The 57029-nt window shown below is 64.4% G+C and carries 50 protein-coding genes, 1 other RNA gene and 2 pseudogenes (2 of these 53 cut by a window edge); 35 read left to right on the top strand and 18 right to left on the bottom strand.

The features are described from left to right. The 5 genes from JJC00_RS29535 to JJC00_RS29515 all read left to right on the top strand — a co-directional run. Positions 1-652, top strand: the 3' portion of a protein-coding gene (locus tag JJC00_RS29535; RefSeq protein ID WP_200469342.1) for a TRAP transporter substrate-binding protein. The gene continues 380 nt to the left of window position 1, outside the view; only the last 652 of its 1032 coding nucleotides appear in the window; its start codon lies beyond the left edge, outside the window; its stop codon occupies positions 650-652. Between the two features lie 22 nt (positions 653-674). After that, positions 675-2528, top strand: a complete 1854-nt coding sequence (locus JJC00_RS29530; protein ID WP_200474277.1) for a TRAP transporter large permease — start codon at positions 675-677, stop codon at positions 2526-2528. A gap of 12 nt (positions 2529-2540) precedes the next feature. After that, the gene (locus tag JJC00_RS29525) at positions 2541-3518 is read left to right on the top strand and encodes a hydroxyacid dehydrogenase (RefSeq protein WP_200469341.1); all 978 of its coding nucleotides are present in this window, start codon (positions 2541-2543) and stop codon (positions 3516-3518) included. Positions 3519-3576: 58 nt separating this feature from the next. Continuing rightward, positions 3577-4869 carry an MFS transporter gene (locus JJC00_RS29520; protein WP_200469340.1) on the top strand — a complete coding sequence of 431 codons (1293 nt, stop codon included), beginning with the start codon at positions 3577-3579 and terminating at the stop codon, positions 4867-4869. A 157-nt stretch (positions 4870-5026) separates the two neighbouring features. After that, positions 5027-7606, top strand: coding sequence for an EAL domain-containing protein (locus JJC00_RS29515; RefSeq protein ID WP_200469339.1), 2580 nt, complete (start codon positions 5027-5029; stop codon positions 7604-7606). Positions 7607-7908: 302 nt separating this feature from the next. Here JJC00_RS29515 and JJC00_RS29510 read toward each other — a convergent pair whose 3' ends face one another. Further along, positions 7909-8901, bottom strand: coding sequence for an ABC transporter substrate-binding protein (locus tag JJC00_RS29510; protein ID WP_200469338.1), 993 nt, complete (start codon positions 8899-8901; stop codon positions 7909-7911). 70 nt (positions 8902-8971) lie between these two features. On the opposite strand from JJC00_RS29510, the pseudogene JJC00_RS29505 reads away from it, so the two are divergent. Continuing rightward, positions 8972-9256 (top strand): annotated as a pseudogene (locus tag JJC00_RS29505) (EAL domain-containing protein); the annotation flags it as partial. A 24-nt stretch (positions 9257-9280) separates the two neighbouring features. On the opposite strand, the gene JJC00_RS29500 reads toward JJC00_RS29505, so the two are convergent. Then, entirely contained in the window at positions 9281-10084 is an 804-nt protein-coding gene (locus JJC00_RS29500; RefSeq protein ID WP_200469337.1) for an isocitrate lyase/PEP mutase family protein, read from the bottom strand. Between the two features lie 68 nt (positions 10085-10152). Then, entirely contained in the window at positions 10153-11052 is a 900-nt protein-coding gene (locus JJC00_RS29495; protein WP_200469336.1) for an alpha/beta fold hydrolase, read from the bottom strand. Here JJC00_RS29495 and JJC00_RS29490 point away from each other — a divergent pair. Continuing rightward, a complete protein-coding gene (locus JJC00_RS29490) occupies positions 11012-11662 on the top strand; it encodes a MarR family winged helix-turn-helix transcriptional regulator (protein WP_246773963.1) in 651 nt (216 codons plus the stop codon). The genes JJC00_RS29495 and JJC00_RS29490 overlap by 41 nt on opposite strands. A 156-nt stretch (positions 11663-11818) precedes the next feature. Here JJC00_RS29490 and JJC00_RS29485 read toward each other — a convergent pair whose 3' ends face one another. From JJC00_RS29485 to JJC00_RS29475, 3 genes are all read right to left on the bottom strand, one after another. Beyond that, positions 11819-13600 (bottom strand): peptidoglycan-binding protein, encoded by a 1782-nt coding sequence (locus tag JJC00_RS29485; RefSeq protein WP_200469335.1) that lies wholly within the window; start codon positions 13598-13600, stop codon positions 11819-11821. A 151-nt stretch (positions 13601-13751) separates the two neighbouring features. Next, a complete protein-coding gene (locus JJC00_RS29480) occupies positions 13752-14162 on the bottom strand; it encodes a hypothetical protein (protein ID WP_200469334.1) in 411 nt (136 codons plus the stop codon). A 253-nt stretch (positions 14163-14415) separates the two neighbouring features. Further along, complete coding sequence (locus JJC00_RS29475) at positions 14416-15027, bottom strand: TetR/AcrR family transcriptional regulator (RefSeq protein ID WP_200469333.1); 612 nt, start codon at positions 15025-15027, stop codon at positions 14416-14418. A 131-nt stretch (positions 15028-15158) separates the two neighbouring features. On the opposite strand from JJC00_RS29475, the gene JJC00_RS29470 reads away from it, so the two are divergent. The 5 genes from JJC00_RS29470 to JJC00_RS29450 all read left to right on the top strand — a co-directional run bounded on the left by JJC00_RS29470 (position 15159) and on the right by JJC00_RS29450 (position 23839). Further along, positions 15159-16388 carry a cytochrome P450 gene (locus JJC00_RS29470; RefSeq protein ID WP_200469332.1) on the top strand — a complete coding sequence of 410 codons (1230 nt, stop codon included), beginning with the start codon at positions 15159-15161 and terminating at the stop codon, positions 16386-16388. 144 nt (positions 16389-16532) lie between these two features. Beyond that, a complete protein-coding gene (locus JJC00_RS29465) occupies positions 16533-20165 on the top strand; it encodes an AsmA family protein (RefSeq protein ID WP_200469331.1) in 3633 nt (1210 codons plus the stop codon). 246 nt (positions 20166-20411) lie between these two features. Continuing rightward, positions 20412-21536 carry a DUF2336 domain-containing protein gene (locus tag JJC00_RS29460; RefSeq protein WP_200474275.1) on the top strand — a complete coding sequence of 375 codons (1125 nt, stop codon included), beginning with the start codon at positions 20412-20414 and terminating at the stop codon, positions 21534-21536. 26 nt (positions 21537-21562) lie between these two features. Beyond that, complete coding sequence (locus tag JJC00_RS29455; RefSeq protein ID WP_200469330.1) at positions 21563-21796, top strand: hypothetical protein; 234 nt, start codon at positions 21563-21565, stop codon at positions 21794-21796. 342 nt (positions 21797-22138) lie between these two features. Further along, the gene (locus tag JJC00_RS29450) at positions 22139-23839 is read left to right on the top strand and encodes a di-heme-cytochrome C peroxidase (RefSeq protein WP_200469329.1); all 1701 of its coding nucleotides are present in this window, start codon (positions 22139-22141) and stop codon (positions 23837-23839) included. A 9-nt stretch (positions 23840-23848) separates the two neighbouring features. On the opposite strand, the gene JJC00_RS29445 is transcribed toward JJC00_RS29450, so the two are convergent. Further along, positions 23849-24688 (bottom strand): class I SAM-dependent methyltransferase, encoded by an 840-nt coding sequence (locus JJC00_RS29445; RefSeq protein WP_200469328.1) that lies wholly within the window; start codon positions 24686-24688, stop codon positions 23849-23851. 161 nt (positions 24689-24849) lie between these two features. Between JJC00_RS29445 and JJC00_RS29440 the strand changes: the two genes are divergently transcribed. Further along, positions 24850-28230 carry an ATP-binding protein gene (locus JJC00_RS29440; RefSeq protein ID WP_200469327.1) on the top strand — a complete coding sequence of 1127 codons (3381 nt, stop codon included), beginning with the start codon at positions 24850-24852 and terminating at the stop codon, positions 28228-28230. Continuing rightward, positions 28209-28757, top strand: a complete 549-nt coding sequence (locus tag JJC00_RS29435) for a sterol desaturase family protein (protein ID WP_200469326.1) — start codon at positions 28209-28211, stop codon at positions 28755-28757. Before JJC00_RS29440 ends, JJC00_RS29435 begins: the two co-directional genes overlap by 22 nt. Before the next feature lie 241 nt (positions 28758-28998). On the opposite strand, the gene JJC00_RS29430 is transcribed toward JJC00_RS29435, so the two are convergent. Next, complete coding sequence (locus JJC00_RS29430; protein WP_200469325.1) at positions 28999-29361, bottom strand: hypothetical protein; 363 nt, start codon at positions 29359-29361, stop codon at positions 28999-29001. Positions 29362-29610: 249 nt separating this feature from the next. Here JJC00_RS29430 and JJC00_RS29425 point away from each other — a divergent pair, with 249 nt between their 5' ends. Then, entirely contained in the window at positions 29611-30120 is a 510-nt protein-coding gene (locus tag JJC00_RS29425) for a response regulator (RefSeq protein WP_246773962.1), read from the top strand. Positions 30121-30132: 12 nt separating this feature from the next. Here JJC00_RS29425 and JJC00_RS29420 read toward each other — a convergent pair whose 3' ends face one another. The 8 genes from JJC00_RS29420 to ssrA form a co-directional block, all read right to left on the bottom strand. Then, on the bottom strand, positions 30133-30636 hold the full coding sequence (locus JJC00_RS29420) for a GNAT family N-acetyltransferase (RefSeq protein WP_200469324.1): 504 nt from the start codon (positions 30634-30636) through the stop codon (positions 30133-30135). A 214-nt stretch (positions 30637-30850) separates the two neighbouring features. After that, positions 30851-32722 carry a ferrous iron transporter B gene (feoB, locus tag JJC00_RS29415; RefSeq protein ID WP_200469323.1) on the bottom strand — a complete coding sequence of 624 codons (1872 nt, stop codon included), beginning with the start codon at positions 32720-32722 and terminating at the stop codon, positions 30851-30853. 23 nt (positions 32723-32745) lie between these two features. Continuing rightward, complete coding sequence (locus JJC00_RS29410) at positions 32746-33021, bottom strand: FeoA family protein (RefSeq protein WP_200469322.1); 276 nt, start codon at positions 33019-33021, stop codon at positions 32746-32748. A 113-nt stretch (positions 33022-33134) separates the two neighbouring features. Continuing rightward, positions 33135-33386, bottom strand: coding sequence for a ribbon-helix-helix domain-containing protein (locus JJC00_RS29405; RefSeq protein ID WP_200469321.1), 252 nt, complete (start codon positions 33384-33386; stop codon positions 33135-33137). After that, a complete protein-coding gene (locus tag JJC00_RS29400; protein ID WP_200469320.1) occupies positions 33383-33571 on the bottom strand; it encodes a DUF4169 family protein in 189 nt (62 codons plus the stop codon). The genes JJC00_RS29405 and JJC00_RS29400 overlap by 4 nt, the downstream gene beginning before the upstream one ends. 278 nt (positions 33572-33849) lie before the next feature. Continuing rightward, positions 33850-35283: a class II fumarate hydratase gene (gene fumC, locus JJC00_RS29395; protein ID WP_200469319.1), complete on the bottom strand. Its 1434-nt coding sequence runs from the start codon at positions 35281-35283 to the stop codon at positions 33850-33852. A gap of 89 nt (positions 35284-35372) precedes the next feature. Continuing rightward, positions 35373-35891, bottom strand: a complete 519-nt coding sequence (locus tag JJC00_RS29390; RefSeq protein WP_200469318.1) for an SspB family protein — start codon at positions 35889-35891, stop codon at positions 35373-35375. Positions 35892-36005: 114 nt separating this feature from the next. Then, positions 36006-36369, bottom strand: a transfer-messenger RNA (tmRNA) gene (ssrA, locus tag JJC00_RS29385). 96 nt (positions 36370-36465) lie between these two features. Between ssrA and JJC00_RS29380 the strand changes: the two are divergent. The 11 genes and pseudogenes from JJC00_RS29380 to JJC00_RS29330 all read left to right on the top strand — a co-directional run bounded on the left by JJC00_RS29380 (position 36466) and on the right by JJC00_RS29330 (position 46110). Next, a pseudogene (locus tag JJC00_RS29380) lies at positions 36466-37097 on the top strand (chromate transporter). Further along, complete coding sequence (locus JJC00_RS29375; protein ID WP_200469317.1) at positions 37094-37624, top strand: chromate transporter; 531 nt, start codon at positions 37094-37096, stop codon at positions 37622-37624. The pseudogene JJC00_RS29380 and the gene JJC00_RS29375 overlap by 4 nt, the downstream one beginning before the upstream one ends. 92 nt (positions 37625-37716) lie before the next feature. Continuing rightward, positions 37717-38481 (top strand): tripartite tricarboxylate transporter TctB family protein, encoded by a 765-nt coding sequence (locus JJC00_RS29370; protein WP_200469316.1) that lies wholly within the window; start codon positions 37717-37719, stop codon positions 38479-38481. A gap of 7 nt (positions 38482-38488) precedes the next feature. Then, positions 38489-40003: a tripartite tricarboxylate transporter permease gene (locus JJC00_RS29365; protein WP_200469315.1), complete on the top strand. Its 1515-nt coding sequence runs from the start codon at positions 38489-38491 to the stop codon at positions 40001-40003. 201 nt (positions 40004-40204) lie between these two features. Next, the gene (locus JJC00_RS29360; RefSeq protein WP_200469314.1) at positions 40205-40999 is read left to right on the top strand and encodes a thymidylate synthase; all 795 of its coding nucleotides are present in this window, start codon (positions 40205-40207) and stop codon (positions 40997-40999) included. Between the two features lie 5 nt (positions 41000-41004). Next, the gene (locus tag JJC00_RS29355; RefSeq protein ID WP_200469313.1) at positions 41005-41484 is read left to right on the top strand and encodes a GNAT family N-acetyltransferase; all 480 of its coding nucleotides are present in this window, start codon (positions 41005-41007) and stop codon (positions 41482-41484) included. Continuing rightward, on the top strand, positions 41484-41999 hold the full coding sequence (locus tag JJC00_RS29350; protein ID WP_200469312.1) for a dihydrofolate reductase: 516 nt from the start codon (positions 41484-41486) through the stop codon (positions 41997-41999). The genes JJC00_RS29355 and JJC00_RS29350 overlap by 1 nt, the downstream gene beginning before the upstream one ends. A gap of 160 nt (positions 42000-42159) precedes the next feature. Further along, positions 42160-43296, top strand: coding sequence for an FtsH protease activity modulator HflK (hflK, locus tag JJC00_RS29345; protein ID WP_200469311.1), 1137 nt, complete (start codon positions 42160-42162; stop codon positions 43294-43296). Then, positions 43293-44189, top strand: coding sequence for a protease modulator HflC (gene hflC / locus JJC00_RS29340; protein ID WP_200469310.1), 897 nt, complete (start codon positions 43293-43295; stop codon positions 44187-44189). The genes hflK and hflC overlap by 4 nt, the downstream gene beginning before the upstream one ends. Positions 44190-44260: 71 nt before the next feature. Then, on the top strand, positions 44261-44467 hold the full coding sequence (locus JJC00_RS29335) for a DUF2065 domain-containing protein (protein WP_057747247.1): 207 nt from the start codon (positions 44261-44263) through the stop codon (positions 44465-44467). Between the two features lie 143 nt (positions 44468-44610). Next, positions 44611-46110 carry a Do family serine endopeptidase gene (locus tag JJC00_RS29330; protein WP_200469309.1) on the top strand — a complete coding sequence of 500 codons (1500 nt, stop codon included), beginning with the start codon at positions 44611-44613 and terminating at the stop codon, positions 46108-46110. A 140-nt stretch (positions 46111-46250) separates the two neighbouring features. On the opposite strand, the gene serB is transcribed toward JJC00_RS29330, so the two are convergent. Then, positions 46251-47156 carry a phosphoserine phosphatase SerB gene (gene serB / locus JJC00_RS29325; RefSeq protein ID WP_200469308.1) on the bottom strand — a complete coding sequence of 302 codons (906 nt, stop codon included), beginning with the start codon at positions 47154-47156 and terminating at the stop codon, positions 46251-46253. An 11-nt stretch (positions 47157-47167) separates the two neighbouring features. Between serB and miaA the strand changes: the two genes are divergently transcribed. The 9 genes from miaA (at position 47168) to JJC00_RS29280 (ending at position 56536) form a co-directional block, all read left to right on the top strand. Next, positions 47168-48109: a tRNA (adenosine(37)-N6)-dimethylallyltransferase MiaA gene (gene miaA, locus JJC00_RS29320; protein ID WP_200469307.1), complete on the top strand. Its 942-nt coding sequence runs from the start codon at positions 47168-47170 to the stop codon at positions 48107-48109. Positions 48110-48437: 328 nt separating this feature from the next. Further along, entirely contained in the window at positions 48438-50213 is a 1776-nt protein-coding gene (locus tag JJC00_RS29315) for an acetolactate synthase 3 large subunit (protein ID WP_200469306.1), read from the top strand. A 4-nt stretch (positions 50214-50217) separates the two neighbouring features. Next, the gene (locus tag JJC00_RS29310) at positions 50218-51174 is read left to right on the top strand and encodes a threonine dehydratase (RefSeq protein WP_200469305.1); all 957 of its coding nucleotides are present in this window, start codon (positions 50218-50220) and stop codon (positions 51172-51174) included. A 23-nt stretch (positions 51175-51197) separates the two neighbouring features. Then, the gene (gene ilvN / locus JJC00_RS29305; protein WP_200469304.1) at positions 51198-51740 is read left to right on the top strand and encodes an acetolactate synthase small subunit; all 543 of its coding nucleotides are present in this window, start codon (positions 51198-51200) and stop codon (positions 51738-51740) included. A 3-nt stretch (positions 51741-51743) separates the two neighbouring features. Continuing rightward, on the top strand, positions 51744-52439 hold the full coding sequence (locus tag JJC00_RS29300; protein ID WP_200469303.1) for a class I SAM-dependent methyltransferase: 696 nt from the start codon (positions 51744-51746) through the stop codon (positions 52437-52439). A 42-nt stretch (positions 52440-52481) separates the two neighbouring features. After that, the gene (locus JJC00_RS29295; RefSeq protein ID WP_200469302.1) at positions 52482-53357 is read left to right on the top strand and encodes an EamA family transporter; all 876 of its coding nucleotides are present in this window, start codon (positions 52482-52484) and stop codon (positions 53355-53357) included. A gap of 7 nt (positions 53358-53364) precedes the next feature. Continuing rightward, complete coding sequence (locus JJC00_RS29290; RefSeq protein ID WP_200469301.1) at positions 53365-53967, top strand: LysE family translocator; 603 nt, start codon at positions 53365-53367, stop codon at positions 53965-53967. Between the two features lie 132 nt (positions 53968-54099). After that, entirely contained in the window at positions 54100-55119 is a 1020-nt protein-coding gene (ilvC, locus tag JJC00_RS29285) for a ketol-acid reductoisomerase (protein ID WP_200469300.1), read from the top strand. A gap of 565 nt (positions 55120-55684) precedes the next feature. After that, positions 55685-56536, top strand: a complete 852-nt coding sequence (locus JJC00_RS29280; protein WP_200469299.1) for an SDR family oxidoreductase — start codon at positions 55685-55687, stop codon at positions 56534-56536. Positions 56537-56543: 7 nt separating this feature from the next. Here the strand turns inward: JJC00_RS29280 and JJC00_RS29275 are convergent, their stop codons facing one another. Further along, positions 56544-57029: the 3' portion of a ferric reductase-like transmembrane domain-containing protein gene (locus JJC00_RS29275; protein ID WP_200469298.1), read on the bottom strand. 135 nt of this gene lie beyond the right edge of the window; the window shows 486 of its 621 coding nt (coding positions 136-621); its start codon lies beyond the right edge, outside the window; its stop codon occupies positions 56544-56546.

Genomic DNA, 57029 nt, shown 5'->3' with positions numbered 1-57029 from the left:
CTTCCCGCAGCAGACCAAGGCGTTCGACGCCAGTGCCGCCAAGCCGATCGAGGACGCGCTGCTCAAGGGCAGCAACATCCGCATCATCGCATGGGCCTATAATTTCGGCTCGCGCAGCGTATTCGCCAAGAAGCCGGTGAAGACGCCGGAAGACCTCGCCGGACTCAAGATCCGCACGCTGCCGAATCCTGTCATCACGGAATGCCTGCGGCTGATGGGCGCTGCGGCCACGCCGCTGGCGTTCGGCGAAATCTACACGGCACTGCAGGCCGGCGTGCTTGATGGCCTCGAGCACGATCCGCCGACGATCCTCGCCAGCAAGTTCTTCGAAACCGCGAAATTCTATGCGCTGACGCAGCACAATTTCTCGCCGCTCGCGATCTACTTCAGCGACACGACGTTCAACCGCATGGATCCGAAGCTGCGCGAGGGCTTTCTCGACGCCGCGAAGAAGGCCGCGGCCGACACGCGAACCCATGGGCTCGCGGTCGAGAAGGAGGCGCTGGCGGCTCTGACCGAGAAAGGTGTGACGGTGGCCGAATGCGACCGCGAGGCGTTCAAGAAGCGCGTGGCGCCGCAGATCGAGAACTTCATCAAGGCGCGGCCGGAGTCCAAGCCCGTCATTGACATCATTCGCTCGACGCAAGCCTAAGATGGCCAAATCCGAGTTGGCGATGACAGGCGCCGTGCCGCTCTCGGGCGGTCGACACGGGAGCATTGCATTGCTGCTTCGTTGCAGTGACGCGATCGCGGCCATCCTTCTGGCCGCCGATCTCGCCGTCGTGTGCGGCTCCGTGCTGCTGCGCTTCTGCTTCAACGCGCCGGTCGAATGGTCGGATGACGTCGCGCGCGGATTGATGGTCGGATCGGCCTTCTTCGGTGCAGCAAGTGCGCTGGCGCGCGGCGAGAATGTCGGCGTGTCCTTCTTCCGCGATCTGCTGGCGCTGCGGCTGCGCGCCCTGGTCGACGCCGCCAGCGCCGTGCTCGTCGTGCTGATCTCCGGTTACGTCGCCTACAACGCCATCAAGCTCGGATCATTGACGGCGGGGCAGACCACCGGCTCAGGCCTGCCTTTGGAACTGACCTTCTATCCGATGGGCATCGGCGCGCTGTTCATGACGGTGTTCGCGGTCGACCATCTCTGCGCGCGACCGCTGCCCGACATCATGAGAGGCCTTGTTGCGGTCGCCATGGTGACCGGCCTCTATCTCGCCTGGGATTATCTGTCGCCGTCCTCGGTGCCGTCAGCGGGCACGCTGATGCTGATCGGCTTCTTCGCCACGCTGTTCGGCGGCTTGCCGATCGGCTTTGCGCTGGCGCTGGCCGCGCTGATCTTCATCTGGGTCGAGGGCGCGCTGCCCGGCGTCATCTTCGCCCAGCAGATGGCGCGCGGCATCGACAATTTCGTGCTGCTCGCGATCCCGTTCTTCATCCTCGTCGGCTACCTCATGGAAGCCAACGGCATGTCGGTGCGCTTGATCGAGCTGCTCCAACGTGGCGTCGGCCGTATGCGCGGCGGCCTCAACGTCGTGATGGTGGCCTCGATGGTGCTGTTCTCCGGCATCTCGGGTTCGAAGATGGCCGATGTCGCGGCCGTCGGCTCGGTGCTGATTCCGGCGGCGCGACGCTCGAAGCAGAATCCGGGCAGCGCGGTGGCGCTGCTCGCGGCGTCCGCGGTGATGGCGGAAACCATTCCGCCCTGCATCAACCTGATCATTCTGGGTTTCGTCGCAAACCTCTCGATCGGCGGCCTGTTCATGGCAGGGCTGCTGCCGGCGGCGCTGATGGCGGCGGTCCTGATCGTCTTCTCCATCATCTTCGGCAAGAAGCCTGATGACGCCAAGGCGGTCGAGCCGCAGATGCCAGTCTCAGGCCTGTGGAGCGGCGCGATCGCCTCGTTCGGCCTGATCTTCATGATCTTCTTCGGCTTCAAGAGCGGCTTTGCCACGGCGACCGAGATCTCGGCCTTCGCGGTCACCTACGCGCTCATCGTCGGCAGCGTCGTATTCCGCGAGCTCAGCTTCAAAACGGCGACGCATAGTTTCGTCCAGGCGGCGACGCGCGCGGGGCTGGTGCTGTTCATCGTCGCCGCCGCGCAATCGCTGGCGTTCACGCTGACCTTGCAGCAGGTGCCGCATGCGGTCGGCGACTTCATGCTAGGACTGTCCAAAACCTCAGGCACCTGGCTGTTCATCCTGCTCGCGATCGCCGTGCTGATCGTGATGGGCTCGGTGCTGGAAGGCGCGGCTGCGCTGATCATCTTCGGGCCGCTGCTGTTGCCGGTGGCGGTGCAGCTCGGGATCGATCCCCTGCATTTCGGCGTGGTGCTCGTGATCGCGATGGGCGTCGGCCTGTTCGCGCCGCCGCTCGGGCTGGGGCTTTACGGCGCCTGCCTGATCGGCAACGTGCCGATCGAGCAGACGGTGAAACCGATCCTGGGTTATCTTGGCCTGTTGTTCCTCTGCCTGCTCGTCATCGCCTTCGTGCCATGGCTGAGCACCGCCTTGCCGCGCGCGTTCGGCTACTAAGGGAGTGTTGCCGTGAAAGTCCTGCTGGCCCACACGCCGGAGATGCGCCGCAACTATTACGGCGATCGCAGCCTCAACGGCCTGCGCGCGATTGCGGACGTGATCCTGCACGAGGGTGACCAGGCGCTCGATGCGGCAAGCCTCGTGCATGCGGCAAAGGACGCCGACATCATCGTCGCCGATCGCATGACGGAAGGCCGTGGCGAGATCTTTGCGCAATTGCCGCGCCTGCGTGCCTTCGTCCGCTGCGCGGTCGATATCCGCAACGTCGATGTCGAGGCCGCCTCGCAAGCCGGTGTGCTGGTCACGCGCGCCGGTCCCGGCTTCGTGCACGCGGTCGCCGAGCTCGCGGTCGGCTTCATGGTCGACCTGTCGCGCGGCGTGTCGCGGGCTACAGCCGACTACCACGCCGGCCGCAAGCCGGAGGCGCGGATGGGCCGTCAGCTCGCCGGCAGCACAATCGGCATCATCGGTTATGGCAGCATCGGTCGTTACCTCGCCGAGATCGCCAAGGTGATGCGCATGGACGTGCTGGTCTCCGATCCCTTCGCTGATGTCAGCGACAGCGCGATCAAGCAGGTCGGCCTCGACGAACTCCTGGCGGCTTCCGACTATGTCGTCTGCCTCGCCATTGCCAACGAGCAGACCGAGAAGCTGATCGGGGAGGCGGCACTGGCGCGCATGCAGAAGCATGCTGTCTTCATCAATCTGTCGCGCGGCAACCTCGTCGACGAGGCGGCACTCGCAAAGGCGCTGCTGGAGAACCGCATCGCCGGTGCTGCGATGGATGTCGGCCGCGCCCCCGACCAGATGCCGACACCGGAGCTGGCAAAGCTTGCCAACGTCGTCGCGACGCCGCATGTCGGCGGGTTGACGCCGCAGGCGATCGAATATCAGTCGCTGGAAACGGTGCGGCAGGTCGACGCCATCATCAAGGGCGATGCCCCGCAGGGTGCCGTCAATGCCGACCGCTGGACGCGGCGGCCGTGAAAGCCAACGCCGCCTTGAACCCGGTCGTGGCCCGGATCGTCTAGGGATGAAACCAAAAATGCGGCTACCGTTTTTCTACGGCTGGGTCGTGGTCGTGGTGACCTTTGTGACCATGGCCATCGGCGTCAATGCGCGCACCGCCTTTTCATTGTTCTATCCGCCCATTCTCTCCGAATTCGGCTGGGAGCGCGGCGTCACCGCCGGCGCCTTCTCGTTTGGATTCGTTGCATCGGCGATCGCCAGCCCGCTGATCGGCCGGTTGATGGATCGCGCGGGGCCACGTGCGGTGATGGAGCTCGGCGTGTTGCTGATGGCCGGCGGGCTGTTGCTCGCGCCGCTCACTAGCCAGCCCTGGCATCTCTATGTGACGATCGGGGTCATGGTCGGCGCCGGCTCGGTGTGTCTCGGCTATTCCGGCCAGTCGCTGTTCCTGCCGAACTGGTTCATTCGCAAGCGCGGCTTTGCCATCGGCATCGCCTTTGCCGGCGTCGGCATCGGTTCGGTGACGCTGCTGCCATGGGTGCAGCACTTGATCGAGCAGACCGGCTGGCGCACCGCTTGCACCGCGATGGGCCTGATGATCCTGATCGTGCTGGCGCCGATCAATCTGCTCCTGCACAAGCGTCCCGAAGACATCGGCCTCCAGCCGGACGGCGACGCTGCGCCGGCCGCGGGCACCGAAAAGCCGGTCTCCAACATCGTCGATCCCGTCTGGGCGGCTACCGATTGGACGCTCCGACGGGCGGTCGCGACCGCACGCTTCTGGTGGATCGCGCTCGGCTATTTCTGCGGCCTGTACATCTGGTACGCGGTGCAAGTGCACCAAACCAAGTTCCTGCTCGACATCGGCTTCAGCCCGAGCGTTGCGGTATGGGCGCTCGGCGCCGTCAGCCTGCTCGGCATTCCCGGCCAGATTTTCCTCGGCCATATCTCCGACCGGATCGGGCGGGAATGGGTGTGGGCCATCAGCTGCGCCGGCTTTGCGATCTGCTTCGCGGCGCTGATGGCGCTGAAATACCAACCCTCGTTCTGGTTGGTCTGGTTGATGGTGTTCACGCAAGGCGCGCTTGGTTACGGCCTCACCTCGATCATGGGCGCGGTGGTTTTCGAGATCTTCCAGGGCCGCCACCAGGGCAGCATCTTCGGCATGATCATGCTCGCGGCATTGGCAGGCGGGGCAGCCGGTCCATGGGTGACAGGCATCCTCTACGATCGCGCCGGCGACTACACGCTCGCCTTTGCCATTGCCATCGTCGTAAGCCTGCTGTCGGCGCTGTCGGTCTGGCAGGCGTCGCCGGGCAAGGTGCGGGCCGTGGCCGGCCGGCTGCACAAGCTTCAGGCTGTGAAATAGGTTCCGTCTGCACTGGATTGCCTTCGCATCTTTTGCAGAATGTTAAGCATGCCCTGGCTTGGCGGAACGTGAGCCTGTTGCAAAAACGTCTTGGACACCATCGGAGCATTAGCTTGGGGCCGATTGCCGCATTTTTCTGATCCTGCCGAGCCCAACGATGTCTGCCTCCGATTGTCCAGTGACTGAAATGCCGGACGTGCTGCGCGCGGCGCTCGAATGGGCTGACGACGGCATCGTCATTGTCGATAGTGCGCATCGCATCACGCATTTCAACGCCGGCGCCGAGCGGATCTGGAAGCTTGCGCGCGCCAATGTGCTTGGCCGCGATGCCGCCGTGCTCACGCTGAAATGCCTTCAGGCCGAGCCGGTCGCGGATTTCCGCGACGAGATCAGCCTGGTGCGGCGCGACGGCAGCCGGATCAAGGCGACGATCGCGCTGTCATCGGCAACGATCGACGGCGCAACCCATCACATCGTGTTCGCGCGCGACGTCACCGCCGATGCCGAGCGCCGCGTCAGGATCGGGTTGCTCCACGCCGTCTCCGACCAGACCAACCGCGCGGTCATCATCACCGATGTCGAGCAGAACATCGTCTACGTCAATTCGGCGTTCACGGCGCTGTTCGGTTACACCAGCGACGAGGCTGAAGGGCGCCGCGCAGGCGAGCTCATCGCCGGCTGCCATACCGATCGCAAGGCCGTTGCCAGGCTCGTCAAGCGCCTGATGCATGGTGGCCGGCGCGGCGAGGCCGAGGTGCTGGTCTACGACAAGGACGGCGAGGAGATCTGGATCTGCGCCCGGATCGACGCGTTTCGCGACAAGAAGGGGCGGGTCAGGCACATCTTCGCGCTGCTCGAGGACATCACGGAGAGCAAGCAGCTGCGCTCGCTCCAGCAGCTCATCATGAGCGCGCTCGCCGACGAGGTGCCGATCACCGAGATCGCCGACCGACTGTGCCGCCGGGTCGAAGAGATCGCTCCCGACGTCGTCTGCTCGCTGCTTCACGTCGATGCCGCCGGATTGATCCATCCCCTCGGCGGCCCGAGCCTGCCCGAGGACTATTCCCGCGCACTCGATGGTATCGCCATCGGGCCCGGTGTCGGCTCCTGCGGCACCGCCGCTTTCTACGGCGAGCCGGTGCTCGCCACCGATCTCGATACCGATCCGCGCTGGCAGCCTTACAAGGCAATGCCGCTGGCGATTGGGCTGTGGGCCTGCTGGTCGACCCCGGTCATGGCCAAGGACGGCCGGGTCATCGCCACCTTCGCTTTCTATTTCCGCGAGCCCCGCGCGCCGAGCAACTGGCACCGGCGCATCGTCGAGGCCTGCGTCAACCTCGGCGCCTTCGCGATCGAGCGCAAGGAGGCGCGCGCGGAGATCGCGCGGCTCGCCTATCACGACATCCTCACCGGCCTGCCCAATCGCGCGCAATTGCGGCATCTGATCACCACCGCGATCGACGCCTGTCCGACCGGCGGCCACGTTGCGCTGGCCTTCCTCGACGTCGATCATTTCAAGGACGTCAATGACACGCTCGGCCACGCCGCCGGCGACGAGCTCCTGATCCAGCTGGCGCAGCGCCTGCGCGAGCAGATCGGGCCGGAAGACATGCTGGGCCGGCTCGGCGGCGACGAATTCGTCATCCTGCTGCCGAACCGCAATGCCGAGAGCGCGGAGCGTGTCGCGACCGACATCACCGAAGCGCTGGCCGCGCCCTTGCGGCTCGGATCGAAGCTGATGCCGATGTCGGCCAGCATTGGCATCAGCCTTTATCCCGACCACGCCACCGAGATCGACACGCTGATGCAGCAGGCCGACGCCGCCATGTACACGGCCAAGCAGGCCGGCCGCTCGACCCATCGCATGTTCAGTGCCGAGATGAACGGATTGGCCGAGCAGCGGCTGGCGATGATCGCAGCGCTTCGTCGTGCCATCGCCGACAATGCGCTCAGCCTCAGCTATCAGCCGCAGATCCGCAGTGGCGACGGCGCCATCCATGGCGTCGAGGCGCTGGCACGCTGGCACGACGCCACGCTGGGCGATGTCTCGCCGGCAAAGTTCATTCCGCTCGCCGAGGAATGCGGCCTGATCGAGCAGATCGGCCTGTGGTCGGTGCGCGAGGCCTGCCGGCAGATGGCGAGCTGGCGCCGCGCGGGGCTCAACATTCCCAGCGTCTCGGTCAACCTGTCGCCGATCAATTTCCGGCATGTCGCGCTCGCAGCGCGGCTCGCCGATATCCTCGCTGAGTACGCGCTGCCGGCGGACGCGCTGATGCTGGAGATCACCGAAGGCACCTTCATGCAGGATGGTACGGCCGCATTGGAAACAATGCAGGCCATTCGCGCGCTCGGCATCGGCCTGTCCGTGGATGATTTCGGCACCGGCTATTCGAGCCTCAGCCGGCTCGCACATCTGCCGATCCGCGAGCTCAAGATCGACCGCAGTTTTATGCGCGATATCGAGCGTGACGCGGGCGCGCTTGCCATCGCCACCGCCGTGGTCCGCGTCGGCCAGGGCCTCGGCATGACCGTCGTTGCAGAAGGCGTCGAGACCGAAGGCCAGCGCAAGATGCTGGCCGAGCTCGGCTGCGACGTCGTGCAAGGCTTCCTCTATGCCCCCGCACTCGCGCCGGTCGCGTTCGAGCGCTGGCTGATCGAGCATTGCGCCGAGCAGGCGAGGGCGATGCTGGGGCGACTCACCCCCGTCGATGCAATCGCGGTGAAGCGCTCGGCCTAAGGCGCATGCGCACTGTCAAATTCGCTGGGATCAGCGGTCTGTACAATCAGTGGTTCAAGTTTTGGCGCTCGCGCAATCGCGGGCGATATGATCGTTCTTCGATTGAGCGCACGCTGGCATAGGCAACGCTGCGGCGCCAAGGCCGGCCATGTTAAGCTCGCTGAAAAAGGCCTCGCGAGATGCCTATCGCAGCCGAGGTGCTGGGGCAACTATCCATGGCTCTCAGCTCATGGCGCCCACAAAATCCGATGTCTCGCAATGTGCCCGCGGTCGGACTGCTGTTCGACGGAAGTGGGCGCGCCCTATTCAATCACCTCGTCGGCAGTCGCCAGCAGTGAAGGCGGCGCGGCGAGGCCGAGGGCCCTGGCGGTCTTCAGGTTCAGGACCAATTTGAAGCGCGTGGGCTGTTCGACCGGGATATCGGTGGGCTTTGCGCCTCTCAGTATCTTGTCAACGTCGGCCGCTGCGCGGCGGAAAAAATCGGGGAAATCCTGCCCGTACGACAGCAGAAGACCGTGAGGAACCATCTCCGCGATAAATGACAGCGTCGGCAGCCTGTGTGCCAGAGCCGATGAACCAATACGCGCCCGCTCGTTGAACAGCATCGATCCGGCCCCCAAGATGACGCCGTCGGCGCGGTCTTGAGCAATTTTGGAGAACGCCGGCTCGATGTCATTGGGCGCCGATACCTCTGCGGGCCACAACGAAATTCCAAGCGCTTCGGCCGCGGCCTGATTGGTTTTGACCGCGCGCTGCGCGAACTGATCGGTCTTATCCACCAAGAGTGCTACACGCGACAGGTTCGGAACCGCCTCCTTCAACAACGCCAGACGTTTCCCGCTCAGGTCGATCGACATGAGTGAGAGACCCGTGGCATTGCCTCCGGGTCGCGCAAGACTCTCGACAAGACCGCCACCGATTGGGTCCGACACAATGACAAATACGATCGGAATGGTGCTTGTGGCCTGCTTGGCCTCTTTTGCGCCCAACGCAGTCACGGCGACAATGGCGTCGACTTTGTCCGCGGCCAGCTCGCGTGCAAGCGTGCGAAACCGTTCCGGCTGCTCGGCGGGAAATCGATGAAGGAACTCGATGTTCTTGCCTTCGACATAGCCGATGTCGGCGAACGCCTTCGTTAGGACGTCCAAATAGACCTTCTCTTCATCCGCTGTGCTGGCGTGCCAGAGGACTCCAACCCTGTTGATCTTTGCGGTCGCCACATTCTGCTGCGCGCGCGCCATAAGAGGCCAAGCAGCCCCGACTGCCGCAATTCCGATAAATGTCCGCCGTTCCATGTCAGCCCCCGATTTGATGCTGTCTTAGCATCCGTCATGGGAGGCAGGAAAGGCTATGGAGGTCCGCTAACGCGACATCGAGAACGACTCCGGCGCGCTCGCTATCGCCACCGCCGTGGTCCGCGTCGGCCAGGGCCTCGGCATGACCGTCGTCGCCGAAGGCGTCGAGACCGAAGGCCAGCGCAAGATGCTGGCCGAGATCGGCTGCGACGTCGTGCAAGGCTTCCTCTATGCCCCCGCACTCGCGCCGGTCGCGTTCGAGCGCTGGCTGATCGAGCATTGCGCCGAGCAGGCGAGGGCGATGCTGGGCCGGCTCGCGCCGGTCGATGCGATCGCGGTGAAACGGTCCGCTTAGGGCACGACGGCCCGAGCCGGCGGCTCAGGCATTCGGTTGCAGGAACGTGCCGTATTGCTTGCTCATGGCGACCCCTGCGGCGGCCTGTCCAATGACACGCATCGCTGCCAGCATCGGCCACGGCCCGAGGCTCACCCGCCGAACGCCGACGCGGGCGAGATCCGGAATTGCGGGAACGCCTTGCGTCACCATGATGTTGACCGGCAGAGGCGCGAGTTGAACGAACTTCCCGATAAGCGCGAGGTCGGTGAGGCCGGGCACGAAAATTCCGTCGGCGCCGGCGTCGGCATAGATCTTCGCACGTCTTGCCGCTTCGTTCAGGCACTCCGCCGGCGATCCGTATTTCAGCAAGAACGGATCAGTCCTCGCGTTGATGAATAGATGAACGCCGAGTTGTTGCGCCGCGTGCCGCACGGCCTTGATCTTCGCGGCGTGCTGTTCGGGGTTCGCGAGTTGCCGCTTTCCTCCGGATAGCCCGTCTTCGATATTGATGCCGACGGCACCGACCTGCAGAATTCTGGCCGCCGATGTGGCGGCGGCGTCCGGGGTGTCGCCATATCCGGCCTCGAGATCGATTGACACCGGAACCGATACAGACGCGGTTATCCGTGACACCAGCCCTGCCAGCATATCGAGCGGGACATTTTCTCCGTCCGCATATCCAAGTGCTGCCGCGACCGCCCCGCTGCTGGTCGCGATCGCCGGGGACGTCTTCGCGATGGCTTTGGCGGTGGCGGCATCCCAGGCGTTGAACAGGACGAGCGGATCCCCCGTCTTGTGAAGACCGTGAAACGCTTCGGCGTACTGCTGCTGCATGTTGGCGTCCATCTCGCGTACTCCTCGTCAGAAATTCCAAAGCCGATCCGGCGGTGCCCTCCGGCGTCCGCGAAAGGCGTTCAGTCCGGCGCGTGCGTCCTGAACCAGTCCATGATCAGGCCGGTGACTTCGGCCTCGCGCTCGAGGTGCGGGAAGTGTCCGACATCCGGCAAGACAACACGCTTGTGTGGTCCCTTGAACAGCGGCTCTTCCTTCACCGAATATCTCGCTGTCGGATCGTTGCCGCCGTAGATCGTCAGCGTCGGCGTCTGCATCTCGTTGATCGGCAGCCGGCCCATGCGTCCCGCCTCGGTCAGGCCTCCGTAGTATTTGAGCGCCGCGGCCATGGTGCCGGGAGAGCTGAGCGTCTCCTTGATCGAACGAATGTGCTCGACATCGTTGAAGGTCGGCGACCACAGCTTCCAAAGATAATCGACGAAGGGCAGTCCTTCGGTATTGACCGCCGACTCGGCGCCAGGCAGCTGGAAGAAATAGACATGGAAGATCGATCGAACGATTTCCGGATCCCGCCTGATGCTCGAGAATGTGATCGGATGGGCGGTGTTCATGACAACCGCGGCTTTGATTGCAGACGGCGCCGTCGCCAGCGCCTGAAAGGTCGACGTGCCGCCCCAATCCATGCCGACGACGCGGGCTTGTCCGTCCTCGCTCAGCGCCGCGATCAGCGCTTCGAGATCCTTGCCCAATGCGATCGGATCGAAAATGCCGTCCGCCGGGATCTCGGTCGGCGCATAGCCGCGCAGGAATGGCGACACGGCGCGATAGCCCGCATCCGCGAAGACTTGCAGCTGCTTTCGGTAGGACCAGGCGTTGTCGGGAAAGCCGTGCAGGAAGATCACAAGGGGACCGCTCCCCTGTTCGAGATAGGCGAACCGCACGCCATTGGCCTGCACGTATTTCAGGACGGGTTCACTGCCGTTGGCAGTCGGCGTCGATAAGGCTGCGCTCCGGATATTCATCGTCATCCTCCATGTCGTCACTCTTCTGCGACAAATATGTGCGCAGCACACATATCAGGTCAAGTTGTTTTTTGTGCGCAGCGCACATATTATTGCCGGCATGGAAACTGGAATCGCGAATTTGCTGGGAGCGCTGTCGCTCGCGGTCATGGACCGCATTGAGCAAGGCGCGCGCGAGGTCATAGGCCGCGGCGGCGAGACGCCGGCGGCACTCGTCGTCATTGGCTACGGCCAAGGCATGACCAACGACAAGCTGCGGCGTATCCTTGGCCTGTCGCATTCCGGAACGGTCCGGCTGGTCGACCGTCTGGTTTCGGATCGGCTTGTCGAGCGCCGGCCGGGAAAGGACGGACGCGAGGTCGCATTGCACCTGACGGCCTCGGGCGTTGCGACCCGGAACGATCTGATGACGTCCCGGATTTCAGCCATCGCATCGCTTCTGGATGTACTGTCGCCGGCCGAGACGAAGCGACTTGAAACGCTGATCCACGAGCTGCTGGCAAGGCAGGACACGTCCGAGCTGGATCGGTTCACGATCTGCCGGATGTGCGACGATAGCGTCTGTACGAATTGCCCGTTGCCCACCAGCAAGGGCAAACACAATCGGTAGCCAGAGGTGTTGCCAGCGGGGGGCGGCAGGCGAGACCGGGGACGGATGGCGCAAGATGCTGGCCGAGCTCGGCTGCGACGTCGTGCAAGGCATCCGAGCGAGGTCGCAATGAGAGCCCCGCCAGAGGCGGGGCTCGGAAGCGCTTTACTGGCTAGGTTACTGCTTGGCCGGCTGCCCTGACGTCGACGGCGGCGGGGCATTGTTCTGGTTGGTCTGTCCAGTCGGCGTGTTCTGGTTCGTGCCCGGCTGACTGGTGGACTGATTGTTGTTCTGGGCCGGAGCCTGGCCGGTGGTCTGGCCCGACGGCGGTTGCGTGTTGGCTTGGCCCGAGTTCGCCGGTTGGTTCTGCTGAGCCTGGCCTGTTGTGGACGGCTGGTTTTGCGGAGCCTGACCTGTGGTCTGGTTCTGCTGCGCCGGCGCGCTGCTCTGGCCGGTGCTTTGCCCGGTCGTGTTCTGCGGCGTCGACTGGTTGTTTCCGCCCTGGCCGACGGTCGTCGACTGGCCCTGCGTGGCGCTGATCTGGTTGGACACGCCGAGCGCAGCGACGGTGCGGGTATCGATCGAGCCGGTAGCCTGGAAGCCTTCCTGTCTCTGGAAGGTCATCAATGCCCTACGCGTATCCGGCCCGAGCACGCCGTCGGCTTCGCCGGACAGCATGTGGCGTTCGATCAGGACCCGCTGAACAACGCGGATCTCGTCGGGGCTGAGATTCAGCGCGGCAACGCTGCCACCACCGCCACCGCTCCGGGCATAGTGCGTCCGCGGCCCGGCGGGAATGACATCGACGATCCTGCGGCTGCGGTCGGTGACGACGATCTCGTCATCGACGACGAAGAAGCTGTCGTCACGGTAGTCAGGATAGACGTCGATCAGCACCGGATAATCCGCGACCGAGATCACGGAGATGTTCCGCGGCACGACCACGCCGGCATTGACGCGGAAGTTGATCGCATTTTCGTTGACCCGCACGCGCGCCACATTGCGCGAACTCAGCACCGACTGTTGCAGCCGTGTCTGCTGCTGCGCATTCACCTGCACGCGGCCCGACATGCTCTGGGTAGCCCCGCCCTGGGTCTGAGCTTGAGCGTTGACCTGTCCTTGCGTGTTTGCGCCGGTCGTCGCACCCTGCTGGGCACTCTGGTTCTGGACGTTGCCGCTGGTGTTCGCACCGGTCGTGGTCGTGCTCTGACCCTGTGCGTTCTTGCCTTGGGCGTTCTTGTCCTGGGCGTTCTTGTCTTGAGCGTTCTTATCCTGTGCGTTCTTGTCCTGGGCGGTGCTCTTGGTGTTTGCGCCGGTCGTTGTCGTGCTCTGACCCTGCGCGTTCTTGCCCTGTGCATTCTTGGCATTCTTGTCCTGGGCATTTTCCTTGGTGTTGGCGCCCGTCGTCATGCTCTTATTCTGCTCGGCGCCTTGCGACGGATGCGCGCGGTCGCGGTCGCTGCTGCCCTGTCCGACCGTCTGGTTCTTCTGTCCGCTCTTGTCACTCTCGGACTTGGACTGACGCGCCTGGTCCCGATCGCCCCGGCTCTGACCGATCGTCTGGTCCTTGCCCTGCTTGCCGTGTTCGTCTTGCGACTGACGAGCGTTGTCGCGGTCGCGGCCCTGGCCGATGGTCTGCTTGTCGCCCTTGTCCGCGGCTCGGCTGTCTTGCGCCGCAGAGGAACCCTCGGCCCCGCCGCCGGCGCGGCCCTGCGTCATTCCCTCACCGCGGCCCCGCGTCATTCCCTCGCTGTGCGAGGCGCCACCTGCACCGTGCGAGGCCGCGCCGCTGGAGTGCTCCGCAGCACCACCGCTGGCGCTGCCGGCTCCTCCGCCGGCGCTCATCCCGCCGCCGGCACCTTCACGCATGCCTTGCGCCGATCCTTGTACCGACGCCAGGCTGACGCCGGCGAGCAGCACTGCTGTGGTCAGCAGGAACTTGTTCTTTCCAATGTTCATCTCAATCTCCTTGGTTTGTCTGGTGGCAGTTGCGCGGCTTCGTCGCGAGGCGACCGCGCGTGATCTCTCTCGATCGAAGCCGGAGGCATCGATCTGCCATTTGATATCGGAGGCTCAGTGGTCCGCACTGGCCCCATCTTGCCGCTTCACATCACCAGTGGTGGTGCCAGCGATGGTGATAGAACGGTGCGCCGTAATAGGCGTAGGCCGGACGCACGACGCGGCGATAGCGGTACCCGTAATCGGCCGGAGCATAACCCGTGCTGTAGTAGGTCGTGGTGTAGCCGCCCCAGGGATACGGTTCGTAGCCGCCGTAATACGCCGGTGCGTAGCCGCCGTCGTAATACCCGCCGTAATAGCGGGGGTACCCGTAGTAGTCATAACCCGGACCATACGCGTAAGCGGAAGAGGCTAGGCCGCCAAAGATGGCGCCTGCAATCAATCCGCCTGCCAGCGCTGGACCGAAGCCGCCACGCCATCGGGCTTCCGCGGGCGTCGGTGCTGCCACGGCGCTCACGCCGAGCGTGCCGACGGTTGCCAGAACCAGCGCGGTCCTCTTCATGTGCTTTCCTCCTCGTTGGTGTTGTGCTGTCGGGCCAACATCAACGACGGGCAAAAGTTGCAAAAAGTCGCAAGCGTGCGTTCGGGAGAAACCAAAGAGTCATGAAGATAAACGCGCGTTCATCTCGATGCCTGCGCAGCTCCCGATGGCGGCTTTGTGGCTGATCGCGATGGTTGAAGAGACGGGCACATCCGCTGTTCCGCAGGTGGCGCTTGTTCCCCGGACTGCGACGGTTTAGCGCACGCGAAAGGCGCTACTCGGAGACCAATCCCGTCCTGCGCCGCAAATCCGTGATCGCGCGCCAAAAGCTGTCGGCCGGCGTCGTTTCCGGATCGATCAGTCGGTGCAGGCGAAAGCCGTCTTCGAGGGCCAGCACGACGGAGGCCATCCAGGGCGGGTTCAGCGTGTCGCCCCTGGCGCTGTTTTTCAAGGTCGCCTCGATGATATCGGCGGTCAGCTTGCGCCGCGCGCGCAGACGTTTGGCGAGCTCCGGGCGGCGCTTCTCGGCACGGGCGACGAAGAGGATCATTTCCATGTGCAGCAGCGGCGAGCGGCCGAGCGGATCCTGCCTGCCGCGGTCCATTGTCTTCAAGGCGGCGATGAAATCGTCGAGGTTTTTGTGCTGGGCAAGGATCTCCATATTGCGCCGGATCGATTGCTCGACGTGATCCTCGAGCATGGCGAAGATCAATTCGTCCTTGCTCCCAAAGTTCGAATAGAACGCGCCGCGGGTGAAGCCGGCTTCCGCCGCGATCGCCTCGATGCTGGCGCCACCGATTCCGTCTTGCTCGAACACGCGCGCGGCCGCCTCGAACAGCTTGTCGCGCGTGTCGTCCCTGGTCGGCCTGGTTCTCACCCTTGACATCGGGCCAGTTTAGGGCACAATGCAACTCGATACAACAATGTATCGAGTTGATAATATACAGGGATGGTTACGCTGGGGCTTCGGGGCTGCCTCGCGTATCGTGTCATGCGGCAACCGATGTGAGGTCCATCATGAACGAGCAAGCGCAACCCGCAGGCGATCCGCTGTTCAATCCGCTGGCGCCGGACTTCATCCGCAATCCCTATCCGCACTACGACCGGCTGCGCACGATCGATCCGATCCACGAGACGCCGTTCGGCCAGTTCGTCGCCAGCCGTCACGCCGATGTCAGCCTGGTGATACGCGACAAGCGTTTCGGCAAGGATTTCGTCGAGCGCACGACGCGCCGCTACGGACCCGACATCATGAAGGAGCCGGTGTTCCGCAGCATGGGCAACTGGATGCTGCAGGCCGATCCGCCCGATCACACCCGCCTGCGCGGCCTTGTCGTGAAGGCCTTCACCGCCCGCCGCGTCGAGGATATGCGGCCGCGCATCCAGGAGATCGTCGACCAGACCATCGATGCCGTGATCGACCGCGGCCAGATGGACCTGATCGAGGATTTCGCCTTCCGCCTGCCAGTGACCATCATCTGCGACATGCTCGGCATCCCCGAGGATCATCGCGAGGTCTTCTACAAGAGCTCGCGCGAGGGCGGGCGGCTGCTCGATCCGGTGCCGATGACGCCCGAGGAGATCGCGAAGGGCAACGCCGCCAACATGATGGCGCAGATGTACTTCCAGCCGCTGTTCGAGCTGCGACGTCGCAATCCCGGAGCCGACCTCATCACCCAGCTGGTGCAGGCCGAGGAGGACGGCAACAAGCTCACCAATGAGGAGCTGACCGCCAACATCATCCTGCTGTTCGGCGCCGGCCACGAGACCACCGTCAATCTGATCGGCAACGGCCTGCTGGCGCTCCACCGCAATCCGGACCAGCTCGCGCTCCTGAAGGCGCGGCCAGACCTGATCACCAACGCGATCGAGGAGTTCTTGCGCTACGATTCGTCGGTGCAGATGACCGGCCGCGTCACGCTGGAGGAGATCGACGATCTCGGCGGCAAGCGGATCCCCAAGGGCGAGTCCGTGCTCTGCCTGCTCGGCTCGGCCAATCACGATCCGGCGGTCTATCCCGATCATCCTGATCGGCTGGACATCACCCGGCCCAATGTCCGGCCGCTGTCGTTCGGCGGCGGCATCCATTTCTGCCTGGGGGCCCAATTGGCGCGCATCGAGGCCGAGATCGCCATCGCAACGTTGCTGCGGCGGTTGCCCGATCTGCGCATCGACGACGTCGAAAATCCGGCTTGGCGCCCGACCTTCGTGCTGCGGGGCCTGAAGCACCTGCCGGCGAGCTGGTGACACCGGGGCGCGTTAACCTCCGTGCGCAACAGTCGCTGTGACTTCGCCACACTTCGCTTTATATAAGGGGAAGTTCCGGCGCGCCTGAAGCTTGGTTGTAGGCTTGGGTTTGACCCGGGTGCCGGCTTGGCCGAGGGGAGACCCGTGCAGACGACGCTGCTCGGATTGGCGATTGCCTTTATCTTAGCGCTGCTGGCCGCGCTGATCGGGCCTTATTTCGTCGACTGGAACCAGTTTCGGCCCCAGTTCGAGGCGGAAGCGACCCGGATCATCGGCGTGCCGGTGCGCGTGGCGGGTGAGCTCGATGCGCGGCTGCTGCCGGCGCCGACGCTGCGGCTCCGCTCGGTCACCTTCGGCGGCAACAACGATCTCGGCCGGCTGCGCGCCGACAAGCTCGACGTCGAGTTCAGCCTGAGCTCCCTGATGCGCGGCGAATGGCGCGCCACCGAGCTTTCGGTTGGCGGCATGGCGGCGGATCTCGGCCTCGACGCCAAAGGCAAGGTCGATTTGCCGTCCACCGCGAGCGGCACCTTCAACCTGGCTTCGCTCGCCATCGAACGGCTGAATCTCACCGGCCGCATCGCGCTTCACGACGCCGCCAGCCGCTCGACGCTGGAGCTCAACGACATCGTCTTCTCCGGCGACGTGCGCTCGCTCGCGGGCTCCGTGCGCGGCGACGGCAATTTCACCGCCGCAGGCGTGCGTTATCCGTTCCGCGTTTCCTCGGGGCCGAGTCCCGACGGTAGCGCCACCCGTTTGCATCTCAATATCGATCCCGGCGAGCGCGCCATTCTGGCCGATCTCGAAGGCGTGCTCGCCTTCGACAACCGCCTGCCGAAATTCGACGGCGCGCTGACGCTGGCAGTGCCGCCACCGAAGAAGCCGGGCGAGGCCGGACCGACGCCCTGGAAGGTCACCGCAAAACTCAAGGCCGATCCGGCCGGTGCCAGGTTCGACCAGATCGAAGCGAGCTTTGGCCCCGAGGATATCGCGCTGAAGCTCGGCGGCGTCGGCGATCTCAGGTTTGGCGCAGCGCCGCTGCTGCGCGCAGTGCTGTCGGCGCGGCAGGTCGATGCCGACAAGCTCGCCGGCCGGGGCGATGCCGAGCCGCTGCGCATCCTGCCGGCGCTTCGCGCGGGCCTCGCCGCGATCCCGCAGGCGCCGATCCCGGCGCAGATCGAATTCAACTCCGACCAGATCATGCTCGGCGGCCGCCCGCTGCAGAACATCACGACCGAGCTTCAGACCGACGGGAAATCCTGGACCTTCCAGCGGCTCGAGCTGCGCGCGCCCGGCATGACGCAGCTTTCGCTCAACGGCGCGACGCCCGGCGCTGACAGCTTTAGCGGCCGCCTCAGCGTCGAGTCGTCCGATCCCGATACGCTGGTCGCCTGGCTTCAGGGCCGCAACGAGGTCAACCGCCGCAGCACGCGGCCGCTGCGCCTTGCCGGTGACGTGACGATCGCCGCCAACCATCTCGCCATCGACAAATTGAAGGCCGATGTCGAAGGCGGCGCCGTCGAGGGCCGCATTGCGTTTGCGCAGACCGGCGCCAGCAAAGGCTCGCGGATCGATGCCGATCTCAAGGCCGATCGTCTCGACCTCGATGCCGCCGCGAGCTTTGTCCGAGCGCTCGCGGGACCGCAGGGCGAATGGCCGGAGGAGGCAAAACTCTCGCTCGACATCGGGCGCGCGATCTCGGCCGGACAGGAGCTGCGGCCGTTCGCGGCCAAGCTCGGCTACGGTCCGACCTCGCTGTCGCTGGAGCAGTTGCGGTTCGGCCAGGCCAGTGGCGTGACCACGGAAGCGAGCGGCAGTTTTGATCGCACCAGGGCCACGGGCAAGCTCGCGCTGAAATCCTCCGCCAATTCGCTGCGCGATCTCACGGCGCTGCTGGAGCCGATCGCACCTGCGCTGCGTGCCCGCTTCGATGCGATCGCGCCGCTGCCGGGCGCGACGCGTCTGAAGCTCGACCTCAGCCTCGACAAGAACGCCGAGCACGCCGATCGCAGCGACGCCCGCGCCGTGCTCGACCTCGATGCGCCGCAGCTCAAGGCCACCGCGACGCTCGCCGCGCAGACGCCGGTGGCCGCGGTCAACGGCATCGACATCGACAAACTGCGCAACAGCGACTTCACGCTGGACTCGAAACTGTCGGCGCCGCAAGCGAGTGCGCTGACGGCGCTGTTCGGCCTCGATCGCATGGTCGCCGCAGGCGAGGGCACCTCGCAGGTCGAAGGCAGCCTGAGTGGCGCGTGGCGCCGGCCGTTGCAACTGAACGCCAAGATCAACGGCGGCGGGCTGGATGCGGATGCGCAAGGCAGCGTCGAATTGTCGGCGCCGGAGCCGAAGGCCAGCGTGAATCTGCGCGTGCGCAACGCCAATCTGGCGCCCTTGTTCGGGACCAGCCCGGCCGACAAATCAGCACAGAATATGAGCCTGTCCTCCCGCCTCACACTATCGGGCAATCGCCTGACCTTCGACGATCTCGACAGCACTGCTTTAGGCTCGCATCTGCGCGGCCATCTCGCCATGACGTTCGATCAGGAGAAGCGCTTAGACGGCGAAGTCGGACTCGATACGCTCGATCTGGCACCCGCGCTCGCGCTTGCCGTCGGCGCCGCCGGACGTGACGCCGGCGAGCCGTTGAGCGCAGGCCTCGTCAGCGGCTGGCGCGGCCGCATCGCATTCCAGGCGCTGCGCGGCAGCCTGCCGGGCGGAATCGAGATGCGCCCGTTCAGCGGCACGATCAGGGGCGATGGCCAGTCGCTCGCGCTCGATGCGCTCAAGGGCGGCGTCGGCGGCGGCGAGCTGACCGCAAGCCTCGATGCGCGCAACGGCGCCAACGGTCTGGCGCTGAACGCGCGTCTCGATCTCACCAATGTTGATGCCGCCTCGCTGCGCTACCGCGATCTCGCTTTGCCGAAGGGGCGCGCTTCGGTGCAGATGACGCTGACGAGCCAGGGCCGCAGCGTCTCGGCTCTGACCGGCGCGCTTGCCGGCAACGGCACGGTGACGCTGGACTCGGCCGAGATCAGCGGCCTCAATCCGCGCGCCTTCGAGATCGCCATCCGCGCCAGCGACGGCGGGCAGGTGAGCGACGACAACCGATTGCGTCAGCTCGTCGAGCCGGCATTGTCGGCCGCCCCCATTGCTGTCGCCTCGGCGCAGATCGCCTTCACAATCCGCGACGGCCGCCTGCGCGTCGGCGCGACCCCGCTCGAGGCCAAGAACGCCCGCGCCATCGTCTCCGGCGGTTACGACATTCCCGCCGACCAGGCCGACATCCGCGCCAGCCTGACGCCGATCATGACCGGTCTCTCCGGCGCGCCGCCCGAGATCCAGCTGTTTGCGGCAGGCCCACCCGACAAGCTCAGCCGCACCGTCGATCTCACGCCGCTGTCGTCGTGGCTTGCGGTGCGCACGATCGACCGCGAGACGCGAAGGCTGGATGCGATCGAGCGCGGCGAGCCGCCGCCGGCGACCGCCGCGCTGCCGACGCTGGTCTCGCCCGAGCCTGCGCCCGAGCCGGCGCTGACCGACGTGCCGATGCCAGGCCGCGATCCGCGCCGCCCGCCGCCGAAGGTGAGGGTTGAGCCCAAGGCCGCACCGACGCCGAAGGCGCCGCTTGCCGCGCCTGCCGTGCCGGGCCCGCCGCTTGCGAGCCAGCAGGTCGCGCCCCTGCCGCCGCCGATCGACGTGCGGCCCGCCCCGGGCCCGCCGCCGGCAAAGCCCCGGCCGAAGCCGCCGCTGGTCCTGACGCCGCAGAATCCGTAGAGCGAAGTTGATTTGGTCAGACTAAGCCCCGGGGCTCTCAACCTCTCCCGCAAGCGGGAGAGGGAGCGCACCGGCAACGTTGCGCAGTGGTAAACGCGTTCGCTCGCATTTGAATGATTTTTCCTCAGCAAAACTGAACTGCCGATTTTACTGGATTCTCGCGTTTGGTCTCTAGCTTGGTTCCCAGAGGAATCCGGCGTCATGCCCACACAGGCAGGATGGCTCACCAAGAACTGGGGTATCGAGATGAACGGGGCGACATCGCTTCTGCAGGATCTGGACGACGCAATCGCGCGCGGCACCGATGAAAGCCGGGCAAAGGCGTTGTGGCATGCGACCGATCTGTTGATCACCGGTCGCTACGTCGACGACGAGATCAGCATGTTCGGCGAAGTCATCGGCAGGCTTGCCGACGAGATCGAGGTCGCCGCGCGGGCGCAGCTCTCCGAGCTGATGGCGGGCTGCGATCACGCTCCGCTCAACGTCATCGAGAAGCTCGCTCTCGACGACGAGATCGAGGTCGCAGGCCCCGTGCTGCGCGACTCGACCCGGATCGACGAGAAGGTGCTGGTCGAAAGCGCCATGACCAAGGGCCAGGCGCACCTGCTCGCGATCTCCCAGCGTGATGCGATCGGCGAGGCCGTCACCGACGTGCTCGTCAAGCGTGGTAACCAGGAGGTTGTCACCGCGGTCGCCAGGAACGAGGGCGCGCGCTTCTCCGGCTCGGGCCTGCTGCATATGGTCCGCCGCGCCGAGGGCGACTCGATCCTTGCCGAGCAGCTCGGCCTGCGCAAGGACGTGCCGCGCCACATCTTCCAGCAGTTCATCTCCAAGGCGTCGGAAGATGTCCGCCGCCGGCTCGAGACCGAGCGCCCGGAGATGATGCCGCAGATCCAGAGCTCGGTGACCGAGGTCACCGGCGATTTGCAGTCCAAGTTCGGTCCGTCCTCGCGCAGCTATTTCGTCGCCAAGCGCGTGGTGACGACGCAGTACCGGCAGGGCAACCTCAACCAGGTCTCGATCTCGAACTATGCGCGCCAGCATCGTTTCGACGAGGTGCAGATCGGCCTCTCGCTGCTGTCGTCGCTGCCGGTCGATGTGATCGAGCGCGCGCTGATGGACCGCAACCGGGAGATGATCCTGGTGCTGTGCAAGGCGCTCGACTTCTCCTGGGACACGACGATGTCGCTGCTGTTCCTCGGCGCCAAGGATCATCTGATCACGGCGCGCGAGCTCCACGACAACGAGCGCGACTTCGGCCGGCTCAAGATCGAAACGTCACGCAGCATTCTGAAATTCTACCAGTCGCGCAAAAACAGCGCCGGCGCCGATCCCGCGACGGGTCGTCAGACCGAGCTCCAGGTTCACTGAACGGGACATCGAGGGAGTATTTTGCAATGTTGCCTCAATTCGGCACCGCAGTTCGCAAGAACAAGACCCTCCCCGCCGAGATCGGCGGAGCGGCTCCGGAGAAGGCCACCGTTGACGCCGCGTGGCTCGTGCTGGAAGCCGCCAACGATCTCGGCGACCACGCCGCGATCGAAGCCTGCCGCCGCGTCATCGATGCCGAGTTGAACGGCACGGTCGCCGCCAGCGCGGATACCGATCTCGTGCTGGGGTATTTCCGGTAACGACTAGCGCAGCCGGCTCATCGCACGCTCCCGGCAGCGTGTCCTAATGCCCCATCTCTACCTTTGCGCTCATGTCTGACATGATGTAGCCTCCACTTGCGGGCGCCGAAAGGCGGCCGCAGGCAATGGGGTTCGGAGCGGTCGCTATGGGCGGCGTGTCTTCCTTGCTGGTGGTTCGGCACGAGCGCACGCGCTCGGCGCGCATTGTCATTTGCACGAAAGTATCTGGAAGGCCTCCAGTGCTGCGCGCAGCGCTATCGGTGGCGCACGATTGCTGATTGCTATGTAGCGACGGCATTTACGCCGTCATCATTGAGCGCTTCATCCTGATTGGAGCCGATTATGAAATTTGATGTGCGCGTACCCTTGATCGCCGTCGCGTCCCTTCTCGCCGCCTTCGTTGTCGCTTCGGCTCAAGACAAATCTCAAGACAAGTCTCAGGACAAGCCCGCGTCGGATAATCCCGTCCATCTGCAACAGGGCTGGAGCGACGAGACCGCCGATCGCTGGCATTTCATCTCGCAGGGAACGGCGCTGATCCCTTATGAGTGGTTCGTCGCGCTGGAGCAGCCGGGGCAGCCTTCCGGGCAAACCGCACTCATCAAGGCACCCGAGAATTTGCAGCGTCTGGGTTTCCTCACCGAACCCGTCAGCACCGCCAACCCGGATGGTCTCGCCATCGGTCTCTACAGCACTCCGGTCGATCTTCCCGACGGCAGGCACGCGTGCTGGAAAGGCAACTGGCTTGGTCTCGGCTGTGCCGGCTGTCATACCGGGCAAGTCAGCTATCGCCGCCAGCAGATCCGCATCGAGGGCGGTCCGTCCCACATCGATATCGATTCATTCGTCGGACAGCTGGTCGGGTCCATCACGGCCGTTCTGCAGAATCAGGACGGAGCCGCACAGCGCTTCATGGCGCGGGTGAAGGCGCCGCCTGCCGACGTGCAGAGCGGATTGCAATGCTTCGGCGGCGTCTTGCAGGCGGCCGCGAAGTTCAACCACGTCGTTGGTGGAAACTCCGGCGATACATCGGGCGGAGCGGGCAGGCTGGACGCGCACGGCGCCGGCTTGAACCAGCTGCTGGCCGGCCCCTTCAGGCTGATGACCGACCCGTCTGACATTGGCGAGACCAGGAATTATGCGCATCTGACCGCGCCGGTGCGATACCCGGCGCTGTGGGACACGCCGCGCTTCAGCTGGGTGCTGTACAACGCCTCGATCCGCCAGCCGCTGACCCGCAACATCGTTGAGGCGCTTGGTGTGCTCGCGCCGATCAAGCATGACGCGACGATGATCACGCCCGACGTGATGCATGGGGTCCAGATGGAGAATGTCGTCTGGGGGCAGCGGAAGCTGATGGATCTACGCTCTCCGCGCTGGCCGGAAGCCATCCTCGGAGGACTTGATCAGAGGCGGGCGCTGCGCGGCCAGTTGGTCTATGCTAGCGCGTGCGCGAATTGCCACGAGGCTGCGCCTGTCGAAGCGGCCTCGGGGGCCTGCAGCGAGATCCAGGTCCCGCTGGTCGATCTCCGCAAGATCGGCACCGATCCCGAGCAGGCGACGACGTTCAACAGCCGCAAGATCGCGCTGTCGAAGATCGGTGGTCCGGATGCGATGTCCAACTACAAGGCCGCCGAGGTTCTCACCGGAAACATCGCGGCGCAGTGGATCGGTCGGTCCAAGGACAACGCGGCCAGCGCCGCCGAGATCAATTGCGGCCGTCCGAACCAGTACAGGGCGCCGCTTGCATACCGGGCAAGACCGCTCAACGGCATCTGGGCGATGGCGCCCTATCTGCACAACGGCTCGGTGCCGTCGCTCAATGACCTCCTGCTGCCGCCGGCGCAGCGACCAAAGACTTTTTATGTCGGCAATTGGGAGTTCAATCCTGATATCGTGGGATACGACATGAAGGCGCAGACGCCGGGCGCGTTCCTGTTCGATACGTCCATACGCGGCAACTCGAATGCCGGGCACGTTTACGGAACGGATATGACCGAGGACGACCGCAAGGCGCTGATCGAATATTTCAAGACGCTCTGAGCGGCCGGTTCAGTCCTTGCGGCAGGTGAAGCAATAATACGGGCAAGTGCCGTCGGCGAAGGACGCATGCAGCTGCGTGCCCGGAATGCCGGCGAACTCGTGCGAGATGCCGAGCAGCATCCGGGGCACGATCTCGTCCGCCAGCGCGATCCGCCGCGCGCCGTCGAGCTCCAGCGCGCGCGCAACATTGGCGGTGATGTCGTCCTCCCTGACGAGGCGCAAGCGCGACTGGGCGAGGGACTCGCGCGGATACACGTCCTTCGACCGGTCTTCGAAGCACGCCATCAGAAACGCGCCGCCCGGCCTGAGCACGCGGTGGACCTCCTCCAGAAAGCGCCCCATGTCGCCATAATGCTGCGCGCTCTCGACGTTGACTACGACGTCGAAACTCTCATTCGCGAACGGCAGGCTGAGCGCGTCGCCGACGCGGAATGCGAGATTGTCCTGGCCGGCATAGCGCGCCTTGCTGAAGCGGATCGCCGGCTTGCAGATGTCGAGCCCGGTGTAGCTCTTCGGGTGGAGACAGCGCGCGATGTAGGACGCGCCGCCGCCGCGGCCGCTTCCGACCTCCAGCACATCCTTGCCCTCGATCGCGGCCCCCGAGGCGACATGATGATAGAGCTGGATCGCATAGCGATCGGGCTCGTCGGCGGCTTGAAGCGCGACCTGCTCGCCGTTCAGCGAGGCATAGCCGTAGTTGAGGAATCGGATCGCGGCGTCCCTGTCGAGATTGCTCAGCAGGGAGTACCAGGCGTTGGTGAAAAGGTGGCGCGCGGCGCGCGAATAAAACAGTTTTACGACGGCCGAATGGATCGGGTTTGCCGCTGTCGGATACGGATCCTGCTTCACGGATGAATACTCTCGCGCGAAAATGGGGAACGCTTCCACCTTGAAGCATGGGCCAGCGCCTTCGATGCGTCAATAATGGCGACGCTTGCCTGCTACGATTGACTTCATTCCGAGGGGGGATATACTTTAGGTTTAGTACAATTAATGCTGGACTCCGCGTGATGACTGGGCATGTTGCTGCCTGGTTGGAGAAGGTCGGCCTCCCTCAATACCAGAAGTCCTTTTCCGACCACGGCATTGATTTCGATATTCTTTCCGAGATTACGGATCGCGATCTCGTGACCATGGGCGTCGTGCTTGGGCACCGGCGCAGGCTGTTGCGTTCGATTGCCGAGCTCGATGTTCCCGCGCGTCAGCTTGCACCGAAGATCGACGCGGGTGCCGAGCGCCGACAACTCACGATCATGTTCTGCGACCTCGTCGGCTCGACTGCGCTGTCGCAGCAGTTCGATCCCGAGGAGATGCGCGAGATCCTGCAAGCCTATCGTGAGGCCGCGACCGCGGTCATCGCGAGCTATGACGGCATCGTCTCGCGATTGGTGGGCGACGGCATCCTGTCCTATTTCGGCTATCCGTCCGCTCACGAGGACGATGCCGAGCGCGCGGTCCGCGCCGGGCTCGAGATTACCGCGGCGGTCCAGGCCATCGACGTGCAGCCGGGCTTGCGGCTGGAGGTGCGGATCGGGATTGCGACCGGGCTCGTCGTCGTCGGCGATCTCTTTGCAAAAGGCGCCTCGAGCCGGCTCGAGGTGATCGGCGAGACGCCCAATCTTGCGGCGCGGATGCAGGCCTTCGCCGAACCCGGCACCGTCATCATCGCCTCCTCGACGCGCCGGCTGCTCGGCAATCTGTTCCAGCTGCGCGAGCTCGGCACGCGCACGATCAAGGGATTCAGCGAGCCTGTCGAAGTCTCGGTGGTGGAGCGTCCATCGCCGCTGGCGAGCCGCTTCGAAGCCTATCGCTGCGCAGGCCTCGCCGGCTTCGTCGGCCGCGAGCACGAGCTCGACCGGCTGGCCGAGTGCAAGCAGCGGGCCTGGCGCGGCCAGGGCCAGGTCGTGGCGATTTCCGGCGAGCCCGGCATCGGCAAGTCGCGGCTCGCGGCGCATTTCCTCAATGAGCGGATCGCGGCGGAGCCGCACATCCGATTGCGCTATCAGTGCTCGCCGCATCATCGCGCCAGCGCGCTCTATCCTGTCATCGCTCAGCTGCAGCGGGCGGCGAAGCTCGGCGCCGGCGCCGGCAACGCACAGCGGCTGCGCAAGCTCGAAGCGCTGCTCGGGCGCAGCGATCTGAAGACGCCGACGCTGGTGCCGCTGTTTGCGGATCTGCTGTCGATCGCCACCGACGGACGCTATCCGCCGCTCGACTGGACGCCGCAACAGCTGCGACGCAACACGCTTGCCGCGCTGATCCAGCGCTTGCAGCGCCTGTGCGCCGAGGCGCCGGTGGTCTGCATCGTCGAGGATTTGCATTGGGCCGATGCGACCTCGCTCGAGCTGCTCGGGCTCGCGGTCAGGCTGGCCGACCAGCTTCGCCTGCTGCTGGTCCTGACGTTCCGCGACGAGTTCACGCTGCCATGGATGGGCCCGGCGAATTTGACGACGCTGGAGCTCGGCCGGCTCAAGGAGACCGATGTCCAGCATATGATCGCGGACGTGATCGGAAGCCGCGCGGTCCCGTCCGAGCTGGTCACGCAGATCGCGACACGGACCGACGGCATCCCGCTGTTCGTCGAGGAGCTGACGCGGACCGTGCTCGAGATGGGCGTCCTCGAAAAAGGGGCGGGCGGCCGCTACAGGATGGCCGGCAGCCTGCCGCGCCTGTCGATCCCCACGACGCTCCAGGATTCGCTGATGGCGCGGCTCGACCGGCTCGGGCCGGCAAAGGAGGTCGCGCAAGTGTGTGCCGTCATCGGCCGCGAATTCTCCGACGTGCTGCTGCGCGCCATCGCCGACAAGGACGATGCCGAGCTCGATGCCCGGCTCGCCCAGCTCGAAGCCGCCGAATTGATTTTCCGCAGCGGGTCCGCGCCCGAAGCCGTCTACGCGTTCAAGCACGCGCTGGTGCAGGACACCGCCTATGAAAGCCTGCTCAGGAGCAGCCGGCGGCGACTGCACGAGCGGATCGCAGCCGTGCTCCAGGAGAAATTCCCGGACGCCGCCGCGGCAGCGCCCGAAATCGCCGCGCATCATCTCACGCAGGCCGGTCTCGTCGAGGACGCCGTCGAGTGGTGGGGCAAGGCGGGCGATCGGTCCTTGCGCAGCTCGGCCTATCCCGAGGCGATCGCGCATCTGACCAAGGCGATCGGTCTTGCGGAAGGCTTGAGCGAAACTCCGTCCGGACAAAGCCGGCGGCTGCAATTGCAGATCGCCTATGGCAACGCGCTGATCGCCACGCGCGGCTATGGTGCGCCGGAGACGTCTGTCGCGTTCGCACGCGCCCGCGAGCTCGCCTTCGGCCTCAAGAGCGCACCCGAACGGTTCGCCGCCACCTACGGCCTGTGGGTCGGCAGCCTCGTTCGCAGCGAGCTCGGATCGATGCGGGAACTGGCGCAGGCCTTCCTGCACGATACCGCCGACAGGCCCGACGCGCCGGAGGCGGGCGTCGCCCATCGCGTCTGCGGAATGACGCGCTGGTTCGAAGGCAATTTCGTCGACGCCAAGCAGCATCTTGAGCAGGCGCTCACGATCTACCGCGACGAGCACGATCGCAATCTCGCCTTCCTGTATGGCCACGATTGCGGCATCGCGGCTGCGATCTACCTCGCCCTGGTGCTGTGGCCGCTCGGCGAGGTCGATCGCGCCGAGCAATTGGCCCAGGAAGCGATTCGCCGCGCCGCCGAGAGCGGCCATATCGCGACGATGGTCTACACGCATTTCCACAAGATCGTGCTCGAGGCGGTGCGCGGCAATCCTGAGTGCGCCAGGCCGCATGTCGATGCCGTGATCGAGCTCAGCCGCGAGCACGGCCTCCTGCTCTACACGCGGGCCGGAAAATTCTGGAACGGCTGGATCCGTTGCCGCCTGGGTGAGCGCGCGGCCGGGCTGCAGGAGATGGAAGACTCCATCGCGCTGCCCTTGGTTGGGAAGATGGCGACCGGGCTCTACGTGCCCTTGACCTGGACGCTGCTCGCGGAAGCAAAGGCCGGCGAGGGGCAGTTCGACGAGGCGCTCGCGATCCTCGACGAACAGCTCGTCGAGGTGGAGCGGACCGGACAGGAGTGGTTCACGCCGGAGATCCAGCGCTGCCGCGGCGAGCTGCTGCTGCGCAAGGACCCTATCGATATCGTGGCTGCGGAGGCGGCGTTCACCCAGGCCATCGAGACCGCGCGGGCGCAGCAGACCGCCACGTACGAGCTGCGTGCAGCACTGTCGCTTGCGAAACTGTATCAGGCGAGCGGAACGGATGCGCAGGCGCGCAGCGTGCTCGGTCCGGTGATCGGGATGTTCACCGACGCACAGGAGTTGCCGGAGATTTTCGAAGCACGGGCGGCCATGGAGCGCTCCAGCAAGACCAGCCCATGCGCAAACCCATGCGACTGAAAACGTTTTTGTACTTTGCCGATTTCGTGTTCTATCCACTGGCAAGCGTTGCACTGGTCGCGGTCGCGTTGCTCTTGAAGGAGCCGCTGCGCTGGGACGAAGCCGCCCTCGGCTTTGCATGCGGGTTGTTGCTCTGGAGCCTCGCCGAATACGTCATTCACCGGTTCGCACTTCACGGTCCGGCTTATCTGGCCACCTTGCACGATATGCACCACTCCGATCCGCGCGCGCTGGTCGGCTCGCCGCTGTGGCTGAGCCTGGGATCGATCTGTTGCGGATCGCTGCTGCCGGTATGGCTGCTGGTCGGCTTTGGCAGCGCCTGCACCGTCACGGCGGGGCTGATGCTGGGCTACATCTATTTCGGAGCGCTTCACCACGTCATTCACCATCATCCGGTGAAGCGCGGCGGCTATCTCTGGCGCCTCAAGCGCCGCCATACGCGCCATCACTATGGCAAGCGGCCGTGCAATTTCGGCGTGGTCACCAGCATGTGGGATCGCGTCTTCGGAACGTATTGTTCCGAATGACGGCACCAATGAGCGCGTGCTGAATCCTTGTTGAAAAGTGTCTGTTGGCGAACTCGGTTCACCTCTCCCGAAGGGAGAGGTCGGATCGCATCGAAAGATGCGATCCGGGTGAGGGGTTACAGTCTCGCCGAACGCTGCGGCCCTCACCCGGATTGCTCTGGACGATGCTTCGCATCGCCAGGTGCAATCCGACCTCTCCCCGTCGGGCCCACAAGGGGAGAGGTGAACAAAGACCGGCCGCTCAGCCGCAATTCCAGATCGCGCCGATCGGCGTTCGCGTCCAGCACGGGCCGAAGCTGCCGCCATTGTAGCGGGAGCCACCAAAGCCGGGCCGGCCGAAATAGCGCCATTCACCGTCAATGTAGCGGTAATAGCTCGGCACCGGGTCGATATACCAGGGGCGCTGGTTTTCCCGCGCGTAACGCCTGAATCCGTTTTTCTGCATGAAGATCGGCTGGCTGTTGCTCAATGGCTGGCGATAGCCCGGCAGGAAGCCGTAGCCATGCCAGCTTTGCTTGGGCTTCTTGGGAGCGGCAGCAACTGGCGCGACGACCGGCAGCAGCGACAGGATGGCAGCAACGAATAGACATATGAGGCGCGACATGGGGTGACCATAGACAGTTGATCGCGGGAACGCCATTCAATTTCGGGTGGGACGCATTTGGAAATTCGCGCGAGCTCTACGGAGACGCAACGAGAGCGTAGCCGTGCGGCGCGTGATGGGTTTCGCTCCGCTCTACCCATCCTACAAACTAGATCGATGAGGTAGCCCCCATGAGCGTAAGTCAGCTTTCTCATCTGTTCCTCCTCCTCCTTCTCCGTGTCGGCGGTCGACTTCTGCCGTCATGACCTGTTGCAGGAACTGAAGAGAAACTTTCTTGAATGGATGTTCAGGTTTCATGGGCTGCATCGTGAGAAAGCCAAAAACGCGTGTTGCATTCTGCGCGAACTGGAACCATGCGTGTCGCGCCGGATCGCCGGCCGGCCAAAGGCAAACATGTCGGAACCGCCTTCGATCCTGATCGTGGAGGACGAGTATCCGCTCCAGGGCGTGCTCGAGAGCGTGCTGGCGGATGCAGGCTTTGCCTCCGACATCCTTGCGTCCGGCGAGGAGGCGATGACGGTGTTCGTCGCGCGCGGCAAGCGTCACAAGGCGCTGGTGACCGATGTTTATCTCGGTGGCAAGCTCAATGGCTGGGATCTCGCTCGGCGAATGCGAGAAAAGGATCCGGCCCTTCCGGTCGTGTACATCACGGGCAGCGCCGGCGCGGCATTGTGGACGTCACAGGGCGTGCCCAACAGCGTGCTTCTCGAAAAGCCGTTTCATCCCGAGCGGCTGGTTGCCGCACTCATGAAGCTGTGAGCTGCCGGCGTTTCATGCATGACCGCCGGAGCGGTAGATCACGACCGCTTCCCCATGATGCGTCGTGTTCTTCTCGAGCAGATATTGCGCCTTCTCCAGCACGCGCCGCGATGCGCCATGTTCGACGAAGACGAGGCCGATGAGGGAGGGCAATTTCAGCTGCGATAGCCCTATCTCTGTGAGCGCGATCGCGATCTCGCTCGCAAGTCCCTGGCCCCAGACTTCGCGCTTGAACGTATAGGCAATCTCGATCTCGTCGATGCCGTCCACGAGGATGTGCCGGATGCCCGCGCGTCCAGCGAACGCGCCGTCTTTCGTTCGCAGCGCCCACAGCCCGAAACCGTGCTGGTCCCAATGGGCCATGTTGGTCGCGAGATAGCTCTTCGTCACCTCGGCCGAGCGCACGCCACCGAGATAGCGGGAGACGTCGGGATCGAGATGGAGTGCGACGAGATCGGCGAGATGATGTTCGTTCAGCCGCTCAGCGGTCAATCGCCTGGTGCCGAAGTGGTCCATGGAGCCGATTGCGCGCTTCCGACGATTGCGATGCCGACAAAGGCCGATGATGCCATCGTGCTCCTGTTTTGCCCGACGGGTCAAGTAGCGCGTCGCCCCGTTGGCTTCATCCGGGTTACGGTCGCATGATTTTGGTGCACGCGTAAGCCATTGATTTCACAACCCCCGTCTACTGTGCATGGGGTTGTTTTCGCGGTTTTGGTTTTGAGTGAGGCTAGCCGGCCCCGAGCGCCACCGCGACGTTGTAGGTCAGAAGGCTCGCCGCATAGGCCAGCACCAGCATGTAGGCGAAGGTTGCAGCCATCCAGCCCCAGCTTCCGGTCTCGCGCCGGATCACGGCGAGCGTCGAGGCGCATTGCGGGGCGAAGATGTACCAGGCCAGCATCGACAGCGCGGTCGCAAGCGACCATTTCGTCGCCAGCACCTGGCCGATCTGCTCGGCCGCTTCCTTGCCGCCCTCGATCGCATAGACGGTGCCGAGGGCCGCGACGGCGACCTCGCGCGCCGCCATGCCCGGGATCAGCGCGACCGCGATCTGCCAGTTGAAGCCGACGGGGGCGAGCAGCGGCTCCAGCGCCTTGCCGATGATGGCGGCGAGGCTGAAGTCGATCGCGGGCTCGGTCGCGCCTGCGGGCGGCTGCGGGAACGAGGCCAAAAACCAGATCAGCACCATCATCGAGAAGATCGTTGTGCCGGCGCGCTGCAGGAACATTTTTGCGCGGGTGAAGATGCCGATCGCGATCGATTTCAGCCTGGGCATCTTGTAGTCCGGCAGCTCCAGCATGAACGGCGCCGGCGCATAGTCGCGCAGCATGAAGAATTTGATGAGGAACGAGACGGCGAGCGCGCTGACGATGCCGGCGGCGTAGAGGCCGAACATCACGAGGCCCTGCAGGTTGATGAAGCCCCAGACGTCCTTGGCCGGAATAAAGGCGGAGATGATCAGCGTGTAGACGGGAATGCGCGCCGAGCAGGTCATCAGCGGCGCGATCAGGATCGTGGTCAGCCGGTCGCGCTTGTTGTCGATCACGCGGGTCGCCATGATGCCGGGAATGGCGCAGGCAAAGCTCGACAGCAGCGGAATGAAGGCGCGGCCGTGCAGGCCTGCGCCGCCCATGATGCGGTCCATCAGGAACGCGGCGCGCGCCATGTAGCCGAAATCTTCCAGCAGCAGGATGAACAGGAAGATGATGATGATCTGCGGCAGGAACACGATGACGCTGCCGACACCGGAGATCACGCCGTTCTGAAGGAAGCTCTGCAACAGGCCGCCGGGCAGGGTGGCGTGGACGACATCGCCGAGCGCGTCGAAGCCCGATTGCAGCAGTTCCATCAACGGCTGCGCCCAGGCGAACACCGCCTGGAACATCACGAACAGGATGAGCGCGAGCACGACGAGGCCGCCGACCGGATGCAGCACGACCGCATCGATCCGCGCGGTCCAGGTGTCGGGCCGGCTCGGCAGGCTGACGCAGTCCGAGATGATGCGGTCGGCCTCGCGCTGGGTCGCGCGCAATTCGGCGACGCTAAGCGCGCGCCAGCTGTTCTCGGCAGGCTCGGCGGCGAGCTTGGCCGAGATCTCGTCGGTCAGTGTCAACAGGTCGGCCGTGCCGCCCTTGCGCACCGCGATCGAGGTGACCACGGGCACGCCGAGCTCCTTGGCGAGCCGCTCGACGTCGACGGAGATGCCGCGGCGGCTCGCGATGTCGAACATGTTGAGCACGAGGATCATCGGCCGGCCGGTGCGCTTCAGCTCCAGCAGCAGGCGAATGGTCAGGCGCAGATTGGTGGAGTCGGCCACGCACAGCACGAGATCGGGCACGGTCTCGCCGGAGGCTTTGCCGAGCACGAAGTCGCGGGTAATCTCCTCGTCCGGGCTGCGGCCGCGTAGTGAATAGGTGCCCGGCAGGTCGACCACGGAGACCTGGCGTCCAAGTGGCGTGACGAAAAAACCTTCCTTGCGCTCGACAGTGACGCCCGGATAGTTCGCCACCTTCTGCCGGCTGCCGGTCAGGGCGTTGAACAGCGAGGTCTTGCCGCTGTTTGGCGTGCCCACCAGGGCGAGATGCAGAAGGGGCAATTCCATGGATCAGATGTCCGGTCGCAATCTCAGGCGACGATGATGGCCATGGCCTCGCGGCGACGCACCGCGATGGTGATGTTGTCGACACGCACGGCGATCGGGTCGCGCCCGACCAGCCCTTCGTGCAGGACCTCGACCCGGGCGCCCTCGACGAAGCCAAGCTCGATCAGCCGGCTCTCGAGCTCGATGTCCGAGAGGGCCGAGCCCGCGTTGTTGGCGGAGAGGTGCTGAATGACGCCGGTATAGCCGCGCTGGGCCCGGCCCAGCCGCATCTCGCGGCGCGTATCATGGGTGTCGGTCATGCCCTGTATTTTCAACGCAGGGCATGGAGGTCAAGCGCGCACGCTCGCCTAAACTGCACCTTAGAGTGATTTTAAAGTGCAGATCACGAAGCCGTGGGCGGAGCGCCCCGGCGCTACTGGGCCGAGACCTTTTCCGGCTGGGCGGCCATGGCGCGGCTCTTGAAGTAGTCGAGCACGAACAGGCGGATCGCAGAGGACAGATTGCCCTGCTGGCGGCCGCCGTCGATTTCGCCGACGAGCTCGGACAGCGTCATGTTGCGCAAGCTCGAGATCTCCTTCATGCCGTTCCAGAACGCCTCTTCGAGGCTGACGCTGGTCTTGTGGCCGGCGACCACGATCGAACGCTTCACGACGGGCGACTTCATGGCTGCTCCTCGCGGTCGATCCGATGCTGGTCCAGGTGCGCCTTCGCCTGGTCCGCCTGCTTCTCCTCCGCCGATCGCTCCGCCTTCGTGCGACCGAACTTCGTTCGGTTGGCGTCCGCCTGCTTCGCCGAGGCTTCCCGCTCTGCGCGCTTCCTGAAACGATTCAGGTTGATGACGTTCCCCATGCCGCGTCTCCATCACCCAATCCTCCTCAGACAGGATGAAACATCCAGAAACCGGGCGCCGCGTTGCGCCCCATGAGACTTGATTGCCATTCGCTTGTCCTCGTCAATCGGCCTGTCGGCCATCAAACGATGAATTTCGCCCCGTCAAGGGCAGAGGACGCTTGCGTAGCACGCGTCCCCGTCGCCACATTGACGGTAATCAAATCCCGTCCTCTAAGCCTTATAATTATGAGCCTTTAGGCTCCGTATCATTACGGATGACTATCGGAATTCGGAATTCACCCGGGCCTCGTCATCTTCTCCGGCTGCACCAGGCGGTTGAATTCGTCGGCCGTGACGAAGCCGAGCCGCAGTGCCTCCTCCTTTAGCGTCGTGCCGTTGGCGTGCGCGGTCTTGGCGACCTTGGCTGCGTTGTCGTAGCCGATCTTCGGCGCGAGCGCGGTCACCAGCATCAGCGAACGCTCCATCAACTCCTTGATGTGCTTCTGGTCGGCGCGGATGCCGCTGACGCAATGCTCGGTGAATGAGCGCGCGGCGTCCGCCATCAGGCGGATCGAGTGCAGCATGTTGTAGGCGAGCACCGGCTTGTAGACATTGAGTTCGAAATGGCCCTGGCTGCCGGCGACGGTGATGGCGGTGTGATTGCCGAACACCTGGCAGCACACCATGGTCATCGCCTCGCATTGTGTCGGATTGACCTTGCCCGGCATGATCGATGAGCCCGGCTCGTTCTCCGGCAGGATCAATTCACCAAGGCCCGAGCGCGGACCCGATCCGAGCAGGCGGATGTCGTTGGCGATCTTGAACAGGCCTGTCGCGACGGAATTGATGGCGCCGTGCGTCAGCACATACGCATCATTGGAGGCCAGCGCCTCAAACTTGTTGGCGGCGCTGGTGAAGGGCAGTTTCGTGATCTTGGCGACTTGCTTGGCAAACAGCTTTGCGAAGCGCGGCTTGGAGTTGAGGCCGGTGCCGACGGCGGTGCCGCCCTGCGCCAGCGGGTAGAGGTCCTTCACTGCGACCTTGAGCCGCGCGATGCCGCTCTCGACCTGCGCGGCATAGCCAGAAAATTCCTGGCCAAGCGTCAGCGGCGTCGCATCCTGGGTGTGGGTGCGGCCGATCTTCACGATCTTCGCAAACTCCTTCTCCTTCTTGCGCAGTGCGCGGTGCAGCTCGCCGAGGCCGGGGACGAGATCGGCGGTGATGCGGCTTGCGGCCGCAATGTGCATCGCGGTCGGGAAGGAGTCGTTCGACGACTGGCTCATGTTGACGTGGTCGTTGGGATGCACCGGCTTCTTGCTGCCGAGCTCGCCGCCGAGCAACTCGTTGGCGCGGTTGGCGATGACCTCGTTGAGGTTCATGTTGCTCTGGGTGCCCGAGCCGGTCTGCCACACAACAAGCGGGAAATGGTCGTCGAGCTTGCCCTCGATGACCTCGTGCGCGGCGCGGATGATGGCATTGGCGCGGCGCTTGTCGAGCAGGCCGAGCTCGAGATTGGACTGTGCGGCCGCAAGCTTGACGATGCCGAGCGCATGCACCAGCGAGACCGGCATGCGATCGACGCCGATACGGAAATTCTGGCGCGAGCGTTCGGTCTGCGCCCCCCAATAACGATCGGCGGGGACGTCGATGGGGCCGAAACTATCGGTCTCGATGCGGGTCGCGGGGCGGGCGGTGTTCGCGCGGGCAGCTTTGGCCATGAGCACATCCATTCTGCCGCGCGAAACGCCGCGCGGCCTCTTGATGTGCTCTTCTATATAGGGAGTTTGGCAGGGCGCGATGGTCTCACGGCCAACCTGGATCATTTCTTGCGGAAACGATCGAGCCGCACGACTTCGGCGCCGCCCTGGTTCGGCGGGGTCGGCTCGTCCGCGGTCTCTGCCGTCTCGGCAGCAGGCGCGGGCACCGCGACGGCGGACGGGGCAGGGGTCGCCGGCAAATTCTCGCCCGCCACCTCGGCGACGTCGGACGTGTCGAACTGGAGGCCGAATTTCACGGACGGGTCGAGGAAGCTCTTGATGGCGCTGAACGGCACGATCAGCCGCTCGGGAATCCCGCCAAAGGACAGGCCGACCTCGAAACGGTCCTCGAGCACTGTCAGGTCCCAGAACTGGTGCTGGAGGATGATCGTCATCTCTTCTGGATACTGCGCCAGCAGCCGCGACGAGATCTTCACGCCCTCGGCCTTCGACACGAAGGTGATGAAGAAGTGGTGCTCGCCCGGCAGTCCATGGGACGCGGCGTCGGTCAGCACCTTGCGCAGCACGCCGCGCAACGCGTCGCGGGCCAGCACATCGTATCGGATATGATCGGTCGCCATGGTGGTCCTGTTGCATTCCAGGAGGCGGGCCCTGCAGGTCCGACTCGCCAAGCCGCAATAGTACCGCGCCTCACGGGTCAGCAGGAGTCCCCGCCGGGAAGGAAATCAGAGGTAAGTGGAGGCTTCTGTTGCCAGGTGCCTCCGAACCCCGCCTAACGGAGCTTAACCCGTTAGGACTTTAAGATGGTCTTTCAAACTGCGTTACGCAGCCTGAGCAACCGGAGCAAAGTTGTCGTTGGCAACTATTGCAGTAGCCCGATAACGGCGGAACAATACCGGGAAAAAGTTCGCCCTTTACGCCCTCGTCGATCCTATTTCGCCCCCGCCGAAGCCCGCTCTGGCTAGCCCGCTGTGGGCTTTGGTGGAGGCGCCGGGTACCGCCCCCGGGTCCGAATGGTTTATTGCGACGACCGTTTATTTCCATAGCCGGCGAACCGGCACCCCCAATATAGGGGGCAAAGGTTTCAAATAACAGGTGTTTCGAGCGGTCATGGCCAGGTTCCCTTTGGATAGGTTCCTGGTGGCCGTCCCTATGATCTTGGCCGCGCCGCCGACCGCGTTCTAAGCTCCTGACATGTCCACGGATTCAGCACCGGCCGCCCAAGAGCCAGATCAAGAGCCGGATCAAGGGCCGGATATCCCGGCCAAACACGCTCCTCCGCCCAGCCTGCTTGCGCTGTTCCTGGCGTTCGCCCGGATGTCGCTGGCCGGGTTCGGCGGGGTCCTGGTGTTTGCCCGGCACGCCATCGTCGACCAGCACCGTTGGATGACCGCGGACGAGTTCAACGAGACCTTTGCGCTCTGCCATTTCCTGCCGGGACCCAACATCGTCAACCTGTCGATGGTGTTCGGGTCGCGCGGCTGCGCGGCATCGCCGGCGGCGTCGCCGCCTTCACGGGGCTGTTGCTGCCGCCGACGCTGATCATGACCGTGCTCGCAATCATCTACGCGCGGTTCGGCGATGCGGAGGTGCTCCGCCGCATCCTCGCGGGTATTTCCTGCGCGGCGGTCGGTCTACTGATCGCGGTGGTGTTTCGCATGATGATGCCGCTGCTCAAGCGGATGGACGTCGTCGTACTCATCCTGATGATCGGCGTGTTCACAGCCATCGGCGTGTTTCGCTGGCCGCTTCAAGCGGTTCTGCTGGTCGCAATCCCGCTCAGCATCGGGACCACATATTTGATGCGACGGAAGGTAGCAGCATGAGCAGCGAGAACCCGATCTGGGCGCTGATCTCCACCTTTGGTCTAATGTCGCTGTTCGCGGTCGGCGGCGCGGCGGCCGCAGTGCCCGAGATGCACCGCATCGCGGTCGATGTGCACCACTGGATGACCGACAAGCAGTTCGCGGATGCCTATGCGATTGCGCAGCTCTCGCCAGGTCCCAACGTACTTATCGTGACGTTAATCGGCTATGCCGTGGCGGGCATTCCGGGCGCGATGGCGGCAACCTTGGCGATGTGCCTGGCGACGGCGCTGCTTGCCTATTATGTCAGCCGGCTCCTGAGCCGGCCAAGCCAATCGCGCTGGCCCGGCCTGATCCAGGCTGCACTGGTTCCGCTGTCGATCGGCTTGATGGCGGCGAGTGCCCTGATCCTGGCACGGTCGACCGATCGAACCATCGCTGCGCTGCTCCTGACCGCGGCGGTTGCAGTGATTGCCTCCGTCTCGCGCGTCAATCCGCTGTGGCTTCTGCTCGCAGGCGGGTTGTTGGGTTTTGCTGGCATTGTGTGATGAAAATCGCTAGGCAATGACCCGGGCGGGGATCCCTTCCAGCCGATTAGAACAACAGTGCTCGTGACTTACAGGTCGCGGAGGAGACATGCATGGCCGATACAATGGGCCACCCGGCGGCGACAGCCACAAGAAACACATCGGTGGCGATCGGCTTCTGCCTGTTGGCGCTCACGCCGCAGATTTTCGAATTTGTCTGGTCGATCGGGACGATCTTCGGCTGGGGTGCTGGGCGCGGTCCGGCCACGGTCCTGATCAGCCACGCTACGGCGCTCGTCGCGGGCGCTCCCGGTGCGGTGATCGGATCGATCGGGGGTGACACCAAGAAGACGTCATCCGATGTGCTGCTGGCGCTGATCTATTCCTATCCGCTGTTTGCAGTGGCGATCCTTACGATCTTCATGACGATCCGGTCGGCACAGGACTATGTCGGCGGGATCGTTCTGATGGCGCTCGCCCTGTTCGCGCTGTGGGCCTCCAGCGATTTGCAGGGGATGCGCGGCTTCTCCTTTGGCGCAGGCACGGCGCCTCGGATGTTCGGCGGGCTCCTCGTCGCGCTTGGCGCAGGCATCGCCCTGACGGGACTGCTGTCTGATGGACTGGCGATGGCGCATTATTCCTGGCGCGGGCCGCTGTTCGTGATGTGCGCGATTCTGTTCTTCGCCCTCGCGATCCGTCCGCTTGGGGTCGTGGTCTCGGCGTTCGTGAGCTTCATGATCGCAGCGCTCGGGTCGCATGAAACGCGCTGGGTGGAGGCGGCCATCGTCGGCGCCTGCCTGACGCTCGGCTGCGCACTTCTCTTCCCCTACGTGCTCGGGCTGCCGATGCCAATGTTCCCGCGCTTCCTGGTCCAGTGAGGCTGTAATGGATATTTTTGCAAACCTCGCTCACGGTTTTGTCGTTGCGCTCTCTCCGATCAACCTTCTGATGTGCCTGATCGGCGCGCTCGTCGGCACGCTGGTCGGCGTGCTGCCGGGCATCGGCACTATTGCGACCGTCGCGATGCTGCTGCCGATCACCTTCGGATTGCCGCCGGTCGGCGCGCTGATCATGCTCGCCGGCATCTATTACGGCGCCCAATATGGCGGCTCCACCACCTCGATCCTGGTCAACATACCAGGTGAAGCGACATCGGTCGTCACAGCCATCGACGGCCACCAGATGGCCAAGCAGGGGCGCGCCGGTCCGGCGCTCGCGATTGCCGCGATCGGCTCGTTCTTCGCCGGCTGCGTCGCGACCGTGCTCATCGCCGTGCTCGGCGCGCCGCTGACCAAGCTCGCGCTTGCATTCGGTCCGGCTGAGTACTTCTCGTTGATGGTGCTCGGCCTGATCTTTGCGGTCGTGCTGGCCAAGGGCTCGGTGCTGAAGGCGATCGCGATGATCGTGTTCGGCCTGCTGTTGTCGATGGTCGGCTCGGATATCGAGACCGGCGCCTCGCGCATGGCCTTCAATATTCCGGAGCTTGCCGACGGTCTCGGCTTCGCGACGGTGGCGATGGGCGTGTTCGGCTTTGCCGAGATCATCCGCAATCTCGACGCCGGCGCCGAGATGAACCGCGATCTCGTGCAGCAGAAGATCACCGGCCTGATGCCGACCAGGAAAGACCTGGTCGACTCGACGCCCGCGATCCTGCGCGGCACCGTGCTCGGCTCGATCCTCGGCATCCTGCCCGGCGGCGGTGCGGTCATCGCGTCGTTTGCGGCCTATACGCTCGAGAAGAAGCTCGCCAAGAACCCGTCGCGGTTCGGGCGCGGCGCGATCGAGGGCGTGGCAGCGCCGGAAAGCGCCAACAACGCAGCCGCCCAGACCTCCTTCATCCCGCTACTGACGCTTGGTATCCCGCCGAACGCGGTGATGGCGCTGATGGTGGGTGCGATGACCATTCATGGCATCGTGCCGGGGCCGCAGGTCATGCAGAAGCAGCCTGATCTGGTCTGGGGCATGATCGCCTCGATGTGGATCGGCAATCTGATGCTGATCATCATCAACCTGCCGCTGGTCGGAATCTGGGTCCGACTGCTGCGTGTGCCGTACCGGCTGATGTTCCCTTCGATCGTGATCTTCTGCGCGATCGGCATCTACTCGGTGAACAACGCGCCGGTCGACGTCATCTTGGCAGGTGTGTTCGGTCTCGTCGGCTATTGGCTGATCAAGCACGATTTCGAGCCGGCGCCGCTGCTGCTCGGCATGGTGCTCGGACCGCTGATGGAAGAGAACCTGCGCCGCGCATTGCTGATCTCGCGCGGTGACTGGAGCGTGTTCCTGACGCGTCCGCTCTCGGCGGTGCTGCTCGCGATCGCGGCGTTCCTTCTGATACTTACGGTGCTGCCTTTCTTGCGGGCCAAGCGCGACGAGGTGTTCACCGAATCCGAGAATTGATCGCGGGTGGGTGCGCGAGCCGCCAACTTAGCGAGCACAATCAAGCCGATAGACAAGGGGTGGGACGCCAGTTCCGCCCCTTGTGGTTTGGGCCGGGAACGCTCATTTTTCGGGGTATAGTGGCCGCGGACAGCGAATCGCCGCTGTCGCAGCGCGGGGGTGGCCGTTAAGTTCGCCGCCTCCCCAAAGGCTCATTGGCACATGCACCAGTATCAGGACCTGCTCGAGCGGATTCTTTCAGACGGCGCCGAGAAGACCGACCGGACCGGCACCGGCACGCTGTCGGTGTTCGGCCATCAGATGCGCTTCAATCTGTCCGCCGGCTTCCCAATGCTGACCACCAAGCGGCTGCCGCTGAAGGCGATCGTGCATGAGCTGCTGTGGTTCCTGAAGGGCGACACCAACATCAAGTACCTCAAGGACAACGGCGTCACCATCTGGGACGAGTGGGCCGACGCCAATGGCGATCTCGGCCCGGTCTATGGCCATCAATGGCGCTCCTGGCCGGCGCCGGACGGCCGCAGCATCGACCAGATCGCTGACGTCGTCGACATGATCAAGCGCAATCCGGACTCGCGCCGCCTGATCGTCTCGGCGTGGAATCCGGCCGAAGTCGACAAGATGGCGCTGCCGCCCTGTCATTGCCTGTTCCAGTTCTATGTCGCCAGCGGCAAGCTGTCGTGCCAGCTCTATCAGCGCTCGGCGGACGTATTCCTCGGCGTGCCCTTCAATATCGCGTCCTACGCGCTGCTCACCATGATGGTGGCGCAGGTCACCGGCCTGAAGCCCGGCGATTTCGTGCATTCGTTCGGCGACACCCATCTCTATTCCAACCATCTGGAGCAGGCGCGGCTGCAGCTCACGCGTGCGCCGCGCGCGCTGCCGGTGATGCGGATCAATCCCGACGTGAAGGACATCTTCTCCTTCCGTTACGAGGATTTCGAGCTCGTCGGCTACGATCCGCATCCGCATATCAAGGCGGAAGTCGCGGTTTAGCACCGATGTCGCTGAGCATTCGCCGCGCGCGTCCTGGCGAAGCCGGGCTTGTCCTCGATTTCGTCCGCGAGCTCGCCGTGTACGAAAAGCTCTCGCATGAGGTCGAGGCGACCGAAGCGATGATTGCGGTCGCCTTGTTCGGTAACGATCCACGGCTGTTTTGTGCGATTGCCGAGTGGAACGGCGAGCCCGTCGGCTTTGCGGTGTGGTTCCTGAATTTCTCGACCTTCAGCGGCCGCCACGGCATCTATCTCGAAGATTTATATGTGCGGCCGTCGCATCGGGGCAAAGGCATCGGCAAGGCGCTGCTGGTCTATCTGGCGAAGGAATGCGTCGACAATGGCTGGTCGCGCCTGCAATGGGCGGTGCTCGACTGGAACGCGCCGTCGATCGCGTTCTACAAATCGCTCGGCGCCGTGATGCTGGACGATTGGACGCTGTGTCGTGTCAGCGGTCCTGCACTGACGCGGCTTGCGGGGTCCTGATGGAGATCGTCTTCGTCGTCGCGATTGCGGAGAACGGCGTCATCGGTGCCGGCAACGCGATCCCGTGGCGATTGAAATCCGACATGGCGCGCTTCAAGGCGCTCACCATCGGCAAACCCGTGATCATGGGCCGCAAGACCTTTGAATCCCTGCCCGGGCGCCGGCCGCTGCGGGGCCGCACCAACATCGTGATCACGCGCGATGCGGACTACCGCGCCGCCGGCGCTGTCGTCACGACATCGGCCACGGACGCGGGCGCGGTTGCGCTTGGTGATGCCCTGCGGCGTTCGGTCGCCGAGATCGCGGTGATCGGCGGCGCCGAGATCTACCGGCAATGGCTCGATCGCGCTGACCGCCTCGAGATCACGGAAGTGCATGCGCGGCCCGACGGCGACACGCATTTTAGGATCGACAGGGCGCAGTGGGACGAAACGAGCCGCGTCCGCCATCCGGCCGGACCGGACGACAGCGCCGACTTCTCCTATGTGACATATCGTCGGCGGCCGTCCTATTAACTGCATTCGCCAATGTTTACATTGACTTTTCCGCCCCCGAGCATAGCTCGTGGGTCGGTCAGGCTTGCGTTGTAAGGGCCCTTTCGGTCCCCTATAAAGCCGGACCGGACAATGCGGGCCGGCTTAAGTTCTAGTCCCGGTCTGCCGAGGAGAGCGTCGAATGCCGTGGAAGAATCAGGGCGGTGGCCCGTGGGGCTCGGGTCCGAAGGGACCATGGGGCTCAGGCCCGCAACCCGTCGGGCCGAGGCCGCCGGATCTGGAGGACCTTCTGCGGCGCGGCCAGGACCGGCTGCAGCAGATCATGCCCGGTGGCTATTTCTCCGGCATAGGCATCACGCTGATCCTGCTGATCATCATCGCACTCTGGCTGTTGTCGGGCTTCTTCCGCGTGCAGTCTGAAGAGCAGGGAGTCGTGCTGCGCTTCGGCAAGCATGTGCGCACCGTGGATCCGGGCCTGAACTATCATCTGCCCTATCCGATCGAGACCGTGCTGCTGCCGAAGGCTCTGCGCGTGTCCACCATTTCCATCGGCATGACCCTGATCGACGATCCGGCCCGCCGCGGCCGCTCGATCCGTGACGTGCCGGAAGAGAGCCTGATGCTGACCGGCGACGAGAACATCGTCGATGTCGACTTCACCGTGCTGTGGCGCATCAAGCCCAACGGCGTCGGCAACTTCCTGTTCAACATCCAAAACCCCGAGGGCACCGTGAAGGCGGTCGCCGAAAGCGCGATGCGCGAGGTGATCGGCCGCTCTGACATCCAGCCGATCCTGACCGGGGCGCGGACGCAGACCGAAACCACCGTGCAGGATTTGATGCAGAAGACGCTCGATGGCTACGGCGCCGGCATCCAGATCACCCAGGTGCAGATGCAGAAGGTCGATCCGCCGGCGCAGGTGATCGATGCGTTCCGCGACGTGCAGGCGGCGCGCGCCAACCTCGAGCAGTTGCAGAACGAAGCGCAGACCTATGCCAACAAGATCGTGCCGGAAGCGCGCGGCAACGCGGCGCGGATCCTGCAGGCCGCCGAAGGCTACAAGGAGCAGGCGGTCGCCGAGGCCAAGGGCCAGAGCTCGCGCTTCCTGAAGGTGTATGAGGAATACAAGAAGGCGCCCGACGTGACGCGTGAACGGATCTATCTGGAGACCATGGAGCGCGTGCTCGGCGGATCGGACAAGCTGATCTACGACGGAAGCTCCTCGGGCCAGGGCGTCGTGCCCTATCTGCCGCTGAATGAATTGTCGGCCAAGAGGCCGACGACGACAGGCCAGCAGCCGAGCGGAGGCACAAGATGAGGTCTCCGGTTACAGGCATCGTTGCGCTGCTTGCGGCGCTTCTGGTCGTGATTGTCGGCTACATGTCGTTGTTCACGGTGCAGCAGACCGAGCAGACCATCGTGCTGCAATTCGGCAAGCCGGTGGACGTCGTCACCGATCCCGGGCTGCACTTCAAGGCGCCCTGGAACTCCGTGATCAACATCGACAAGCGGATCCTCGATCTCGAGAACCCGTCGCAGGAGGTCATTGCCTCCGACCAGAAGCGGCTCGTGGTCGACGCCTTTGCGCGCTACCGCATCAAGGACGCGCTACGCTTCTACCAGAGCGTCGGCTCGATCCAGGCCGCGAACCTCCAGCTCACCTCGCTGTTGAACGCGGCGTTGCGCCGCGTGCTCGGTGAGGTCAACTTCATCGCCGTAGTGCGTGATGAGCGCGAGAGGCTGATGGGGCGCATCCGCGAGCAGCTCGACCACGAGGCCGGCGGTTACGGTATCGAGGTCGTCGACGTCCGCATTCGCCGTGCCGACCTGCCGGAGCAGAACAGCCAGGCGGTGTACGACCGGATGAAGTCCGAGCGTCAGCGGGAAGCGGCCGAATTCCGTGCACAGGGCGGCCAGAAGGCGCAGGAGATCCGCTCCAAGGCCGACCGTGATGTGACGGTGATTATTGCCGAAGCCAACTCGCAGGCCGAGCAGACGCGCGGCGTGGGTGACGCCGAGCGCAACCGTCTCTTTGCCGAAGCCTATGGCAAGGATGCTGACTTCTTCGCGTTCTACCGGTCGATGACGGCCTACGAGACCGGGCTGAAGAAGGACGACACCCGCTTCCTGCTGCGGCCGGACTCGGATTTCTTCCGGTATTTTGGTAACCCGTCCGGCAAGACGGCGACCGAGACGCCGGCGAAACCGTAAGCTAGACAAGGACGGCAGGTTTGGCCGCCCTTCGTCCAGACAAGAACAGCACCACGGGAGGTTCCAATCCGATGAGGTCCATTGCGTTCGCCGACTTCCTCATCGGCTTAGGCATTCTGTTCGTGCTGGAAGGCTTGATGTTCGCGGCCAGTCCAAACTGGATGCGCAAGGCCATGAAGAGCGCCATTGCCACGCCGGACAATATCCTGCGGGCGGTCGGGATCGGCTCGGCCGTCGCCGGCCTGATCCTGATCTGGGTGATGCGACGCCCGATCTAGCTGTCGCGCCAACGCCAAAGTGAAGGCGAGAGGCGGGTTTTCGCCGTATTATCCGGATCTTGAAACCCGTTAAGCTCCGCGCTTGCGCCGTGCCCCCGTTCGAGCGCAGTCTTGAGGCCGAATCCTATTCTCTGGAGATTACAATGACCGCAGCCATCATTGCCCAGACCCGCTTGCGCTTAGGGCTGGCGGCGCTCGCCGTCGGCGCTTTCGGCGTGTTCGGCTCGCCGGCGCATGCGCGCGGACCGGAGGGCATCGCCGACGTCGCCGAAAAGGTGATCGACGCGGTCGTCAACATCTCGACCTCGCAAACCGTCGAGGCCAAGGGCGGCGGCAGCAACACCATGCCGCAATTGCCGCCCGGCTCGCCCTTCGAGGAATTCTTCGACGACTTCTTCAAGAACCGCAAAGGTCCCGGCGGCGGCAGCAAGGGCGGCGATAACGGCGCCGGCCCGCCGCGCAAGACCAACTCGCTCGGAAGCGGCTTCATCATCGACACCTCCGGCGTCGTGGTGACCAACAACCACGTCATCGCGGATGCAGACGAGATCAACGTCATCCTCAACGACGGCACCAAGATCAAGGCCGAGCTGGTCGGCGTCGACAAGAAGACCGACCTCGCCGTCTTGAAGTTCAAGCCGTCGAAGCCGCTCGTCTCGGTGAAGTTCGGCGACTCGGACAAGCTGCGTTTGGGTGACTGGGTGGTCGCGATCGGCAACCCCTTCAGCCTCGGCGGCACGGTGACCGCGGGCATCGTCTCGGCCAAGAACCGCGACATCTCCTCGGGCCCCTATGACAGCTACATCCAGACCGACGCCGCCATCAACCGCGGCAATTCCGGCGGCCCGCTGTTCAACCTCGAAGGCGACGTCATCGGCGTCAACACCCTGATCATCTCGCCCTCCGGCGGCTCGATCGGCATCGGCTTCGCCGTGCCGTCGAAGACGGTCGCGGGCGTCGTCGACCAGCTCCGCCAGTTCGGCGAATTGCGCCGCGGCTGGCTTGGCGTGCGCATCCAGGGCGTCACCGACGAGATCGCCGAGAGCTTGAACATCAAGCCGGCGCGCGGCGCGCTGGTGGCCGGCATCGACGACAAGGGCCCGGCCAAGCCGGCCGGCATCGAACCGGGCGACGTCGTCGTCAAGTTCGACGGCAAGGACGTCAAGGATCCGAAGGACCTGTCTCGCGTCGTCGCCGACACCGCGGTCGGCAAGGAGGTCGACGTCGTCATCATCCGCAAGGGCGAGGAGCAGACCAAGAAGGTCACGCTCGGTCGCCTGCAGGATCCCGAAAAGGTGCAGGCCGCTGTCAAGACCGACGAGCCGCCGCCTGAGAAGCTGGTGACGCAGAAGGCGCTCGGCCTCGATCTCGCCGTGCTGAACAAGGATCTGCGCACGCGTTACAAGATCAAGGACACCGTCAAGGGCGTGGTCGTCACCAATGTCGACGCCAGTTCGGACGCCGCCGAGAAGCGGCTCTCCGCCGGCGACGTCATCGTCGAAGTCGCGCAGGAAGCAGTCGCTAGCGGCGCCGACATCCAGAAGCGCGTGGACCAGCTCAAGAAGGACGGCAAGAAGTCCGTGCTGCTGCTGGTCTCGAATGGTGACGGCGAGCTGCGGTTTGTGGCGCTGAGCGTGCAGTAAGGGACGTTCTTAGCCCCACACTCACTGTCATGCCCCGGCTTGACCGGGGCCCAGCACGCCGCGGCTTCTCGGTTCAAGCACTGCCGCCTCTGGAATACTGGATCACCCGCTTTTCGCGGGTGATGACAGCGGAGAGGAGGCTACCCCTCTACGAATTCGTCCCGCCGATACCCCTGCGCATAAAGCAGCGCTGTGAGATCGCCATGGTCGATCCGCGCAGCCGCCGCTGCCGCCACCGCCGGCTTCGCGTGATACGCCACGCCCAGCCCCGCCGCCTGGATCATCGCGAGGTCGTTGGCGCCGTCGCCGACGACGACCGAGTCAACGTCATCGAGATCGAACGATTCCATCAGGTCCACCAGCGTCGCCAGCTTGGCCGCGCGGCCCAGGATCGGCTCCTTCACCTCGCCGGTGAACTTGCTGTCGCGCACGACGAGCTCGTTGGCGCGGTTCTCCTGGAAGCCGAGTTTGGCGGCGACTGCGCGCGTGAACAGGGTGAAGCCGCCGGAGACGAGGCAGGTATAGGCGCCGTGGGCGCGCATGGTCGCGACCAATTCGCGGCCGCCCGGGGTGAGCGTAATGCGCTTGGCCAGCACCTCGTCGACGACGCTGGCGGGGAGATCCTTCAGCAGCGCGACGCGCTCGCGCAGCGCCGGCTCGAACTCGATCTCGCCACGCATCGCGCGTTCAGTGATGGTCGCTACATGAGCCTTCATCCCGACGAGATCGGCGAGCTCGTCAATGCATTCCTGACCAATCATGGTGGAATCCATATCGGCGAGAAAAAGCTTCTTGCGCCGGAAGCCGACTGGCTGCACGACAATGTCGATGGGCAGGTCACCGCGGATCTCGCGCAACCGCTCTTCGATGGCGTGACGGTCGCCTGCGAGGTTACTGTCGGCGCCGAAGGGAATGTCAACCGCAACCCCGTCGAACAGCCAGTGCGCGGGTGTTGCTTGTGGCAGCACGGCGCGAGCGCCGTCGACGATGGTGGAATCGAGCGCGGGATTGGCGGGATTGCAGATCAGCGTGGCGACGAGGGACATTTGAGGTTTTCGTGAGCGAGAGGCATTCGAGCAAGGCCGTGCTTATCGCAGGCCCGACCGCCAGCGGCAAGTCGGCGCTGGCGTTGGAGCTCGCGCAGAGCGTGGGCGGCATCGTCATCAATGCCGATTCCATGCAGGTCTATCGCGACCTCAGCGTCATCACCGCGCGCCCCACGCCTGATGAGGAGGCGCGCGTTCCGCATCGCCTCTATGGCCACGTCGATGCGGCCGTGAATTTTTCGGCGGGCGCCTGGGTTGCCGATGCGGCGAAGATGCTGGAAGAAGCGAAGGCCGAGGGTCGGCTGCCGATCTTCATCGGCGGCACCGGGCTGTATTTCAAGGCGTTGACGGCGGGTCTTTCCGTGGTGCCGCCGATCCTCGCCGAAGTGCGCGAGGGCGTCCGCGCGCGGCTGGAGCGGAACGGCGTCGAGGCGCTGCATGCGGAACTCGCGCGTCGCGACCCGCGTGCGGCCGAACGATTGAACCTGCGCGACCGCACGAGAATTGCGCGCGCGCTGGAAGTGGTCGAGGCGACCGGGCGCTCGCTGCTCGACTGGCACCACGAGGGCCAGCCACCGCTGCTGCCAAAGGACAGTTTTCGCGCGGTGTTTCTCGCGCCCGAACGCGACGAGCTCTATGCGCGCATCGATGCCCGTTTCGACGCCATGCTGGGCGCGGGCGCCCTGACCGAGGTCGAGCAGCTTGCTGCCCGCAACCTCGATCCGCTGCTGCCGGCCATGAAGGCCCACGGCGTGCCAGCCCTGATCCGGCATCTGCGCGGTGAGCTCAGCCTGGAGGAGGCCGCCACGATCGGCCGCGCCGACACCCGCCACTACGCCAAGCGCCAATTCACCTGGTTCCGGCACCAGCTTCCCGAATTCGAGTGGGTGAAGCCGGCGGAGGCCAAGGGATGGCTCACGGGCGCCGCTAACGCGGCCCGGACCCCCCGCTGACGTGCTTTTGTCCTCCGGTTCCCGATTTTACCTCTCGCCGAACTCCGGGAACACCGCTACACTGCCAAAATCGCGTTGGAATGGCCACATTGCCTTGACATCCGGGCTTTGGCCGCTATGTTTCGCGCAACCTTTGGGAAGCTGAGCGCCTGCCATGCGTAACATTATTACCAAACTCCTTATCGCCGTCGTACCCAGGCACACCGCCGGGGGTGGCTAGCTGCCATCCACATGACAGGCGGTGTGCAGGGTCCCTCTCGGGGCCTTTTTTATTTCCCGAATCCGACACGAACGAAGCCGCTGACAACAGCGCATCCGGAGCAAGCCAATGAGCGACAAGAGCCACGATCCGAACCAGATGACCGGCGCCGCGATGATCGTCCGTGCGCTCATCGATCACGGCGTGACCGACATTTTCGGCTATCCCGGCGGCGCGGTGCTTCCGATCTACGACGAGATTTTTCAGCAGAGCGAGGTCCAGCACATCCTGGTCCGCCACGAGCAGGGCGCGGGCCACGCCGCCGAGGGCTACGCGCGCTCGACCGGCAAGCCCGGCGTTGCGCTGGTGACCTCCGGTCCGGGCGCCACCAACATGGTGACGCCGCTGACCGACGCGTTGATGGATTCGATCCCGCTGGTCTGCATCTCCGGCCAGGTGCCGACGCATCTGATCGGCAATGACGCGTTCCAGGAATGCGACACCGTCGGCATCACGCGCCCCTGCACCAAGCACAATTGGCTGGTGCGCGACGTCAACGATCTCGCCAAGGTGCTGCACGAAGCTTTCTACGTTGCGACCACGGGCCGTCCGGGCCCGGTGCTGGTCGACGTTCCCAAGGACGTGCAGTTCGCGACCGGCACCTATCATCCGCCGCGCAAGTCCGACGTGCACCGCTCCTATGCGCCGCGCGTGAAGGGCGATGCGACGCAGATCCGCAAGGCCGTGGCACTGCTCGCCAATGCGAAACGCCCTGTGATCTATAGCGGCGGCGGCGTGATCAATTCCGGTCCTGAGGCGACCAAGCTGCTGCGCGAGCTGGTCGAGATCACCGGTTTTCCGATCACCTCGACGCTGATGGGCCTGGGTGCGTATCCGGCGTCCGGCAAGAACTGGCTCGGCATGCTCGGCATGCACGGCACCTACGAAGCCAACATGACCATGCATGATTGCGACGTCATGCTGTGCGTCGGCGCGCGCTTCGACGACCGCATCACCGGTCGCGTCGATGCGTTCTCGCCGAATTCGAAGAAGATCCACATCGACATCGACCCGTCCTCGATCAACAAGAACATCCGTGTCGACGTGCCGATCATCGGCGACTGCGGCAACATCCTCGGCGACATCCTCCAGGTGTTCAAGGCGGAGGCGAAGAAGCCCGACATCAAGACCTGGTGGCAGCAGATCGCGCAGTGGCGCGCCCGCAACTCGCTCTATTACAAGAAGAGCAACGACGTCATCCTGCCTCAGCACGCGATCCAGAGCCTGTTCGAAGCGACGCGCGGCAAGGATACCTACATCACGACCGAGGTCGGCCAGCACCAGATGTGGGCGGCCCAGTTCTACGGCTTCGAGGAGCCGCATCGCTGGATGACGTCGGGCGGTCTCGGCACCATGGGTTACGGCCTGCCGGCCGCGGTCGGCGTGCAGGTGGCCCATCCCGACAGCCTCGTCATCGACATCGCGGGCGATGCCTCGGTGCAGATGACGATGCAGGAGATGTCGACGGCGGTTCAGTACGAGCTGCCGATCAAGATCTTCATCCTGAACAACCAGTACATGGGCATGGTGCGCCAGTGGCAGCAGCTGCTCCACGGCAACCGGCTGTCGCATTCCTATTCCGAAGCGCTGCCCGATTTCGTCAAGCTCGCGGAGGCCTATGGCGGCGTTGGCATCCAGGTGCACAAGCCTGGCGATCTCGACGGAGCCATCCAGGAGATGATCTCGGTCAAGCGCCCCGTGCTGTTCGACTGCCGTGTCGCCGCGCTGGAAAACTGCTTCCCGATGATCCCCTCCGGGAAGGCACACAACGAGATGCTGCTGCCGGAGCAGGCCAACGACGAGGCGACGGCAAAAGCGTTCGCTGGCGGCAAGGCGCTGGTGTGACGTCATGTTCGACCTGACGGAGCTCGAGCGCGCACATGCGATCGTGAGGCAGGCGGTGCCGGCAACGCCGGCACGCGGCTGGCCGTTACTCGCTGGGCGCCTCGGCACCGAGGTCGTGGTCAAGCACGAGAACCACACGCCAATCGGCGCCTTCAAGGTGCGCGGAGGCCTCGTCTATCTCGACCGGCTGAAGCGCGAGCAGCCGAACACGCCCGGCATCATTTCAGCAACGCGCGGCAATCATGGCCAGAGCCTGGCCTTTGCCGCTGGTCGTCACGGCGTTCCCGCCGTGATCTACGTGCCGCGCGGCAACTCGGTCGAGAAGAACCGCGCGATGAAGGCCTTTGGCGCCGAGCTGGTCGAGTACGGCGAGGATTTTCAGGCCGCACGCGAGGAGGCCGAGCGTCGCGCGCAGTTCGCCGGACTCCACATGGTGCCGTCATTCCACCCCGACCTCGTGCTGGGTGTCGCGACCTACGCGCTCGAGCTGTTCAGGGCCGCGCCGGATCTCGACGTGCTCTATGTGCCGATCGGGCAGGGCTCCGGCATCTGCGGCTGCATCATGGCGCGTGATCTGCTGGGCCTGAAGACCGAGATCGTCGGCGTGCAGTCGACGGAAGCGCCGTCCTACGCGCTGTCGTTCGCGGCAGGCAAGATCGTGACGACCGAAACTGCCAATACGCTCGCCGACGGCATGGCGACGCGTATCCCCGACGAGGATGCGCTCGGGCTGATCCGCAAGGGTGCCTCGCGCATCGTAGAGGTCAGCGACGGTGAGGTCGCTACGGCGATCCGTGCCTACTGGACCGATACGCACAATCTCGCCGAGGGCGCTGGCGCTGCTGCGCTCGCCGCGGCGCTGCAAGAAAAGAGCACGCTGAAGGGCAAGCGCGTCGGTCTGGTGCTGTCCGGCGGCAATATCGATTTCGATCTGTTCCGCCGTTGGGTCGGGATGGCGTGAGGCAGAGACAAGAGGGGACGATCATGAACCAGCCCGCATCCGCCTACTTCATCGAGGACCGTCACGATCCCAACGAGACGCACACGCTCGCGGTGCTCGTGCAGAACGAGCCCGGCGTGCTCGCGCGCGTCATCGGCCTGTTCTCGGGGCGCGGCTACAACATCGAGAGTCTCACGGTCTCGGAGACCGAAGCGCAGAAGCATCTCTCGCGCATCACCATCGTCACCACGGGTACGCCGATGGTGATCCAGCAGATCAAGCATCAGCTCGACCGCATGATTCCGGTCTACCAGGTCGTCGACATGACCCAGACCCGCCGTTCGATCGAGCGCGAGCTCGCGATGGTGAAGGTGCGCGGGCAGGGCGAGCATCGCGTCGAGGCGCTGCGGCTGGCGGATGCCTTCCGCGCCCGCGTGATCGATGCCACCACCGAGAGCTTCGTGTTCGAGATCACAGGCAATACGGACAAGATCAACCAGTTTATCGACCTGATGCGCCCGCTCGGTCTTGTCGAGGTGTCGCGCACCGGTGTTGCCGCGATCGGTCGCGGGCCTGAAGGGATGTGAGCCATGCTGGCGCGCGACTGGTACTATAATGAGCGGAACCGGATGGGCATCGGGCCCGCTGTGGCGTCGATCTACGACTCTCACGACGACGCCGATCTGCGCGCGCGCGCCGCATTGAAAATGCTCGGGCTCCAGCGCGGCTGGCGCATCGCCGACATCGGCTGCGGCAACGGCGTTCTCGCCACCGAAGCCGCACTGATGGGCGCCGAGGTCGACGCCATCGACATTTCGCCGGCGATGCTGGCGCTCGCCGAGATCTATGCGCGCGACCGCAAGGCGCCCGTGCGCATGCAGTCCGCCGGCCTGCTTTCATTTGCCTACCGGCCCGAGTCCTATGATTTGATCGTCAGCGAGTTCACGCTGCATCATCTGCCGGATTTCTGGAAAGCGGTGGCGATGTCGCGGATCTTTCGTGCGCTGAAGCCCGGTGCGACCTTTTACTTGCGCGACATTGTCTACGCGTCGATGCCCGATGCGATCGAGCGCGACGTCGAGCAATGGGCCGACTATCACATCAAGAACCACGATTTCTCGCACGAGAGCGTGGTGACGCATATGCGTGACGAATACTCAACTTTCGGCTGGGTGATGGAGCGGATGCTGACCGATGTCGGCTTCACGCTGATCTCGGCGGACTATCACGAGCCGATGCACGGCACTTATCTCTTGCACAAACCGAAGGCCGGCGAACAGGGCTAGAAACAAGCAGGGCTGCACGACAGGGCAGAACCGGAAACAACAATGAAGCCGGCCGACATCCTCATCGCCCTCATCGTGGCGATCATCTGGGGGCTTGCCTTTGTGGCGAGCCGGATCGCGCTCGACGAGTTTTCGCCGGAGCTGATGACGGCGATGCGTTTCGGCATCGCGGCTGTGCCATGCCTGTTCGTTCCCAAGCCGAAGGTCGCCTGGTCGCTGCTGATCGCGATCAGTTTTACGCTGTTCCTCGGCCAGTTCCTGAGTCAGGCCTACGGCATCGCCCATGGTGTGCCAGTGGGGCTGACCTCCGTCGTCGTGCAGAGCCAGGCGCTGTTCACGATCGGCTTCGCGGCGCTCGTCTTCGGCGAGCGCCCGGCGCCGGTGCAGACGCTAGGCATCGTCATCGCAGCCATCGGGCTGCTGATGATCTGCGGCACTGTCGGCTATGATTTCAGCGTCGGCGCCTTTGCGGTGCTGATGATCGCTCCGATCTGCTTTGCCGTCGGCAATCTGCTGCTGCGCGGTGCTCGCGGCGCACCGATGTTCGACCTGTTCGCCTGGCTCTGCCTCACCGCCGCGGTGCCGTTGTTCGCACTTGCGCTCGTCGTGAACGGGCCGGCGCCGACCTTCCAGTCGCTGATGCACATGTCGCTGACGGGCCTGATCTGCCTGATCGTGATTGGCGCGATCTCGACCAGCATTGCCTATTGGCTGTGGGGGCGGCTGCTGCGTGATTATCCCGCCGCGCAAGTGGTGCCGTTTGCGCTGCTGGTGCCGTTCGTCGGCTCGGCGGCGTCCAGCGTCGTGTTCGGCGAACGGTTCGGGCCGCTGCGCCTCGCGGGCATGCTGACCGTGATCGGCGGCATCGCGGTGATGGTGCTGGTCAAGCGGCCGCAGCCGCTTGCGAAGACAACGTGAGGTGAATATGGCCCACTCGCTCTTCTATGCCTTCCTCGCCTTCATGGTGGTGATGTACTTCACCCCTGGGCCGAACAACATCATGCTGTTGGCTTCGGGGCTGACCTATGGCTTCCGGCGCACCATTCCCCACATCGCCGGCATCGTCATCGGCTTCGCCTTCATGGTCGCCGCCGTCGGTCTCGGGCTCGGTACCGTCTTCCTGGCGTACCCGATTCTCCAGACCATCCTGAAATATGCCGGTGCGGCCTACCTCATCTATCTTGCCGCCGTAATCGCTATGTCGGGCCCGACCAAGCCGGGCAAGGGAGACGGCCGCGGCCCGATGACCTTCTGGGGCGCGGCCATGTTCCAGTGGATCAACGCCAAGGGCTGGGTGATCGTGATCGGCACCATCACGGCTTACGCGGCGATCGCCCAGTTCCCGATCAACATCGCGATCCAGACCCTGATCAGCCTCTTGGTCGGCACGGTCTCGACCGTGGTCTGGGCTTTCTTCGGCACTGCACTACGACCGGTGCTGACCTCGGAGCGGCTGGTCCGCGCCTTCAATATCCTGATGGCGCTCCTGCTGCTCGCCTCCCTCTACCCCGTTTTCATGGATGCATGATGTGGCGGATTTCCATGCAGAAACGGGTTTCCCTAAGGGGCCGAAATGCTCTAGACAGCCCCCGAAATTCGCAAATTTCACCCTTCGGACACTGACTATCGGCCGATTCTGGCCCTGAACGAGGAAACGACTATGCGTGTTTATTACGATCGCGACGCCGACCTGAACCTGATCAAGGGCAAGAAGGTCGCCATCGTCGGCTATGGCAGCCAGGGCCACGCCCATGCGCTCAACCTCAAGGACTCCGGCGTCAAGGAAGTCGCCATTGCGCTGCGCAAGGACTCGGGCTCGGTCAAGAAGGCGGAAGCCGCCGGCTTCAAGGTGATGGAAGTTGCTGACGCCGCCAAATGGGCCGACCTCGTTATGATGCTGACCCCGGACGAGCTCCAGGGCGACATCTATCGCGAGCATCTGCACGAGAACATGAAGAAGGGCGCTGCTCTCGTGTTCGCGCACGGCCTCAACGTGCACTTCAACCTGCTCGACCCGCGCGCCGACCTCGACGTGCTGATGATCGCGCCGAAGGGCCCTGGCCACACCGTGCGTTCGGAGTATCAGCGCGGCGGTGGCGTGCCCTGCCTGATCGCGATCGCCAAGGACGTCTCGGGCAACGCCCATGACCTCGGCTTGTCCTACGCCTCCGCTGTCGGCGGTGGCCGCGCCGGCATCATCGAGACCACCTTCAAGGAAGAGTGCGAGACCGACCTGTTCGGCGAGCAGGTCGTGCTCTGCGGCGGCCTGGTCGAGCTGATCAAGGGCGGCTACGAGACCCTGGTCGAAGCCGGCTACGCCCCGGAGATGGCCTATTTCGAGTGTCTGCACGAAGTGAAACTGATCGTCGACCTGATCTATGAAGGCGGCATCGCCAACATGAACTACTCGATCTCCAACACCGCGGAGTACGGCGAGTACGTCACCGGTCCGCGCATCGTCACCGCCGAGACCAAGGCCGAGATGAAGCGCGTTCTCGCCGACATCCAGGGCGGCAAGTTCGCCCGCGACTGGATGCTCGAGAACAAGGTCAACCAGACCTCGTTCAAGGCGACCCGCGCCAAGCTCGCCCAGCACCCGATCGAGGAAGTCGGCGCCAAGCTGCGCGACATGATGCCCTGGATCAAGAAGGGCGCGCTGGTCGACAAGTCGAAGAACTGACGGCTACGCCGTCATTTCCGGGGGCGCGAAGCGCAACCCGGAATCTCGACCGACGATCTCTGGATTCCGGGTTCGCGACTTCGTCGCGTCCCGGAATGGCGAGTGAAGCAAAGCTTCGCTCGCCAAACCAAATCTTAAACCTTCGCGATTATATCTGAGCGAGATCGCAACAGCGGTCTCGCTCTTTTCATCTCGCGCGAAGCATTGCTGCTTCATTCAAATTCTTCGCGGGTTCAAGTGCTCTCTGAGAGCCAAGAACTGACGCTTAAACCACATTCTTGGGCACGCGTCGTTTCTCAGGACTTTTCCAGAACTCGGAATCGCCAAAAGCGCTGTGTCCTCAGAGTCTAGGACTCGGCTTTTCATCCGCGCTCTCAGCGTACAATCAATCGCAGTTTGCGGCATTCGCGCATTGCATCATCTTAAGAACCGACACCTGCTGCGCCTTCTTGGAGCGCGGTGCGGCCTCGAAAAGGATCGGCGGTGCGCGGCTTGAGAACCTGATGGCATTGCGTTGGCGCGGCCTCCCTCTACACTGATCGTGGGGCAAAAAGGGGGAAGGACCATGCGATCTGTCGTCGTCACCGGCGCATCCACCGGCATTGGCTGGGCCATTGCGAAATTTCTGATCGGACGCGGCTATCGCGTCTTTGGCAGCGTCCGCAAGCAGGCCGATGCCGACCGGCTGGCGGGTGAGTTCGGCCAAAACTTCACGCCGTTGCTGTTCGACGTCACCGACGAGGCCGCCGTGCTGGCGGCCGCGCGCCAGGTGCGCGAGGCGCTGGGCGGCGAGACGCTCGCTGGTCTCGTCAACAATGCCGGCGTTGCCGTCGCTGGCCCCGTGCTCGAATTGTCGGCGGATGATTTTCGCCGCCAGATGGACATCAACGTCATCGGCCCGGTAATCGCGACGCAGGCGTTCGGGCCGCTGCTCGGCGCTGACCCGTCGCTGAAAGGGCCAAAGGGGCGGATCGTGATGATCAGCTCGGTCGCCGGCAAGAACGGCAATCCGCTGTCGGCGCCCTATTGCACCTCCAAGCATGCGATCGAAGGCCTGTCAGAGAGCCTGCGCCGCGAGCTGATGCTGTTCGGCATCGACGTCATCATCGTCGCGCCCGGCGCGGTGAAGACGCCGATCTGGAGCAAGGCCGAGCAGTTCGACCTGTCGGTCTACCAGAACTCGCCCTATCTCCCGGCGCTCAACAAGGTCATGGCGTTCATGATGAAGCTCGGTGAGACCGGGCTGCCGGCCGAGCGGATCGCCGAGGTCGTCTTCGAGGCGCTTACGGCGGCAAATCCCAAGGTGCGCTACCAGATCACGCCGGACTGGCTTCGACACTTCATGACCACTGCGCTGCCCAAGCGCACGGTCGACCGCATCATCGCCAAGCGGCTCGGGCTGCTGCCGCAGGGCTGATCGGCGTTCAGCCCACCTCGGCCGTCCGTTGGCGGGGGTGGGCGGCCATCGCGATCAGCCGCAGCGCCATCACGGCGACCAGCGGAATAAGGAACGCCGCGTAGCCAGGCATGGCCGGCACGCGCTTGCCGAACGACACCATGAACTGGAACCAGAGGTAATAGCCGCCAACACGATGCAGTGCGCGCCAGGTGCGGGGACCGACCAGCGCCGCCGTGCGATCGAACGAGGTCGCGCTCATGGCGATGATCGCGGCATAGCCGATGCCGCCGAAGATGTAGGAGGCCGGCGAGGTGGCCCCGGCAAAGCCGGCCGGGTCCATTTTCGCGAATACGACGATCGCTACCGCATGGATGACGTGTGAGGCGGCAAAGCTCAAACCAAGATAGCGGCGGTTGCGCCGCTGCCAGCGCGTCCAGGCGTTTGGCCAGAGCCGTGCCAGCGCTGCGGCACTGAAGGCCAGGCAGAACAGCAGCAGCGAGCTGCGCGCCGT

The organism is Bradyrhizobium diazoefficiens (assembly GCF_016616885.1).
In the GTDB taxonomy this organism is placed as follows: domain Bacteria; phylum Pseudomonadota; class Alphaproteobacteria; order Rhizobiales; family Xanthobacteraceae; genus Bradyrhizobium; species Bradyrhizobium diazoefficiens_F.
Note: the sequence above shows the minus strand (reverse complement) of the source record. Positions and strands in the feature narration are given on the sequence as shown.

Excerpts from the sequence above, each read along its gene's own strand:
- fumC (WP_200469319.1), bottom strand. The coding sequence starts at position 35,283 with ATGGATGTGCTCATGGCCAAAGCTGCCCGCGCGAACACCGCCCGCCCC.
- JJC00_RS29360 (WP_200469314.1), top strand. The coding sequence starts at position 40,205 with ATGCACCAGTATCAGGACCTGCTCGAGCGGATTCTTTCAGACGGCGCC.
- JJC00_RS29510 (WP_200469338.1), bottom strand. The coding sequence starts at position 8,901 with ATGGAACGGCGGACATTTATCGGAATTGCGGCAGTCGGGGCTGCTTGG.
- JJC00_RS29290 (WP_200469301.1), top strand. The coding sequence starts at position 53,365 with ATGGCCCACTCGCTCTTCTATGCCTTCCTCGCCTTCATGGTGGTGATG.
- JJC00_RS29495 (WP_200469336.1), bottom strand. The coding sequence starts at position 11,052 with ATGAATATCCGGAGCGCAGCCTTATCGACGCCGACTGCCAACGGCAGT.
- JJC00_RS29410 (WP_200469322.1), bottom strand. The coding sequence starts at position 33,021 with ATGACCGACACCCATGATACGCGCCGCGAGATGCGGCTGGGCCGGGCC.
- JJC00_RS29455 (WP_200469330.1), top strand. The coding sequence starts at position 21,563 with ATGTTGCCTCAATTCGGCACCGCAGTTCGCAAGAACAAGACCCTCCCC.
- serB (WP_200469308.1), bottom strand. The coding sequence starts at position 47,156 with ATGTCCCTCGTCGCCACGCTGATCTGCAATCCCGCCAATCCCGCGCTC.
- JJC00_RS29315 (WP_200469306.1), top strand. The coding sequence starts at position 48,438 with ATGAGCGACAAGAGCCACGATCCGAACCAGATGACCGGCGCCGCGATG.
- JJC00_RS29475 (WP_200469333.1), bottom strand. The coding sequence starts at position 15,027 with ATGTCAAGGGTGAGAACCAGGCCGACCAGGGACGACACGCGCGACAAG.
- JJC00_RS29460 (WP_200474275.1), top strand. The coding sequence starts at position 20,412 with ATGAACGGGGCGACATCGCTTCTGCAGGATCTGGACGACGCAATCGCG.
- JJC00_RS29310 (WP_200469305.1), top strand. The coding sequence starts at position 50,218 with ATGTTCGACCTGACGGAGCTCGAGCGCGCACATGCGATCGTGAGGCAG.
- JJC00_RS29530 (WP_200474277.1), top strand. The coding sequence starts at position 675 with ATGACAGGCGCCGTGCCGCTCTCGGGCGGTCGACACGGGAGCATTGCA.
- JJC00_RS29435 (WP_200469326.1), top strand. The coding sequence starts at position 28,209 with ATGCGCAAACCCATGCGACTGAAAACGTTTTTGTACTTTGCCGATTTC.
- ilvC (WP_200469300.1), top strand. The coding sequence starts at position 54,100 with ATGCGTGTTTATTACGATCGCGACGCCGACCTGAACCTGATCAAGGGC.
- feoB (WP_200469323.1), bottom strand. The coding sequence starts at position 32,722 with ATGGAATTGCCCCTTCTGCATCTCGCCCTGGTGGGCACGCCAAACAGC.
- hflK (WP_200469311.1), top strand. The coding sequence starts at position 42,160 with ATGCCGTGGAAGAATCAGGGCGGTGGCCCGTGGGGCTCGGGTCCGAAG.
- JJC00_RS29400 (WP_200469320.1), bottom strand. The coding sequence starts at position 33,571 with ATGGGGAACGTCATCAACCTGAATCGTTTCAGGAAGCGCGCAGAGCGG.
- JJC00_RS29335 (WP_057747247.1), top strand. The coding sequence starts at position 44,261 with ATGAGGTCCATTGCGTTCGCCGACTTCCTCATCGGCTTAGGCATTCTG.
- JJC00_RS29365 (WP_200469315.1), top strand. The coding sequence starts at position 38,489 with ATGGATATTTTTGCAAACCTCGCTCACGGTTTTGTCGTTGCGCTCTCT.
- JJC00_RS29515 (WP_200469339.1), top strand. The coding sequence starts at position 5,027 with ATGTCTGCCTCCGATTGTCCAGTGACTGAAATGCCGGACGTGCTGCGC.
- JJC00_RS29405 (WP_200469321.1), bottom strand. The coding sequence starts at position 33,386 with ATGAAGTCGCCCGTCGTGAAGCGTTCGATCGTGGTCGCCGGCCACAAG.
- JJC00_RS29430 (WP_200469325.1), bottom strand. The coding sequence starts at position 29,361 with ATGTCGCGCCTCATATGTCTATTCGTTGCTGCCATCCTGTCGCTGCTG.
- JJC00_RS29350 (WP_200469312.1), top strand. The coding sequence starts at position 41,484 with ATGGAGATCGTCTTCGTCGTCGCGATTGCGGAGAACGGCGTCATCGGT.
- JJC00_RS29480 (WP_200469334.1), bottom strand. The coding sequence starts at position 14,162 with ATGAAGAGGACCGCGCTGGTTCTGGCAACCGTCGGCACGCTCGGCGTG.
- JJC00_RS29440 (WP_200469327.1), top strand. The coding sequence starts at position 24,850 with ATGACTGGGCATGTTGCTGCCTGGTTGGAGAAGGTCGGCCTCCCTCAA.
- JJC00_RS29370 (WP_200469316.1), top strand. The coding sequence starts at position 37,717 with ATGGCCGATACAATGGGCCACCCGGCGGCGACAGCCACAAGAAACACA.
- JJC00_RS29520 (WP_200469340.1), top strand. The coding sequence starts at position 3,577 with ATGCGGCTACCGTTTTTCTACGGCTGGGTCGTGGTCGTGGTGACCTTT.
- JJC00_RS29470 (WP_200469332.1), top strand. The coding sequence starts at position 15,159 with ATGAACGAGCAAGCGCAACCCGCAGGCGATCCGCTGTTCAATCCGCTG.
- JJC00_RS29300 (WP_200469303.1), top strand. The coding sequence starts at position 51,744 with ATGCTGGCGCGCGACTGGTACTATAATGAGCGGAACCGGATGGGCATC.
- JJC00_RS29420 (WP_200469324.1), bottom strand. The coding sequence starts at position 30,636 with ATGGACCACTTCGGCACCAGGCGATTGACCGCTGAGCGGCTGAACGAA.
- hflC (WP_200469310.1), top strand. The coding sequence starts at position 43,293 with ATGAGGTCTCCGGTTACAGGCATCGTTGCGCTGCTTGCGGCGCTTCTG.
- JJC00_RS29280 (WP_200469299.1), top strand. The coding sequence starts at position 55,685 with ATGCGATCTGTCGTCGTCACCGGCGCATCCACCGGCATTGGCTGGGCC.
- JJC00_RS29390 (WP_200469318.1), bottom strand. The coding sequence starts at position 35,891 with ATGGCGACCGATCATATCCGATACGATGTGCTGGCCCGCGACGCGTTG.
- JJC00_RS29450 (WP_200469329.1), top strand. The coding sequence starts at position 22,139 with ATGAAATTTGATGTGCGCGTACCCTTGATCGCCGTCGCGTCCCTTCTC.
- JJC00_RS29330 (WP_200469309.1), top strand. The coding sequence starts at position 44,611 with ATGACCGCAGCCATCATTGCCCAGACCCGCTTGCGCTTAGGGCTGGCG.
- JJC00_RS29355 (WP_200469313.1), top strand. The coding sequence starts at position 41,005 with ATGTCGCTGAGCATTCGCCGCGCGCGTCCTGGCGAAGCCGGGCTTGTC.
- JJC00_RS29500 (WP_200469337.1), bottom strand. The coding sequence starts at position 10,084 with ATGGACGCCAACATGCAGCAGCAGTACGCCGAAGCGTTTCACGGTCTT.
- JJC00_RS29295 (WP_200469302.1), top strand. The coding sequence starts at position 52,482 with ATGAAGCCGGCCGACATCCTCATCGCCCTCATCGTGGCGATCATCTGG.
- JJC00_RS29375 (WP_200469317.1), top strand. The coding sequence starts at position 37,094 with ATGAGCAGCGAGAACCCGATCTGGGCGCTGATCTCCACCTTTGGTCTA.
- ilvN (WP_200469304.1), top strand. The coding sequence starts at position 51,198 with ATGAACCAGCCCGCATCCGCCTACTTCATCGAGGACCGTCACGATCCC.
- JJC00_RS29485 (WP_200469335.1), bottom strand. The coding sequence starts at position 13,600 with ATGAACATTGGAAAGAACAAGTTCCTGCTGACCACAGCAGTGCTGCTC.